The organism is Prevotella sp. AM34-19LB (genome assembly GCF_003468525.1).
Taxonomy (GTDB): Bacteria; Bacteroidota; Bacteroidia; order Bacteroidales; family Bacteroidaceae; genus Prevotella.
On sequence record NZ_QSIG01000001.1, the window covers coordinates 1 to 57,671 of the forward strand.

The 57,671-nt window shown below is 47.8% G+C and carries 39 protein-coding genes and 7 pseudogenes (1 of these 46 running past the window's edge); 22 read left to right on the plus strand and 24 right to left on the minus strand.

From position 1 onward, the window contains the following. Positions 1-139 precede the first annotated feature (139 nt). Complete coding sequence (locus tag DW830_RS00005; protein WP_119248416.1) at positions 140-2,218, minus strand: glycoside hydrolase family 127 protein; 2,079 nt, start codon at positions 2,216-2,218, stop codon at positions 140-142. Positions 2,219-2,460: 242 nt separating this feature from the next. Here DW830_RS00005 and DW830_RS00010 point away from each other — a divergent pair, with 242 nt between their 5' ends. Together DW830_RS00010 and ilvA are read left to right on the plus strand one after the other, a co-directional pair. Further along, entirely contained in the window at positions 2,461-3,285 is an 825-nt protein-coding gene (locus tag DW830_RS00010; protein WP_410524464.1) for a Cof-type HAD-IIB family hydrolase, read from the plus strand. Positions 3,286-3,456: 171 nt separating this feature from the next. Further along, positions 3,457-4,655 (plus strand): annotated as a pseudogene (gene ilvA, locus DW830_RS00015) (threonine ammonia-lyase). Between the two features lie 139 nt (positions 4,656-4,794). Here the strand turns inward: ilvA and DW830_RS00020 are convergent. The 6 genes and pseudogenes from DW830_RS00020 to DW830_RS17205 form a co-directional block, all read right to left on the minus strand. Beyond that, positions 4,795-7,137 carry a glycoside hydrolase family 3 C-terminal domain-containing protein gene (locus tag DW830_RS00020; RefSeq protein WP_410524472.1) on the minus strand — a complete coding sequence of 781 codons (2,343 nt, stop codon included), beginning with the start codon at positions 7,135-7,137 and terminating at the stop codon, positions 4,795-4,797. A gap of 63 nt (positions 7,138-7,200) precedes the next feature. Next, the gene (locus DW830_RS00025; protein WP_233544306.1) at positions 7,201-8,427 is read right to left on the minus strand and encodes an esterase; all 1,227 of its coding nucleotides are present in this window, start codon (positions 8,425-8,427) and stop codon (positions 7,201-7,203) included. A gap of 17 nt (positions 8,428-8,444) precedes the next feature. Then, positions 8,445-9,649: pseudogene (locus tag DW830_RS00030) on the minus strand (esterase). 33 nt (positions 9,650-9,682) lie between these two features. Next, positions 9,683-10,603: a hypothetical protein gene (locus DW830_RS00035; RefSeq protein ID WP_147487165.1), complete on the minus strand. Its 921-nt coding sequence runs from the start codon at positions 10,601-10,603 to the stop codon at positions 9,683-9,685. A 34-nt stretch (positions 10,604-10,637) separates the two neighbouring features. Next, the gene (locus DW830_RS00040) at positions 10,638-12,200 is read right to left on the minus strand and encodes a RagB/SusD family nutrient uptake outer membrane protein (RefSeq protein ID WP_119248420.1); all 1,563 of its coding nucleotides are present in this window, start codon (positions 12,198-12,200) and stop codon (positions 10,638-10,640) included. A gap of 57 nt (positions 12,201-12,257) precedes the next feature. Beyond that, positions 12,258-15,280 (minus strand): annotated as a pseudogene (locus tag DW830_RS17205) (SusC/RagA family TonB-linked outer membrane protein). A 303-nt stretch (positions 15,281-15,583) separates the two neighbouring features. On the opposite strand from DW830_RS17205, the gene DW830_RS16165 reads away from it, so the two are divergent. The 5 genes from DW830_RS16165 to DW830_RS00060 all read left to right on the plus strand — a co-directional run bounded on the left by DW830_RS16165 (position 15,584) and on the right by DW830_RS00060 (position 20,925). Then, positions 15,584-16,996: a two-component regulator propeller domain-containing protein gene (locus DW830_RS16165; RefSeq protein WP_233544307.1), complete on the plus strand. Its 1,413-nt coding sequence runs from the start codon at positions 15,584-15,586 to the stop codon at positions 16,994-16,996. After that, positions 16,906-18,585 (plus strand): histidine kinase dimerization/phospho-acceptor domain-containing protein, encoded by a 1,680-nt coding sequence (locus DW830_RS16170; protein ID WP_233544308.1) that lies wholly within the window; start codon positions 16,906-16,908, stop codon positions 18,583-18,585. The genes DW830_RS16165 and DW830_RS16170 overlap by 91 nt, the downstream gene beginning before the upstream one ends. Then, positions 18,516-19,613 carry a response regulator gene (locus tag DW830_RS16175; RefSeq protein ID WP_233544309.1) on the plus strand — a complete coding sequence of 366 codons (1,098 nt, stop codon included), beginning with the start codon at positions 18,516-18,518 and terminating at the stop codon, positions 19,611-19,613. The genes DW830_RS16170 and DW830_RS16175 overlap by 70 nt, the downstream gene beginning before the upstream one ends. 86 nt (positions 19,614-19,699) lie before the next feature. Next, entirely contained in the window at positions 19,700-20,074 is a 375-nt protein-coding gene (locus DW830_RS00055; RefSeq protein ID WP_119248421.1) for a RidA family protein, read from the plus strand. A gap of 53 nt (positions 20,075-20,127) precedes the next feature. Then, the gene (locus DW830_RS00060; protein WP_119248422.1) at positions 20,128-20,925 is read left to right on the plus strand and encodes an ABC transporter ATP-binding protein; all 798 of its coding nucleotides are present in this window, start codon (positions 20,128-20,130) and stop codon (positions 20,923-20,925) included. Between the two features lie 348 nt (positions 20,926-21,273). Here the strand turns inward: DW830_RS00060 and DW830_RS00065 are convergent, their stop codons facing one another. Next, complete coding sequence (locus tag DW830_RS00065) at positions 21,274-22,173, minus strand: DMT family transporter (RefSeq protein ID WP_119248423.1); 900 nt, start codon at positions 22,171-22,173, stop codon at positions 21,274-21,276. Positions 22,174-22,259: 86 nt separating this feature from the next. Here DW830_RS00065 and DW830_RS00070 point away from each other — a divergent pair. Then, positions 22,260-24,085, plus strand: a pseudogene (locus DW830_RS00070) (pseudouridine synthase). 54 nt (positions 24,086-24,139) lie between these two features. Here DW830_RS00070 and DW830_RS00075 read toward each other — a convergent pair. Then, positions 24,140-25,800, minus strand: a pseudogene (locus tag DW830_RS00075) (putative transporter). A 194-nt stretch (positions 25,801-25,994) separates the two neighbouring features. On the opposite strand from DW830_RS00075, the gene DW830_RS00080 reads away from it, so the two are divergent. From DW830_RS00080 to DW830_RS00110, 7 genes and pseudogenes are all read left to right on the plus strand, one after another. Beyond that, a complete protein-coding gene (locus DW830_RS00080; protein WP_119248424.1) occupies positions 25,995-26,864 on the plus strand; it encodes a PfkB family carbohydrate kinase in 870 nt (289 codons plus the stop codon). Positions 26,865-26,929: 65 nt separating this feature from the next. Next, positions 26,930-28,969 carry an AAA domain-containing protein gene (locus DW830_RS00085; protein ID WP_119248425.1) on the plus strand — a complete coding sequence of 680 codons (2,040 nt, stop codon included), beginning with the start codon at positions 26,930-26,932 and terminating at the stop codon, positions 28,967-28,969. Between the two features lie 27 nt (positions 28,970-28,996). Then, entirely contained in the window at positions 28,997-29,398 is a 402-nt protein-coding gene (locus DW830_RS00090) for a hypothetical protein (RefSeq protein ID WP_119248426.1), read from the plus strand. After that, positions 29,385-30,730, plus strand: a pseudogene (locus DW830_RS00095) (MATE family efflux transporter). Before DW830_RS00090 ends, DW830_RS00095 begins: the two are co-directional and overlap by 14 nt. 177 nt (positions 30,731-30,907) lie before the next feature. Next, positions 30,908-31,474, plus strand: coding sequence for a sigma-70 family RNA polymerase sigma factor (locus DW830_RS00100; protein WP_119248427.1), 567 nt, complete (start codon positions 30,908-30,910; stop codon positions 31,472-31,474). Positions 31,475-31,484: 10 nt separating this feature from the next. Next, entirely contained in the window at positions 31,485-32,135 is a 651-nt protein-coding gene (locus DW830_RS00105) for a DUF4974 domain-containing protein (protein ID WP_119248428.1), read from the plus strand. Between the two features lie 21 nt (positions 32,136-32,156). Beyond that, positions 32,157-34,727 (plus strand): TonB-dependent receptor, encoded by a 2,571-nt coding sequence (locus DW830_RS00110; protein WP_119248429.1) that lies wholly within the window; start codon positions 32,157-32,159, stop codon positions 34,725-34,727. A gap of 89 nt (positions 34,728-34,816) precedes the next feature. Here DW830_RS00110 and DW830_RS16180 read toward each other — a convergent pair whose 3' ends face one another. The 4 genes from DW830_RS16180 to DW830_RS00125 form a co-directional block, all read right to left on the minus strand. Continuing rightward, a complete protein-coding gene (locus tag DW830_RS16180; protein WP_233544319.1) occupies positions 34,817-35,242 on the minus strand; it encodes a tetratricopeptide repeat protein in 426 nt (141 codons plus the stop codon). After that, positions 35,236-35,505 (minus strand): tetratricopeptide repeat protein, encoded by a 270-nt coding sequence (locus DW830_RS16185; protein ID WP_233544310.1) that lies wholly within the window; start codon positions 35,503-35,505, stop codon positions 35,236-35,238. Before DW830_RS16185 ends, DW830_RS16180 begins: the two co-directional genes overlap by 7 nt. Before the next feature lie 1,064 nt (positions 35,506-36,569). Continuing rightward, positions 36,570-37,751: an MFS transporter gene (locus DW830_RS00120; RefSeq protein ID WP_119248430.1), complete on the minus strand. Its 1,182-nt coding sequence runs from the start codon at positions 37,749-37,751 to the stop codon at positions 36,570-36,572. 13 nt (positions 37,752-37,764) lie between these two features. Beyond that, positions 37,765-38,091, minus strand: coding sequence for a DMT family transporter (locus tag DW830_RS00125; RefSeq protein WP_117664025.1), 327 nt, complete (start codon positions 38,089-38,091; stop codon positions 37,765-37,767). Between the two features lie 160 nt (positions 38,092-38,251). Here DW830_RS00125 and DW830_RS00130 point away from each other — a divergent pair, with 160 nt between their 5' ends. Then, a complete protein-coding gene (locus tag DW830_RS00130) occupies positions 38,252-38,815 on the plus strand; it encodes a Crp/Fnr family transcriptional regulator (protein WP_117664026.1) in 564 nt (187 codons plus the stop codon). Positions 38,816-39,068: 253 nt separating this feature from the next. Here DW830_RS00130 and DW830_RS00135 read toward each other — a convergent pair whose 3' ends face one another. From DW830_RS00135 to DW830_RS00155, 4 genes and pseudogenes are all read right to left on the minus strand, one after another. Then, positions 39,069-40,142, minus strand: coding sequence for a FecR family protein (locus tag DW830_RS00135; protein ID WP_119248431.1), 1,074 nt, complete (start codon positions 40,140-40,142; stop codon positions 39,069-39,071). Positions 40,143-40,153: 11 nt separating this feature from the next. Continuing rightward, a complete protein-coding gene (locus tag DW830_RS00140; protein WP_410524473.1) occupies positions 40,154-40,618 on the minus strand; it encodes a sigma-70 family RNA polymerase sigma factor in 465 nt (154 codons plus the stop codon). A gap of 16 nt (positions 40,619-40,634) precedes the next feature. Beyond that, positions 40,635-41,875 (minus strand): annotated as a pseudogene (locus tag DW830_RS00150) (outer membrane beta-barrel family protein). After that, positions 41,872-43,116 (minus strand): carboxypeptidase-like regulatory domain-containing protein, encoded by a 1,245-nt coding sequence (locus tag DW830_RS00155; protein ID WP_158573399.1) that lies wholly within the window; start codon positions 43,114-43,116, stop codon positions 41,872-41,874. Before DW830_RS00155 ends, DW830_RS00150 begins: the two are co-directional and overlap by 4 nt. 265 nt (positions 43,117-43,381) lie before the next feature. Between DW830_RS00155 and DW830_RS15630 the strand changes: the two genes are divergently transcribed. The 6 genes from DW830_RS15630 (at position 43,382) to DW830_RS00180 (ending at position 50,216) form a co-directional block, all read left to right on the plus strand. Then, a complete protein-coding gene (locus DW830_RS15630) occupies positions 43,382-43,756 on the plus strand; it encodes a hypothetical protein (RefSeq protein ID WP_147487167.1) in 375 nt (124 codons plus the stop codon). Between the two features lie 31 nt (positions 43,757-43,787). Beyond that, positions 43,788-44,444 carry a TonB-dependent receptor plug domain-containing protein gene (locus DW830_RS17030; protein WP_317125353.1) on the plus strand — a complete coding sequence of 219 codons (657 nt, stop codon included), beginning with the start codon at positions 43,788-43,790 and terminating at the stop codon, positions 44,442-44,444. 21 nt (positions 44,445-44,465) lie between these two features. Continuing rightward, entirely contained in the window at positions 44,466-45,962 is a 1,497-nt protein-coding gene (locus tag DW830_RS00165) for a TonB-dependent receptor (RefSeq protein WP_317125354.1), read from the plus strand. 295 nt (positions 45,963-46,257) lie between these two features. Next, positions 46,258-47,586: an ATP-binding protein gene (locus tag DW830_RS00170; RefSeq protein WP_119248436.1), complete on the plus strand. Its 1,329-nt coding sequence runs from the start codon at positions 46,258-46,260 to the stop codon at positions 47,584-47,586. 43 nt (positions 47,587-47,629) lie between these two features. Next, on the plus strand, positions 47,630-48,994 hold the full coding sequence (locus tag DW830_RS00175) for a sigma-54-dependent transcriptional regulator (RefSeq protein WP_119248437.1): 1,365 nt from the start codon (positions 47,630-47,632) through the stop codon (positions 48,992-48,994). After that, the gene (locus DW830_RS00180; protein WP_119248438.1) at positions 48,984-50,216 is read left to right on the plus strand and encodes a sensor histidine kinase; all 1,233 of its coding nucleotides are present in this window, start codon (positions 48,984-48,986) and stop codon (positions 50,214-50,216) included. Before DW830_RS00175 ends, DW830_RS00180 begins: the two co-directional genes overlap by 11 nt. An 8-nt stretch (positions 50,217-50,224) precedes the next feature. Here DW830_RS00180 and DW830_RS00185 read toward each other — a convergent pair whose 3' ends face one another. From DW830_RS00185 to DW830_RS00215, 7 genes are all read right to left on the minus strand, one after another. Beyond that, positions 50,225-50,905, minus strand: a complete 681-nt coding sequence (locus tag DW830_RS00185) for an ABC transporter ATP-binding protein (RefSeq protein WP_119248439.1) — start codon at positions 50,903-50,905, stop codon at positions 50,225-50,227. A 32-nt stretch (positions 50,906-50,937) separates the two neighbouring features. Beyond that, the gene (locus DW830_RS00190) at positions 50,938-52,083 is read right to left on the minus strand and encodes an ABC transporter permease (RefSeq protein ID WP_119236448.1); all 1,146 of its coding nucleotides are present in this window, start codon (positions 52,081-52,083) and stop codon (positions 50,938-50,940) included. 2 nt (positions 52,084-52,085) lie between these two features. Next, entirely contained in the window at positions 52,086-53,333 is a 1,248-nt protein-coding gene (locus DW830_RS00195) for an ABC transporter permease (protein WP_119248440.1), read from the minus strand. A 50-nt stretch (positions 53,334-53,383) separates the two neighbouring features. After that, positions 53,384-54,637, minus strand: a complete 1,254-nt coding sequence (locus DW830_RS00200) for an efflux RND transporter periplasmic adaptor subunit (protein WP_118311190.1) — start codon at positions 54,635-54,637, stop codon at positions 53,384-53,386. A 3-nt stretch (positions 54,638-54,640) separates the two neighbouring features. Continuing rightward, positions 54,641-55,984 (minus strand): TolC family protein, encoded by a 1,344-nt coding sequence (locus DW830_RS00205; protein WP_118311208.1) that lies wholly within the window; start codon positions 55,982-55,984, stop codon positions 54,641-54,643. A gap of 175 nt (positions 55,985-56,159) precedes the next feature. After that, the gene (locus DW830_RS00210) at positions 56,160-56,840 is read right to left on the minus strand and encodes an ABC transporter ATP-binding protein (protein WP_118311189.1); all 681 of its coding nucleotides are present in this window, start codon (positions 56,838-56,840) and stop codon (positions 56,160-56,162) included. Positions 56,841-56,871: 31 nt separating this feature from the next. After that, on the minus strand, positions 56,872-57,671 hold the 3' end of the coding sequence (locus tag DW830_RS00215) for an ABC transporter permease (RefSeq protein ID WP_119248441.1). The gene runs 1,543 nt beyond the window's last position; the window shows 800 of its 2,343 coding nt (coding positions 1,544-2,343); its start codon lies beyond the right edge, outside the window; its stop codon occupies positions 56,872-56,874.

A 57,671-nucleotide genomic window follows, 5' to 3' on the forward strand; every position in this document is an offset into this window, starting at 1 on the left:
GAAAGGGCAAAAGCTTTCAAATATCAAGCTTTTGCCCTTTCAGGGCGACTTGCTTTTTGCCAACATTACCCAGGGCGCTGCCCTGGGCTAGGAACTTTTGGGTCTTCAGCCCGTTCTTGAACCACATGCGAAAGTTCAGTTACTTATCCAAAACATTCAAGTTCTGATAGAACCAGACGTTCATCTGGTTGGCACCACGATGATTCCAGGCATAGTAAGGAATCAGGGTGAGTTTCTGGTTCTTGACAGAAACGGTGCCATCAGTAGCCTGGTCGAGCACCTGAGAAGAGGTCTGGATAGCCTTTACTGAGAAGGCTGGAGCACCCTTGGTCTCTGTGTTCTCGATGCTGTAGTTATCTACCAGCGAGAATGCAGGCTTCTTAGCCATGACAGCACGGAGCACTGGCTCGTTCTGATTATCCACAGCCTCAGCGCAATATACCAATGGTCCACGCTCTACGGCGACCTTACCTTTATCATCTGCCACCTTGCCATTAGCAACTACAGTACGTACAGGCATATCGAAGTGGATGCGGATGACATCACCCTTCTTGATGTTCTTGACAGGGAGATAACCCTTGTTGGCATTGAGGTCAGCCTCTACAGCCTTGCCGTTTACGGTTACGCTATAAGTAGGCTTCTCGGCATCGCTATACTTGTAAAGATCGCTAGGCACCACCTGATTGCGAACCCATCCAGGAATTCGAATCAGGAGGTTGGCATTCTTCACACCACTCTTCTTCACGGCAATCTTAATATCGCCATCCCAAGGATACTCGGTAGTTTCCTCCAGAACCACATCCTTACCATTCACCTTGATGGTAGATGTATTGCCGGCAAAGAGATTCACATAGATGTTGTTATCCTTCACGCCATAGAGATAACCCGGAACGGAAGGGATGAAGCGGCTCAGGTTACTTGGGCAGCAGGCACATCCGAACCATGGTTGGCGGGTGGTGTTGCCATCGGCATTAAACTTGTACTTGCCATCGCTAGACAATGGGTTTGGATAGAAGAATCTGCCACCATCCATGCTCATACCCGAAATGACACCATTATATAAGGTACGCTCCATGCAGTCGATATACTTGCTCTCGCCGTGAAGCAGGAACATACGTTCGAAGAGGTAAACCATAGAGATGGCTGCACAAGTCTCGTTATAGGCAGTCATGTTTGGCAACTCATAGTTATCACCGAACGCCTCGCCAGCATGGCGGGCACCAACACCACCTGTAAGATAGTATTTCTTGCCAACGATGTTTTTGAAAATACGGTCGATCACCTTCATATAGGCAGAATCTTTGGTCAGGGCAGCCACATCTGCTATACCGGCATACATATATCCAGCACGAACAGCATGACCTACAGCCTCCTTCTGCTCCAGGATAGGAGCCTGGCTTTGAGAATATGGGTTGCGGATATGAGTTTTGCCACGATAATCGAGCAGATACTTAGCCTCATCCAGATACTTCTTCTCACCGGTCAAGGTATAGAGACGAGCCAAAGCCATCTCAGCAATCTGATGGCCAGGCACCACGGTAGCCTGTCCTGGATTAGGTCCCACCTCCTTTACCACGCAATCGGCATAGCGCTTGGCGATGTTCAGGAACTTGGTGCTACCCGTAGCCTGATAATGAGCGCAGGCTGCATCTACCATGTGACCGAGGTTGTAAAGCTCGTGACTCAATTCCTCGTCCTTGACCCAACGCTTATTTCCCGACCATCCGTGTGGATGCTTTGGGTTGATGGTACGGGCAGTATAGAGATAGCCATCTGGCTCCTGTGCAGCACCCACCACATCAAGCACACTGTCGATGTAAGCCTTCAACTTCTTGTCTGGATAAGTCTGGAGAATATAGCTGGCTCCCTCAATAGTCTTATAAACATCGGTATCATCGAAAGAGAAGCCCATAAACTTGCTCACGTCCCACTCCTTGGTGTTCAACCCAGGGTGATTAGGATGCTGCAAGGTATAGGCAGCCATCTCAAAGTTCTTGTATCGGTGCTCACTCTCGCACTTGCTAAAAGCCAAAGGAATAGTTACCTTTTGGGCAGCCTGCAAGCGAGCACCCCAGAAAGTATTCTGTGAAATCTTAACACTGGTGAATGGTACTTGAGTAAATGGATAGCCATTGCTCAACACCTTGTTGCTCTTCTGCGCCATCGTTGGCATTGCCACGGCGGCAGAGAGAAGTACTGCTGAAATTAAACTCTTCATTATTGATTGGTTTAAAATTTATTATTGTTATTTGATTTGCGGTGCAAAGATAATAAAACTTATCGAATAAAGAGGTGAAAAAACAACAGAAAAATGGCACGATTCGTAGTTTTTGGAACAGGAGACCAACAATTTGCGACAATTTACGCAGTATAAAAAACCAAAAACAGGTCAGACCGCCCCATTTTTCAGATTATTATTGTATCTTTGCACACATAAAAAACAAAGAATCATAAAGAACAATGGAAAAAGTAAAACAGATACCTTATCGTGCCATCGCCCTGGATTTGGATGGCACCCTGACCAACCACGAGAAGGTGGTTACCCCGAAAACTCGCGAAGCATTATTAAAGGCAGCAAGCGAGGGAGCCGTGATTATTCTTGCATCAGGCAGACCCACTTATGGCATCGAGCCAGTGGCAGAATGCCTGGAACTGCAGAAGCGAGGGGGCTACATCCTTTCCTATAATGGTGGCAACATCGTGAATGCCCAGACCGGCGAGAAACTCTTCACCCAGTTTCTGCCAGATGAGATAATCCCTATATTATATAGGTACGCGCGAGAGAAGAGCCACGCCCTCCTGGGCTACGCCGGCAACGAGATCATCACCGAAATGCCAGACAATCAGTATGTGAAGGAGGAATCGCGCATCAACAAGATGAACATCCGCAAGGTAGAGAATCTGCTCGATGCCCTGGAGCCTCATCCTACCAAGCTCCTCATGACGGGCGACCCTTCGGATATGCTCAAGGCAGAACAGGAACTGCTGGATATGGTGGGCGACAAGATGGATGTATTCCGCTCAGCCCCATTCTTCCTCGAACTGGTGCCTAAGGGAATCGACAAGGCGCAGTCGCTGAGAAGACTCCTGGCGAAGATCAATCTCACCCCTGCCGATATGATAGCCTTCGGCGACGGCTACAACGACCTCAGTATGCTGAAGCTTGCAGGCATGGGAGTAGCCATGGCGAATGCTGCCCCGGAAGTAAGAGCCGATGCCGACTACATCACCCTCTCGAATGAGGAAGACGGCGTAGCTGCGGCGCTGGAGCACTTCGGCATGTAGCAGGCCATCGCCCCCACATACTTACTCCAACCACTAAGGAAACTTGAGGGGAATAACAAAAATTAAATTGAAATATTTTGTGTTTTCTTCCTTTTAGAGTACCTTTGCTATCAAAAATCACTCAGGAACTATCATCCTGACAGATAACAGAATTAAAGCATATCAACGATTATGTTACAACTTGACGATTTCTACAAGGCCCGCTTCGTGCTGAGCCACGTGATTAGAAAAACTGAGCTGGTTCACACACCGAGAATCAACCCAGATAGTGATGTTTATCTGAAACCGGAATGCCTCCAGAAGACGGGGTCGTTCAAGATTCGAGGTGCATACTATAAGATTTCCCAACTCTCTCAGGAAGAGAAGGAGAAGGGTGTGATTGCCTGTTCGGCAGGCAACCACGCACAGGGTGTGGCTCTCGGTGCTACCGCCATGGGAGTGAAGAGCCTCATCTGTCTGCCCGAGGGTGCCCCTATCTCCAAGGTAGAGGCTACCAAGCGTCTGGGTGCAGAGGTATGCCTGGTTCCGGGCGTCTATGATGACGCTTACCAGAAGGCGTTGCAGCTGAAGGATGAGCACGGCTATACCTTCGTGCATCCTTTCGATGACGAAAAGGTGATTGCCGGACAGGGAACCATCGGACTGGAAATCCTCGACCAGCTGCCTGATGTGGAAGCTGTGGTAGTACCGGTAGGCGGCGGCGGACTGATTTCGGGAGTCGCTTTCGCCATCAAGTCGCTCAATCCTAACGTCAAGGTCTATGGAGTCCAGGCAGAGGGAGCAGCCAGCATGGTTCAGAGCCTCCACGACCACAAGCAGGAGAAGCTGCCATCTGTGGCAACCGTAGCCGACGGCATCGCCGTGAAGGAACCGGGAAAGATTACCTTCGAAACCTGCTCCAACTATGTGGATGAAATCGTCACCGTAAGCGAGGACGAGATCTGCGCAGCCATCCTGAAGCTCCTCGAGAGCGAGAAGATGGTGGCAGAAGGTGCCGGAGCAGCCAGCGTAGCTGCCGTGATGTACAACAAGGTGCCGGTGAAGGGCAAGAAGACCATCTGCGTGGTAAGCGGCGGTAACATCGATGTTACTATCCTGAACCGCGTCATCAACCGTGGATTGGTAAAGAGCGGACGTCTCTGCACCATCGAGATGGAGCTGGACGACAAGCCGGGCGAGCTGGTAGAGGTAGCTCCGTCATCGCAAACCTGGGCGGCAACATCACGGGAGTTCATCACGACCGTTCTGCCAACCGCAACAAGGTGAATGCCTGCGTGCTCCGACTCACTATGGAGACCCGCGACTCCGCCCACGTCAAGGAGATCAAGGGTGCCCTGGAGCAGAAGGGCTTCCATCTCTGGATCATATAAGAGAAGAGACTTTTAAAAAAATCCATAAGATATAAAAAGAGGGTGCGCCGTCAGTTGATAGCGCACCCTCTTTTTATATCTTATTAAACTCTTTATTACCATCAAGCTCTTTTATTATTGAGCTTTATCTTTGATAGAACTACTTTACTTCCTTGAGCAAGCAAGGGCGAACCTTCTCGGTTACACCAGCTTCCTCAGTAATCACGATAGTGAGAGGCTTGAGATCGGCAGCATTCTTTGCCACCATCACCTTGTAATCACCAGCCTCAACCTGCCACTGACTATCAACCTCATTGAAAGAAGCCAGGTTCTTGTATGGGATGTCGATAGTAACTGTCTCCGACTCACCAGGCTGCAATTTCTTAGTCTTGGCGAAACCACGAAGTTCCCTGGTTGGTTTATCCATATCCTTGCCAGGAGCTGCCACATATACCTGAACAACTTCCTTACCAGCTACCTTACCAGCATTCTTCACAGTCACCAGGACCTTGATATTGCCCTGTGCATCCTTCGTTACCACAGGTTTGCCATACTTAAAGGTAGTATAACTCATACCATAACCAAAAGGAAAAGATACAGGCACTTTCTTAGTCTGGTAATAACGATAACCTACATAAACACCATCATTATACTCGGTGTAATCCACATTCTTCACGTCACCCTTGCTACCGATGCCCTTGCCCATAAACATACCAAGTACATCCTTTACCTTGACAGTCTCAGGGTTAGGGAAATCAGCCTTAGAAGGAACATCGTTATAACTTACAGGCCATGTCATAGGAAGACGACCAGAAGGATTCTCCTTACCCGCCAAGATGTCAGCAACACAGTTACCACCCTCCTGACCAGGCAACCAAGACAACAATACAGCATCAGGACCGCCAATCCAACTCTTGGTCTCAATAACGCCACAAACATTCAAGATGACAACCACCTTCTTACCTGCCTTATGGAAAGCGTTGCAAACGCCAGAAATCATATCCTTCTCCTCCTTGGTGAGATTGAAGCTATCAGAAATCTTTCGATCCAAGAACTCACCAGACGACTTACCAATAGTGATGATTGCCATATCGTTGTTTTTGACGGCAGCAGACATATTCAATTCAGCAAGGCTCATCTCAGGGATGAAGTGACCAGGCAAGAAAGCCTCCAAAGGATTCTTTGGCTTTGGCAAATTTGCCTTTGCCTTTGGAGCATACTCTATGTATGACTTCTGGATGTCGCCATCCACCTGATAGCCAGCATTCTTCAAACCATCCAACAAACTTACCACATAAGCATGGTTAACATTGCCAGAACCAGTACCACCAGCTATGAAATCATAAGAAGTATTGCCGAAGAGGGCTATGTTCTTAATCTTCTGAACGAGTGGCAATACATTCTTGTTATTCTTCAATAACACCATTCCCTCGGTAGCGGCATTGCGAGCCACCAAAGCATGTCCCTTCAAATCAGGGTTGTTGTCAGCAACATACTGCTTGAAACGAGGAGTCTGCATGATATACTCCAAGATATGGCGTACATTGCGGTCGAGGATTTCCATCGACAGGCGACCATTGAGCACAGCCTTGCGAATCTCCTTCACCTGGTCTGCCTTACCTGGCATCAACAGGTCGTTACCCGCTTCCATCTGGGCAGCTGCGCTAAGACCACCAAACCAGTCAGTCATCACCATACCCTTGAATCCCCACTCATGGCGAAGAATCTCTGTTATCAAGTCACAACGCTCACTAGACATCGTATCATTGATGAGATTGTAAGAAGTCATCACTGTCCAAGGCTGAGCCTCCTTGATAACGATTTCGAAAGGTTTCAAGTAAATCTCACGGAAAGTACGTGGATTACCGATAACATTGTTACGAGTACGATTGGTCTCCTGGTTGTTCAGTGCAAAGTGCTTCAACGAAGTACCGACATCGTTGCTCTCGATACCATTCACCATAGCAGCACAAATTGTACCAGCCAGCAATGGGTCTTCTGAATAATACTCAAAGTTACGACCACAAAGAGGATTACGCATAATATTGGTAGCAGGTGCCAACAAGACATCTACGCCATAATGCTTCACCTCGTCTCCCATAGAGGTACCTACGGAATACACCAAGTCTTTGTTCCAGGTAGAACTCATCACTGTAGCCACAGGGAAGTGGGTACAGTAGAATGTCTTATCGGTATTCTTGCGCTTAGGGTCGATGCGAAGACCAGCAGGACCATCGGCTACAACCGTAGCTGGAATGCCCAGACGCTCAATACCATTCACCTGACCTGCGGCACCCTGTACCAACTGACCTTGGTTACCAATGGTAGCCTCCATCTGGCTCTCATACTTACCCGTAGAACCTACCACCAACTGAATCTTCTCATCAAGAGTCATCGCATTGATGACATCCTGGATAGGAGACACACCCAACTTTGGGTTCTGTGCTTGCACTACGAAAGTCGCAGAAAAAAGCACACATGAAGAAACTAATAATTGTTTTATCATTGTCTATATCTTATTTTTTAATAATCTTTTACAAAACTCTTACTTGAAAAACTTATTTTATCATTTGAAAATCTTCTGTGCAAACTCTGTGAGATAGACACGCCAATTGCGCCAGATGTGGCCGCCCTCGGTCTCCATATAGGTATATTTATACCCCTTCTCATCGAAATAGCGACGCAAGCCGGCTGTACTCTTATACAAGAAGTCGGTCTTTCCCATACCTATCCAATACAATTTTGGCTTGTTCTTAAACAAGGTTGCCAACTGCTGCTTCGCCTCCTCGTCCTCTTGCAGCATCTTATAGAAATCGGTGCGAAAATCGCCAGTCTTTCCCACATGCAAACCAGCGGAGAATAGACCAACGTAATCAAACTTATTAGGGAAACGGCGAGAGATGTCAAAGGAGTGTCCACCACCCATTGACAAACCGCAGATGGCACGATGCGTCTTATCCTTGCCCACCTTGTAATGGCTCTCCACATAGTTCATCACGTCAGGGAAGCTCTCATCCATCGTAGCCACCGCCTTGGCACCTTGGTAACCATAGAAAGAAGGCACATACATACCTGCCGACCATTCGCCTGGAGCAGCCTGGCAATTAGGATTGCCATTGGTCATCACCACGACCATAGGCTTAGCCTTACCTGTAGCAATCAAATTATCAAGAATATGCTGTGCACGACCTAAAGTAGTCCAAGCATCCTCATCGCCACCAGCGCCATGGAGCAGATAGAGCACTGGGTAATCCTTGCCCTTGTCGTAACCTGCTGGGGTATAGACGGTCATACGACGCTGCATCTTGAGCGTAGGACTGTCATACCAAACCTTCTGCACATTGCCATGAGGCACCTCATTGACGGTGTAGAGGTCACCACAGTCGCCTTTCTTGTCTGACAAGATAAAAATATTGGTTTCCGAAGTTATGTCACGAGTGATATAGACGTTTCCAGGATCCACAATCTTCACACCATCCAAGATGAGATTATAAGAATAAAGCTCAGGAGAAAGATTAGTGCTGGTAAAGCTCCATACTCCCTTGTCATCCTTCACCAAGTCTGCCACTCCCGGTGCATCATACTTTCCCACAGGGGTATCAATCTGCTTGGTAGGCAAGAAGTCGCCCGTAATCTGCACTTTCTGTGCATTGGGAGCCTTGAGACGGAAAGTAACTGTATGGTTGGCGTTTAACTCTGGAGATACCACAGGTACGTTGTCGAACAAAGCTTGTTGTGCAAAGCTGCTCATGCTTAAGAGCAAGGCTGTTGCCATAAATGTTATCTTTTTCATTGTGATGTTGTTTGAAGTTACTTAAAGATTTTCTGGGCAAACTCACCCAGGTAGATGCGCCAGTTGCGCCAGATATGACCGCCATCGGTCTCCATATAGGTGAATGGATAATGGTTCTTGGTCAGTTTCTCTCTAAAGGCGGTATTGTCCTTAAAGAGGAAGTCGGTGTTGCCGATACCAATCCAGAAGAGCTTTGGCTTGGCAGCAAACAAGTCTGCCAACTTCTTGTCGAAGTTATCATAGATGTACTCGTTGGCGCCACCATTTCTTTGTTCCTTGCCAATGGCTGCCGAGAAGAGCCCCACATAGCCAAAGGTCTTAGGATTGTTGATGGAAATATAGAGGGAATGGAATCCACCCATTGACAAACCGGCGATGGCACGGTTCTGGGTATTTGCCAAGGTGCGATAACGAGCATCCACAAACTTCACCACCTCAGGGAAAGAAACCTCAAAAGAGCCCTCCATGGTCTTAGGCAATCCCAATGTAGGAACTATCAGATTATCCGAAGTCTGTCCTGGAGCTGCCTCCTGAGAGATATTGCCATTGGTCATGACGACGATCATTGGCTTCGCCTTGCCTTGCGCAATGAGGTTATCGAGGATTTGCGAAGCACGTCCCAAATCCATCCACGCTTCCTCGTCGCCACCGATGCCATGCAAGAGATAAAGCACAGGATATTTCTGCTTGCTGGTCTCGTAACCAGCAGGAGTATATACTGTCATACGGCGAGTAAGGCCAGCTTTGGCATCATCATACCAGACCTTTGATACGGTCCATGCGCTACCTTGTTGACCTTGTAGAGATCTGCCTTTCCCCCACCTATCAAGAAATAGTTGGAAACGTTGGCGATGTCACGCACGGTATAGACGTTGAGATGGTCAGTAACACTGGCGCCATCCACCATCATTGTATAAGAATACAACTCTGGTGACAGAGGAGAGGTGGTGGTATAGCTCCACACCCCCTTCTCGTCCTTGGTCAAGTCAGCCACACCTGGGGCATCATACTTGCCCATCGGGGTATTAATCTTGCGAGTTGGCAAGAAATCGCCCGTAATCTGCACCTTTTGAGCACCAGGTGCCATACAGTGGAAAGTAACCGTCTTGTCGGCATGAATCTCAGGAGACTGTGGCATTTGCCCTCCGAAGAGGGCTTGCTGTGCCGAAGCACTGCCACATGTCATACATAATGCAATAACTAATATTGATAACTTTTTCATTGTCTTTACACCTTATTATATATACGTATATGATTATTGTACTTCCACAGAAGCGAACTTCACAGTAAAATTACCCGTTCCTGCAGCACCTGTAACATCCACGGTGCCTAAGTTGGAACCAGAGAAAGTAAACAAGCTCATACCCTCGGAATCCTTTGCGGTCTCAATCACGATGGAACCAGAAGAGATATACTGCTGCTTGCCCGCCTCGTCCACAAAATAACTTCCGCCAAATGCACCATATTGTGGCATGGCATAACCATTATCCATTAACCAAGGGGCAGTAGAGCTACCCTGGATAGTATAAGTACCTGCCAAGCCCTCTGCTTGCAAGTTGTTGGAATTGACAGCCTCCAAAGATGCCATCACCTTGCCCTCAGGACTCTTTACGGTCATCACATATTTGGTAACGTCTGGGAAGAAGGTTGTCTGACCGGTTGCCCAATCGCGTGTCATCACAGGAGAGGTTGCGATAGAGAAGGTATAACCAGAAGCCTCTGGGTCATCCACACCCACAACGAAGGCAAGCTCTCCTACATAATTCAACTTCACTCGCTGACCGGCGGCATTGGCAAACAAACCGTTCAAGTAATACTTGCCCCCGATAAGAGATACGTCGATGTCGCCACTCTTCATTGCCTCACCATTCACCTTGACCACACAAGTTTTGTTAGCCACGGTCTTAGCTACGGTATAAGAGGCAGCGGGAAGAATCCACTCGGTACTACCAAAACTAATCTGAATGGCAGTTCCCTTTACATCTTTTATATCTACATTGAGCGCCTTCAAGCCTTTCTTTAACTTAGTGGTAGGCTGCACGGTAGCCTCTTGCGATGTATAATTCTGCATATCTGCATATACTCCCTGCATACCATCAAGAGCATCGTTATCGCAGGCTGTGAAACACAGCCCTGCAATAAACAGACTTAATATTGAACCTATATATTTTTTCATATCATTATCATTTAAATATCAGTTAATTAGAAGATTACCATCCCGTATTCTGCTGGATATTAGGATTCAATTCTCTTTCCTTCAAAGGAATAAGAAGCAACATGTGCTTGTCTTGGAATCCGAAAGTAGAATTGGAGAAATCCCAACTTACGCCCTTGGAAGAGTAGTTAGGAATTTCCTTACCCTGTGAAGCCAAGGCTTTCTTGGCATCACCCCAACGTACCAAGTCCTGGAATCGGGTACTTTCCAGACAGAGTTCCAAGCGCTTCTCCGTCTTGATGTCGTCCAAGGTAACGCTAGTCAATGGAGTTTCCTTGGCGCGAATACGAATCTCATTGATGTCTCTCAGCGCTACGTCTGTGTTGCCAGCCTCCAGGTTTGCCTCGGCAGCCAGGAGGAGAACTTCGGCATAACGCATAATCTTTCGGTCGGTATATTGAAATCCCTGGAACCAGGAGGCATCCATGATGTTGTCACTCTTCAATAAGCGGTTCTTAAAGAAGAGGTATCCTTCACATCCATAGATGTTCTGACCAGGATTCAACTTCACACCGTATGCTGCTATCTGATTACTGTTGAGCAGGGTCTTCTGCAAACGATATCCATTCTTGCCCTCTGCTTTTACAAATGCATCATAGAGAGACTTGCGAGGGTTCAAGAAGCCGTAGGTTCCCTGAGCAACTTCGTCGGCAGCCTTTCCTTCGAGCGTCATATTGCCAGTACGCCATCCTTGCATCAGGAAGGTCATGTCCATCTGGGACCAAGTCTGCTCCTGGTCGTTACGCCACTGCAATTCGAGCATAGACTCACAGTTGTTGTTGTTGACGGCATGAAACTGCATGTCATATTCGCCACGGAAGAGGTCGTACTTTTTGGAATCCACCACCTCATTGAGTACGGATGCAGCCTCCTGATACTTCTTCTGGAAGAGATAAGCCTTGCCCAAATAAGCCTTTGCCACTTCCTGGGTAACACGCATACCCGTCTCCTGATCGTCCTTGTTCTTCTTGGAAGGCAAGGCTTTCATACCGATAGCCTCTTTCAAGTCTGCCTCCACAACAGCCCAAAGTGCCTCTGGAGTACTGTTTGGCTGACGGTACTCATCTGTAGTCAAGAGATGATCTACCAATGGAGCTGTACCCCAAAGAGTAACCAGCTCGAAGTTAGCCCAAGCACGGAAGAAATAAGCCTCGGCTATGGCACGTTTCTTGACATCCGTATCATTAGCCACCTTCTCTATGACGAGGTTTGACTGATAGATGACACCATAGAGACCCGAGAACAGGCCCTCGATATTACCGTTGCTAGAATCGAAGGTATATTCATTCAACTGCTCGTATGAGTTGTTGTCGCCACGATTACCACCGCCACACCAAGCATCATCCGAAAGCAGATTCTTGATAAAGAACCAAGTATAATACAATCCCTTCACACGGCTATACATGGCAGCCACCGCCTGCTCGGTCTGCTCATTGGTCTTGTAGAAATCATCCTGACCACCCATATTGCCATGCTTTGCTATATCGAGTCTGTCTTCACAACCGGCAAATAACACTGCCACAACGAGAAGCAGACTATATATGATATTCTTTTTCATAATTTCCTAATGTTATTATATATTATGTATAGTGTTAGTTATATGAACCTCCAGACCTTAGAACTCCAAGTTGAAGCCCATCACTACCTTCCTTGAGGTTGGATAACCGCCTTTGTCGATACCCATACCCACTACACTATTGGTAGAAACCTCAGGGTCGAAGCCTGGGTACTTGGTGATGGTGAAGAAGTCATCGAGAGACACATAGAGGCGCAAGTTGCTGATTGCTACCTTCTTGAGAAGAGTCTTCGGCAAACTGTAGCCCAACTGAATCTGCTTAATCTTGAAATAAGATCCATCATATACCATTGCGCTGGATGTAGCATACTTGTCCATATTGTTGGCACCAGCACGTGGCTTGCTACCATTAGGATTGCTCTCCGTCCAACGGTCGTCATAGAAGAGTTCCTTCATCTTGTTGACCATAGGGAAGTCGGTACGGTTGATACAGTTGAATATCTTGTTGCCTGATGCACCAGAACCAAATACTGCCAAGTCGAAACCTTTGTAAGCTGCGGTCAAGGTGATACCATAGGTGAAGTCTGGAATGGCACTACCCAAGTCCATCTTGTCATCATCGGTCAAATCACCACTATCGTTCAGGTCGGCAAAAGTTGGATCGCCCGTCTTTGGGTCTATGCCTGTAAACTGATAGCCGCGGAAGTAATACACAGGATAACCCTTCTCGAAGTATGTGAGAGGCACATTCATAAAGGTAGTACCCTGCAAACGAGTCAAGGATGGGTCGAGATAAGTAACCTCGTTCTTCAAGGTAGCGAGGTTGCCACGCACACTGTAGCTGAAATCACCGATGTTGTCTCTCCAACCGAGTTCAAACTCGAATCCCTTGTTGCTTACGTTACCAGCATTGATAGGAGATGTAGTGCCGCCGATAACCAAAGATGGAGTGGTACCACCCACGAGCAAGTCCTTGGTCTTCTTCACGAAATAGTCCATACTGAAGTTCATTCTGCCAGCAAAGAGGAGCGCATCAATACCCAAGTCGGTCTGCTCTGATGTTTCCCACTTCAGTTTATCGTTACCCATACTAGATGGACTAACAGACGTTGTATAATTATTACCAGAAACTAACGGATAAATGCTACCCTGCGCCATATCGGTGCTGTAGGCATAGCCACTCAAGGAAGCCAAGCTACCATTCTGGCCCCAGCTGGCACGCAATTTCAAACTAGCCACAACATCTCTTAAAGGCTCGAAGAACTTTTCCTCTGAAATGGTCCAACCTCCAGACACAGCTGGGAAATATCCCCAACGATTGGTAGCTGGAAGCTTAGATAAGTCGGCAGCATCTGCACGGAGGGAAGCCTGCAGATAATAACGATTTTTATAATCGTAACTCAAACGACCAAAGTAAGAATACTTGGCTGAGCGAGTTTTCTCACCACCTACAGACTTGGTAGCAGAAGCGGATGCGAAATTCAGATAGTAGAACAATGGATTGTTTTTCTTGACAGCGTCTTCACCATTAGCCTGCAAACCACCCTGCACGAAATCGTAGGTAGATTCCTGGAAAGACATACCAACCATGGCATTCACGGTATGGTCACCAAACTTCTTCATATAGTTGGCAAAGTTTTCCCATTGATAATAAATAGAGGTAGAAGAAGATGCACTCTGATCTACATAATCACGGCTTTGCGTTGCATTTCCATAGTAAGGAAGTGAAGTGGAAGAACTGCGAGTACCCGACAAACGGTAACCAAAGCGAGAAGTAAGCACAAGATCCTTGATAGGCTTGAAATCTGCATAAATGGAACCATTCACATTGAATCCACTGTTGCGAGATATGCCATTGTCACGCATCACGAATGGGTTGAACTGCTCACCTGCATAGAAAGCAGACACACCATAGTAGTTACCAGCCGCATTGGTCAAGAGATGCTTTCCGCTTGCCAAGGCACTAGCAACATGAGCAGGCAAGTTTCCACCCTCGTATGCAACGGGGTCAATGGATCCATAGAAAGCACAGCTGCCATCATAGAACCATACTCAGTACCCTCTGAAACAGAACGAGCGTTATACTTTTCAATCTGGTTAGTAGTGCCCACCTTCAACCATGGCTTGATCTGATATTCAGCATTGATGGTAGCGGTGAGACGACGATAGAGATCATTATTACCTCTTACCATACCATCATTGTCAAGATAAGTAAGCGAAAGATAGTAGTTGCCATTTTGGTTACCACCCGTAAAGCCCAGGTTGTGCTTCTGCATCTTACCCTTACCATAGATGGCATCTACCCAGGAGGTATTGGTTGTTCCATCCCAATTCTTCAAGAGATAATCCTCGGTAAAGGTCTTACCTTCTTTCATATATTGGATATATTCTTCGGCATTGAGCAACTTAGGCTTTTTAGCAAGCGATTCGATGGCATATTGGAAATCATATGTTATCTTTCCACTACCCACAGTACCCTTCTTCGTAGTAATGAGAACCACGCCATTACCAGCCTCTGCACCATATATGGCAGCAGAAGCGGCATCCTTCAACACTTCCATAGATGCTATGTCATTAGGATCGATACCACTAATATCGCCTAGGCGCACACCATCTACTACATAGAGAGGATCGGAAGAACCATTGGAAGAGAAACCACGGATACGAACGGTTGGTGATGCACCCGGACGAGCAGAAGAAGAGACAATCTGTACACCTGCGGTCTTACCCTGAAGAGCAGACTTGGCATTGGTGATGGTACGATTTTCCATATCTTCTTTCTTCACCTGAGAGATGGCACCAGTTACAGAACTCTTTTTCTGTACACCATATCCTACAACGACAACATCGTCGAGTACCTTGTTGTCTTCATTTAATGTTATCTTGAGTCTGGAAGAGTTGGCTAATACCTCTTTATTCTTATAGCCAAGATAAGAGAAGACAAGGGTCTTACCTTTTTGCACCTGGATTGTAAAGTTACCATCCATATCAGTTACAGTACCACCCTTGTTGTCTCCCTGCACACGCACGGTAACACCAATCAAAGGGTCGGCATTTTGGTCAACTACAAGACCAGCGACTTTCATCAGTTCCTGCGCCAAGGCAGCAGAACCGGAAATCATCAATAAGAACACGAGGTTAGAAACCTTCTGTAATCATTCATTTTTCTCATAGATTTTACTCATTAAAGATAATACTTTGTTAGTTAAGCTTTTATTCTTGTAAATCAGTTGATTGTTTACGGCTGCAAAGGTAGTACTTTTTATCATACACCTTTTTCTAACTTGTTTTCTTGTGTTACGTTTTTGTTCAAAATGGGGTTTTCTATATGTTCAAAAACTTGCGTATTTGTTTAAAAAGTCTTATAAACCTTGTATATATCAAGTTTTATAGTACTTTTGCAGCAACAATCAAAACCATCGATTATGAAACGAACAAAGGTATTTTATAACGTACTCATCCTCTTGGCAGCCCTTCTTCTTACTGCTTGCCAGGACCAAAAAGACATCCCCGAAGTCTCTTCACCCGAGAAGAACCTCGTCCTGTCTGATCATATCTCCAACCAACAGGTGAAGAGCATCTGCGAAGACAGATACGGACAAATCTGGATAGGTACCTTCCGTGGTCTCAACAAGTATGATGGCAACCAGTATCACCAATACTACTGCGTGGACGATTCACTGGGATTGCCCGACAACAATATTACCGACATTTATCGTGACTCCCACAACCGACTCTGGGTAGCCACCGTCAACGGCGTATGCCTATACCAGGCCAATGGCAATTTCAAACGAGTAAGTATCAATGGCAATAACAAGAACATCGAAAAAATCCTGGAAGACAAGGAGGGAAGAATCTTCTTCCTCACGATGACAGACCTGTATCAATATGACGAAAATACCAACACAGCCATCATCAAGCTCTCCAAGATGGTGGAGAAGAACTGCTATAACTACTCTTGCCATATGGACCGAAAAGATGTGATGTGGATTGTTACCTCTTACTCTGTCAAGGGATATCGCACCCAAGACCTCAAACTTATCGTCCAAAGCCCTGTACAGAGTTATCCCATCGCCTCTTTTCTCCTCGATGGGCATCAGCTCTACATCTCTGGCTACAATGGAATGCAGCTCTTTGATACGGATACCAGGAAATGGCAACATCTCCCTGCAGCATTGCAAGGCTTGCAAATCCCCAACGACATGGTCAACTGCATCCATCCGTATGGCACAAAAGGCAACCTTCTGCTTAGCACCACCAAGCACGGATTACTCTATTTCAATGCCCAGAAGGGAACCATCCTGCCACAAAGCGACAAGAATTTCCCATTCGAAGAGCCTGATATGCAAGTCAACAAGATGTTAACCGACTCCAAGGGCAACCTTTGGCTTGGTTCTGAAGACGATGGCGTAAAAACCATCTATAGATACAAGGATATGTTTAACAGCATGCCTGCCCTTCAACGTGCCATCGGCAAACAGCCCGTACTCTCCGTAGCCACCGACAGGAATCATCACCTTTGGATTTCTACCAAGAGGAACGGACTCTATATGTATGACTTGCAAACCCAGCAACTCAAGGACATACCGCTGATTTCCTATAGCAACGGCAACAAGAAGAATGCCACCACCAACATCTTTGTGGATAGCAGCAATCATCTATGGCTAGCCAATGGCGACCATGTGGCAAAGTACCAATACGATGGCAACAATCTCAACAAGGTAGCTCCTACCCTTGCTTCATGCCTATGGACATCAGCCAAGATGCAAAGGGAAACATCTGGGTATCCACGGCATCCGTCAACATCTACTGCATTTCAGCACAAAGTGGAGAGATGACCAAAAAACAACTCTTCCCTACCACTTTCTGCTTCATTCCCAGCATCATGCTCTTGCAGAATGGCAACATGCTCATATCTGCCTTCTACAGACCTATCCTGGAAATGAATGGAGACAACTTCGATGTCCAAGAGTTTAAAGTGAATCCGGATGACTGGAAGAAGTGCATCAAGCGAAATGTGTATATCCCAACCAAGAACTATCAAGACCGCAAGGGCAACATCTGGTTGGGTACAGTTACCAACGGACTCTTGAAGTATGACGCAAAGAGCCACAAGCTGACCACCATAGCAGGAATCTCCTGCTCCGACATTTCCAGCATCGAGGAAGATAGAGATGGAAACATTTGGGTCAGTACGCTGTATGGACTCAACAAGATAGATGGAAAAACAGAAAAGGTAACCACCTACAACGAGGCTGACGGTGTGAAAGGCTTCCAATTCTACGATAGGGCATCGTGCAAGCTGTCAGATGGAACTCTCATCTTCGGCGGTACCCAGGGACTCACCATCTTCAATCCCCAAAACGTAAACACGAACCAACAGATAAGTCTGCTTTTCGAAACACTCAAGGTACATAATGAGATTATGCTTCCTGGCAAGAATGGATGTATCAAGGAGAGTATGGAAGAATCACCCCATATCCACCTAAGCTACAAACAAAACAGCTTCAGCATCGCCTTTTCGGCCATCGACTACAGCGACTACAAGCACATTCATTACTTCTACCAAATGGCAGGATTCGACAATACATGGATTGATGCAGGCAATAACAACGAGGCGTACTACTCTAATCTGCCAGCTGGCAACTATACCTTCAAGGTCAAGATGGTAGGCAACGACTCCGACAATATCATCGCCGAAAAAAGCATACAGGTAAGCATCGCCCCTGAGCCTTGGAACTCTTGGTGGGCATGGTGCCTATACCTTATTATAATGGGATGCGTCGGCTTCGTGATCTATCGGCAGAAGATGCGCATCAGCATCGAGAAGAACATGGTTCAAAAGGCTAAGGATGAGAAGGAGCAGGAACTGCGCATCAACAAGATGAACATGAGTTTCTTCGCCAACATCTCGCATGAGTTCCGGACACCACTCACCATGATTTCGGGACCAGTGGAACAACTCTGTGAAAGTGAAAGCATCAACAAGCACGACAAGTTGCTATTGAACATCATCAACCGAAGCGTGGATAGAATGCTGAGACTCGTCAACCAGTTGCTCGACTTCAACAAGTTGGAGAACGACACACTCCGCTTGCACGTCAAGCAAACCGACATTATCACCGAGATGAAGCGCATTATGGACCTCTTCATCGTGAATACCGAGGAGAAAGGTATCACCTTGAACTGTCACGGACTAGAAGGTTCCTACCTGATGCTTCTGGATTCCGACAAACTGGAAAAGATTATCAACAACCTGATGTCCAACGCCATGAAGTTTACCCCTCGTGGCGGTAAGATAGATGTATCTTTCGACACCGGTACACTAACAAGGGAGAACAGATTATCACCATCACGGTGGCTGATACAGGCAAGGGAATCCCACAGAATGAGGTGGAGAATATCTTCAAGCGATATTATCAGTTGAACAACCAGTCCACAGGCACCATCAACTGGGGTACTGGCATCGGACTCTACTATGCCCGCAGCCTGGCCGTCCTTCACCATGGCGATTTAAAGGCGGGCAATCGCAAGGACTGCCAGGGAGCCATCTTCACCGTTACCCTGCCTACCGATGAGAGCCTCTATGCCGCCAACGAGAAAGCCCCTTTGGAGCAAGACCAGAAGATGGCTTTTCCACTGCACGACAGTCAGAAAGTGGCAGACAAGGTAAGTCAAGACAACAGTACAGACAACCGTCCGAAAATACTCATCGTAGATGACGACACCGAAGTGGTGCATTATCTTCGTACCCTCCTGGCATCATCCTATCGCATCATCTATCGTTTCGATGCCGAGAGCGCCCTGAAGGCGACAAGGGAGGAAGAACCTAGCCTCATCCTCAGCGATGTGGTGATGCCGGGAATGAGCGGCTATGATCTCTGCAAGGAAATCAAGCAAGACATCCAACTCTGCCATATCCCAGTCATCCTGGTAACGGCAAAGACCACCACCGAAAACCAAGTGGAGGGACTGAACAGCGGAGCAGATGCCTACGTTACCAAACCATTCACCCCAAAGGTCCTCCTGGCAATGATCAACTCGCAACTCACCAACCGTGAGAAGACCAAGACCATCCTGACCAACGCCACGGAGACCGACAAGAACGTGGAGGAAGTGCTGTCGCCACAAGACAAACTCTTCATGGACGAACTCTATCATATGATGGAGCAGGAACTAGCCAACTCGGAACTGGATGTCAACAAGGTAACAAAACTGATGCACATCTCCCGCACAAAGCTCTACTACAAGGTCAAGGGACTCACAGGAGAGAATCCAAGCGTCTTCTTCAAGACCTATAAGCTCAATCGTGCCGCCACCCTCATCGTGGAAGGCAAGTACAACATCTCGGAGATTGCCTATATGACGGGATTCAACACCCTCTCCCACTTCTCAACCAGCTTCAAGAAGCAATTTGGATGTACACCGAGCGAATATAGTAAGAAAACTTATTAAATTTCGATGCGAAATAGATCCGTTTTGGGGAAAAATGCTTATCTTTGCATCCAGATTGATTTAATAATAAAAAAAGGAAATTAATTATGAACGCAATTCACACAGACAATGCGCCTGCAGCTATCGGTCCATATAGCCAGGCTATCGAAGTAAACGGTTTCGTATTTGCATCAGGTCAGATTCCTATCGACCCTGCAACAGGCAACTTCGTAGAGGGTGGCATCAAGGAGCAGACTCGTCAGAGCCTCACCAATGCCCAGAACATTCTGAAGGCAGCCGGCACCAATCTTTCTCACGTAGTGAAGACTACCGTTTATCTGAACAGCATGGACGATTTCGCAGCCATGAACGAGGTTTATGCCGAGTTCTTCAGCCAGCCATATCCAGCTCGCTCAGCCGTAGCCGTAGAGAAGTTGCCTAAGGGCGCACTCGTAGAGGTTGAGGTTTTGGCAGCTAAGTAATTCCTGCATTCCAGGAATCACAGGTCCGAAAACAACAAGGAAAAATATTTTTGATGGAATCCTGCATTACATTCAAGAATCTAAGCATTGGCTATCGTCAGAAGCATCAGCTCCGGGTGATAGCCTCTGCTGTTTCTGCCTCCCTGCAGCCGGGCGAGCTCACCTGCCTCATCGGTGCCAACGGAGTGGGTAAATCCACCCTGCTCAGAACCCTTTGCGGTTTCCAGCCTGCCCTGGATGGCGAAATTCTCCTTCAGGATCAGCCTCTTTCCGCTTATCCGGCGCTGCAGCTAGCCCGTCAGATCGGCGTGGTTCTCACCTCCCGTGTCGATGTTCCCCAGCTGTCTGTCAAGGAGATTGTAGGCATCGGCAGGTCTCCCTACACCAATTTCTGGGGCACCCTGACTCCGGCAGATCAGCAGATAGTAGATGAAGCCATCCATCAGGTCGGCATCCGTCACCTAGCCCAGCGCAACATCTCCGAGCTGAGCGATGGCGAGCGTCAGAAGACGATGATAGCCAAGGCGCTTGCCCAGCAGACCCGCATCATCATTCTCGACGAGCCTACCGCCTTCCTCGATTTCCCCAGCAAGGTAGAAACCCTTCAGATGCTCCGCCGCCTGGCACACGAGCAGCACAAGGCAATCCTGCTCTCCACTCACGATGTAGAGCTGGCGCTGCAGCTCTCCGACAGTCTCTGGCTGATGGAGCAGAACCGTCTCTCCATCGGCACCCCGAAGTTGCTTGCCGCCGATGGTTCCCTCTCGAGATTCATCGATCGCGACGGCATCCGGTTTAACCCGGAAGGGATGAGGATTGAGATAAAATTTCCATCACAGCTATCACAATAACAGTTATCACAGTTTTTACGGAGGGGGTATCTGAAGGGAAGAAAATATTAAATAGAACTAACTATATATATATATAATTATATAATATATATAGTTAGTTCTAGAATGAGAAAAAAGAAAAGTGTTTCGAGAAACAGTGATAACTGTTATTGTGATAGCTTTTTGGTGCAAAGCTATGGTTTGCTATCTCTAAAACTATGGTTTGTGATCTGCAAAACTATGTTTTCTCTTTATCAAACTATGAGTTAGTATTTTTAACGGAATTCGTATTCTGGGGCTGCTGAAAACCGGGGCATATCACACCCTTTTTTTATTTATTCATTACTGAGACTTGCGAAATTCAATATATTACTGTTCCCCTTTCGTTTTCTTATCCGCCACATACATTCCTATCAGGATGCAGGCGGCACCCGCCAGAAAATAGGGGGTAATCTGCTCGCCAAGCACCCACGAGGCGAAAATCATCGTCGTTATCGGGTTGAAATAGACCCAGTTGGTAGCCTTTACCGTTCCCAGTTTCGAGATGCACCAGTTCCACGTAAGGAAGCAGATCATAGAGGCAAGGCAGCCCAGAAAGAGCAGATTGCCGAATACCTGAGGGCGGGTGAATACCTCGAACGGAGGAAAACCCGGAATGAAGATATAATAAGGCAAGATGGTAAGAACACCATAGAAAAACACCTTGCGGGTGATGAATGCAGGACTGTAATCGCCCGTGGTTGACTTCATCAGCAGCGAATAAATCGCCCAGCACATACACGCCGTAAACGCCAGAGCATCGCCCACCGGAGAAAGATGAAGCACAAACCTGCCGTTCAATACCACGATGATCATACCCACAAATGCCAGAAGAGAACCCAGCAGTTGGACGATATGAATGCGGTTGGAATCCTTATAGACCAGACGAACCAGCAGGGTGGCAAAGAGCGGACACGAACAGACGATGAGCGAGGTATTGGTGGTGGTGGTGAAGTTCATCGCCTCATTCTCGCTGCAGAAATAGAGCGAACCGCCCGTAATGCCCAGCAGCGCCATCTTAGCCTCATCCTGCCAGGAATCGGCAAAAAGACGGCAATGATTGAACGCCAGCATCAGCACGTAGGCGATGCTGAAACGCAGGGTGAAGATCTGAGCAGGAGAAAGCCCGTTCAGCATCAGCACCTTGGTGGAAACGAAGGTGGTTCCCCAGATCGCCACCGTCAGGAAGGCTACAAGATGATAGAATATATTGTTATTTTTCGTTTGCATATCTTAATTTTTCCTTTAATGGTGCAAAAGTAAGATTTTTCTGTGGATAAACCAAGACTTCTGCATTTTTTTTGTAACTTTGCAGCATGATTTTCCATCCATTCCATCATACTTCAGAAAATGTTCCTGCAAGGATGAACAATCCTTTGGATTACGAACCGCATCCGCTCTGCATCCAGGCGTGCAGGGAAGTGCAGGAGATGCTTGCCAGACGAGAAGACTGGCAGGAAGAGATTGCACGCGGCAAAATGTTTGGTGTGCTCATCGTAGAAAATGTAAAAACAGATACCGATGTCCCGAAATGGGGATACCCAGCTGCCGATAGCGAGGCTCCGAAATGGGGATACCTGGCAGCCTACAGCGGACAGATTGGCGGAAGAAGCGACTGGGAGGACTTCGTGCCTGCCGTATTCGACTATCTGCAGCCCGACGGCTACTTCAAAACCCACGAGGCAGAGATTTCCCGTATCAACCAGAGCATCAGCCACCTGGAGAAGGATGAAAGGATGAAGGAAGCCAGAACCCTGATCCGGCAACTTCAGGAGGAGCGGAAGCGTACCATCGCCGCCTATCAGGAGAAGATGAAGGAAGCGAAGGCAAAGCGTGACAGCCGCAGAGAGGCAGGAACCTATCAGAAGCGGAAGAGGCGGAGATGATCAGGGAAAGCCAGTTTATGAAGGCTGAACTGCGCCGACTGAAGAAATCGCTCTCGGAAAAGACAGCCCTGGAAACGGAATTTGAGGATTATCAGGAGAATATACTGAGGCTGAAACAACTGCGCAAGCAACTCTCTGATGCCCTGCAGCAATGGCTTTTCTCGCAGTTCAGAATGCTGAATCAGGAGGGAGAAAGCAAGGATCTGCTGGAGATTTTCAGAGATGAAGCCCTGAAGGAGTATCCGCAGGCGGCGATAGCTACGAGCAGGATTGCAGCCCTGAAGATGGTGCCGCCAGCCGGGAGCGGCGAGTGCTGCGAACCGAAACTGCTGCAATATGCCTACCAGCATGGTTACAAACCGCTGCAGATGGCTATGTTCTGGTGGGGAGAAAGCCCGAAGGAGGAAATCCGTCACCACCTGCAGTTCTATCCTGCCTGCAACGGCAAGTGCAAGCCGATACTGCATTGGATGCTGCCATCATCGGTATTCGAAAGCCCTGCATCGGCAGAAAACGGCATCGGCGGACAGAAGGGACCATTCCCTAAGCAGGTAGAGATGCTCTATAAGCAGGTGGAAACGCTCTACGAAGACTGCGAGCTGACCGTGATCCACAAACCTGCAGGACTGCTCTCTGTACCGGGAAAGGACGCTGCCCAGCCATCGGTCTATGCGCTGATGCGAAGGAAATATCCCGAGGCTACCGGTCCGCTCATCGTTCACCGGCTGGACATGGCGACCAGCGGACTGATGATCATCGCCAAGACCGAATTTGCCTATCATCGCCTACAGAAGGAGTTTCTGAACCATCGGGTGCAGAAGAAATACATCGCCATCATTTCGGAAAAAGACATTCTGGGAAAGGAGATTTCAGGAAAAGACATTTCGGAAAAGGACATTTCGGGAAAAGACATTCCGGAAAAGGGAATCATCTCCCTTCCGCTGCTGCCCGATTATCTGAACCGCCCTCGCCAGATAGTGAATCACGAGCAGGGCAAGGAGGCCATTACGGAGTATGAAATTCTGGAGCGCATCGACGGCTCACATCTCCGCATCGCCCTCTATCCCAAGACGGGCAGAACCCACCAGCTGCGTGTGCATTGTGCCCATCAGGAGGGTTTGAATGCTCCCATCCTGGGTGATCCGCTCTACGGCAACGAGAAGGCTGCCCGACTGCATCTACATGCCGAGGAGATTACCTTCGAGCATCCCCTGACGGGTAAGAAAATAACGATAAAGAGAAAGGCTGATTTCTAAACGGAATCAGCCTTTTTCTGTCTATTTTTATTCAAGTTTTTCAAGTTAAGCCCTTCAGACGAAGAACATGATGATGACCTGGGCGATGATGACTCGGATAAACATGCCGAGCGGATAAACCGTAGCATAGCTGATGCTAGGTGTATCGCCATCCAGGGTCTCGTTGGCGTAGGTAAGCGCCATCGGATTCGCCATACTACCGCAGAGAATGCCGCAGATGCTGCCGAAATCGTACTTCTTGGTCTTCAGGATGATGAAGCCCACTATGATAACCGGAACCACCGTGATGAGGAAACCGATGCCTACCCACATCAAACCCTCGGGACGAACCACCGTCTCGAAGAACTGTCCACCAGCCGACAGACCCAGACAGCCCAGATACAGGGCAAGACCCAGCTCGCGGAGCATCAGTCCCGCACTACGCGTCATATAAGAGATGAACTGCACTCTAGGGCCCAGCGCACCTATCAGAATACCCATTACGATAGGACCACCGGCAATACCCAGACGTACGGGAGCCGTCATTCCCGGAATATTCAGCGGAATGGTTCCCACGGCGAGTCCCAGGATGATACCCAGGAAGATGGCGCCCAGGTTAGGCTCGTTGAGCGTCTTCACGGCATTGCCCAGGAACTGCTCCACATGGTCGATGCTCGTAGGGTCGCCCACCACCGTCAGGCGGTCGCCATACTGCAGACGGAGGTCGTCGGTAGCCAGCAGTCGGATATCACCACGCAGCACTCGGCTCACATTCACGCCATAGGTATTGCGCATCTGCAGGCTTCCCAGTCGCTTGCCGTTGAGTCCCGGACGGGTCATCACGATGATTCTGCTCTCCAGTTTGGCATCGATGGCGTTCCAGTCCACCTTATCATTATTCCACTCCTTATCCACCTTCTTTCCGAAGAGTATCTGCATGGCAGCTGCCTCATCCTTATTGGTAACCACGAGCACATTATCGTTGGTATGGAGCACGGTATCAGCCTCCGGAATGATGACCTGCTCGCCTCGCCATACACGGGAGATGATGAACTTGCGATGGGTCATCATCGAGATTTCGGCGATGGTACTGCCGTTGAGAGCCGGGTTTACGATGACGTACTGTCCGATGGATGTATGGTCATCCTCATCGGCACGTCGGATTTCCAGGTCCTCAGGCTTTACGAAGAGCTTGCGCAGGAACATCATCGCCAGGATGACGCCCACAACGCCCAGAGGATAGGTTACCGCACAGCCCAGGGCAGCTCCGCCGCTAGGCAATCCCAACTGCTGCAGCGCCTGCTGGGCAGCACCCAGAGCCGGAGTATTGGTGGTGGCACCGCAGAGAATTCCCACCATATCGGGCAGGCTCACGGGCAGCACCAGGCACAGGGCAAGCGAGAATACGGTGCCCACGGCGATGACTGCCAGGCTCCAGAGATTGAGCGAGATGCCTTCGTGGCGCATCGAACCGAAGAAGTTGGGACCCACATAGAGACCCAGCACATACACGAACATGGTGAGTCCGAAACTCTCGGCAAACTCCAGCATGTTCTCGTCGATGGAGAGCCCGAGATGGCCCGCCACGATGCCCACAAAGAATACGAGGCTATGCCGAGGGAGATTCCCTTGACATGAATCTTGCCCAGGGCAAGACCTAGGGTACAAATCAATGAAAGAATGACGATGCCTTGCACCGCCGAATGCACGTTGACTAAATTATCAAACCACATAATATAAGTTTCAATCTTTTCTCGAGATAATGTTCAGTTTACTAAATTCTGCTGCAAAGGTACATTAAATAAAGAACATCACAAAAGAAAAACGCCCTTTTCTTCTAAATATTTGCAACAAAAGTTGAATTTAAGGTAAAAAACCAAATCTAACTCGAAGTTTTTTGTACCTTTGCACCCGTTTAAAATAGAAATAGATGAAAGATATTTGTTGTATAGGGCACGTAACCAAAGATAAGATAGTTACCCCAAACAGAACTGTTTACATGGCTGGCGGAACATCGTTCTACTTCGCCTACGCCATCAACCAACTACCTAAGGATGTGAGCTTTTCGCTCATTACAGCAATGGATCCAACAGAAACAGAGCCTGTAGAAAAGATGCGCCAGGCGGGCATAGAAGTTACCCTCAATCCATCGCGCAATACCGTCTTCTTCGAGAATATCTACGGAGAAAACCAGAACGAGCGCAAGCAGCGTGTGCTTGCCAAGGCTGATCCATTCACCATCAGACAGCTGGAGCACGTGGAGGCGAAGGTCTATCACCTGGGAAGTCTGCTGAGCGATGATTTCTCGCCGGAGGTAGTAGAATTCCTCTCGCGCAGCGGAAGGGTTTCCATCGACGTGCAGGGCTATCTGCGCGAGGTGAGAGACGAGAAGGTGTATCCGATAGACTGGAAGGATAAGCTGGAAGTGCTGAAGCACACTTACTATCTGAAGGTGAACGAGACGGAGATGGAGACCATCACGGGGCTGAAGGAGCCACGCGAGGCTGCAAAGCTGATACATTCGTGGGGTGTTACCGAGGTAATCATCACGCTGGGCAGCGAGGGTTCGCTCGTCTATGTGGATGATACCTTCTATGAGATTCCTGCCTATCCGCCTCACGAGGTGGTGGATGCTACCGGATGCGGCGACACCTATTCTGCCGGTTATCTCTACAAGCGTCTGCAGGGTGCCACTCCTACCGAGGCTGGTAAGTTTGCGGCTGCCATGTGCACCATCAAACTGGAGCACAATGGTCCGTTCAACCGCACCATCCAGGACGTAGAACGCATCATGAAATAAATTTTAGATAATTTATCCTATTATCTTCTTATTTTTGCCTGAATTGGTGTAACTTTGCATCCTATATGGAACAGATTTCACCAATTCAGGCATTATTGCAACAACGCACCCTGCTCCAGCTGGAGTATTACACCGAGAAGGAAGCCTTCCGCAAGCTCACCGAACAGATGGGAATGCAGCGCAAGGTGAAACGAGGTGATGCCTGGTTCCCGCTCCGTGTGGGAAAAAGCTTTTATAATTCGCTGAACCAAACAGCCATTGAGGTCTTCCGTACCTCTGACCAGGATATCGAGCACAATTTTGAGTTCGGTCGCCCCGTCATGTTCTTTATGGTCAAGAAGATGGGGAAAAATGAGAACCAGGGCAGAAAAGTTCAAAGTATCAAATATTTTTCTTTTACGGGAACCGTGAGCTATGTGGATGGCGACAGAATGGTGATTACCGTGCCCGACTCTGCCCCATTGCTCGACTTGCAGCAATCTACGGAGCCTATCGGCGTGCAGCTATCCTTTGATGAAACCAGCTACAAACTGATGTTTGAAGCTCTGGACCGCGTGATGAAGGCAAAGAACAACCGCCTGGCTTATCTCCGCGATTTATTCTATTCGCATCAGAAGGCAGGCAAATTCTCCTTCGAACCGATGAAGTTCCCTTGGCTCAATCCTACCCAGGAAAGGGCTGTGAATGAGGTACTCTGGGCGAAGGATGTGGCAATCGTTCACGGACCTCCGGGAACCGGAAAGACCACGACCCTGGTGGAAGCCATCAACGAAACCCTGATGCGAGAGAGTCAGGTACTGGTGTGTGCACAGAGCAATATGGCGGTGGACTGGATTTCCGAAAAACTGGTGGATAGAGGTGTTAACGTGCTCCGTATCGGAAACCCTACCCGTGTGAACGACAAGATGCTGGGCTTCACCTACGAGCGCCGTTTTGAGAGTCATCCCGACTATCCGCAACTCTGGGCTATCCGCAAGGCAATCAGAGAATTAAGAAAAAACAAGAAGAAAGGCAGCGAGAACTATCATCAGAAGATGGATAGGCTGAAGAGTCGTGCCACCGAAATAGAAATCCGCATCAACAGCGAACTCTTTGGCGAGGCGCGTGTCATCGCCTGCACCCTGGTGGGTTCTGCCCACCGGTTGCTGGAGGGAATGAAGTTCGGCACCCTGTTTATCGACGAGGCAGCGCAGGCATTGGAAGCCGCCTGCTGGATTCCAATGAAGAGAGCCAGCCGGGTGATTCTGGCGGGCGACCATTGTCAGCTGCCGCCTACCGTGAAGAGTATTGCAGCCTTAAGAGCCGGACTTGGCAAGACCCTGATGGAGCGCATTGCCGAAAACAAGCCGGAAGTAGTAACCCTGCTGAAAATCCAATACCGCATGAACGATGAAATTATGCGATTCTCCAGCGACTGGTTCTATGGGGGCAAGGTGGAGAGTGCGCCTCAGATCAAATACCGCAGCGTATTGGATTACGACCATCCGATAACGTGGATTGATACTTCAAACGAGGAGAATCAGATAACGATAGAAGGAGAAGATGCTCCTGAGGATTCTGCTTCCGCATCATCTTCTGTATCTGCATCATCTTCTGCATCTGCATCATCTTCTGCATCTGCAGCCAATCAGAATTCTGATTTGAACTTCAAGGAGCAGTTTGTGGGCGAGAGTTTCGGGCGTATCAACAAGGCGGAAGCCGAGCTTACGCTGCTTACCCTGGCAGAATACTTCACCAAGATAGGCAAGCAGCGGGTATTGAGCGAGAGCATCGACGTAGGCATCATTTCGCCTTATCGTGCCCAGGTGCAGTATCTGAAGAAGCTCATCAAGAAGTATGAGTTCTTCAAGCCTTACCGCCGCCTCATCAGCGTAAACACGGTGGATGGTTTCCAGGGTCAGGAAAGAGACGTGATCCTCATCTCGCTGGTGCGTTCCAACGATGAAGGTCAGATCGGTTTCCTGAAAGACCTCCGCCGCATGAACGTGGCGATGACGAGAGCCCGCATGAAGCTCATCATCCTGGGCAACAAGGACACGATGACGAAGCATCCTTTCTACAAGAAACTGTGGGAGTATGTGGAGGCAATCAACAACAACGAATAAAATAACGAATAAAATAAAGACTATTTTATGCTACAACGAGACTACATACAGCGACTGATTCGCGAGTTTATGGCGGCACTCGAAAGAATGCTCGAAAAGAAAGAGGTGGAGGTGAGACATGAGAAGATTAAGGAGCTCTACAATCAATACGTGGGTCCCTACGCCTTCTACAGCATCGCCACCATCGAGGATGTGATGAAGGCGATGGCAGGAATCGACGACGAGGAGAAACGACTCTCCAAGATGGACATGCTTGCCGAACTCTACTACCACGAGGCGGATACCGTGGGACAGCCCGCAAGAGATGAACTGCTGAACAAGGCGTTCATGCTCTTCGATTATGTGGAAGCCCACGGAGATACGTTCTCCATTGAGCGCCGCAACAAAATGGCACAAATCAAACAGAAGATAGGAGATGCGCTCTACTAATGATATGACGGTAGGTTCGCCCATGCGAGCCATCATCAAATTTGCGATTCCACTTATCTTGGGTTACATCCTTCAGCAGATGTATCTCATCATCGATGCTGCCATCGTGGGAAGATGGATTGGCGTAGGAGCTCTTGCGGCTGTTGGCGCATCCAGCTCCATTATGTTTCTCATCATGGGCTTCTGCAACGGCTCCTGTGCCGGTTTTGCCATCCCTATCGCCCAGGCTTTCGGTGCCAGGGATTACGCCAAGATGCGGGCTTACGTGAGCAACAGCATCCGTATCGCCGTGGTGTTTGCTGTGGTCATCACCTTTCTTTCCTGCATCTTCTGCGGAAAGATTCTGCATCTGGTGAATACGCCGAAGGAGGTGTTCGATGACGCCTACATCTTCCTGATGCTGCAGTTTGCGGCGATTCCTTTCACCATCGGCTACAATCTGCTCTCCGGTCAGATCCGTGCCATGGGCAACTCGAAGCAGCCTTTCTATTTCCTCATTACCGCCTCGGTCATCAACATCATTCTCGATGGCATTCTGATTCTCGGCATGGGACTGGGCGTAGAGGGAGCAGGTATTGCCACCTGGCTTTCTCAGGGAATCTCCGTGCTGCTCAGTATCTGGTTTATCAAAAAGAAAATGCAGATTCTGATTCCGAAGGGTGAGGAAAGGAAATTCGACAACAAGAAGGTAAGCATTCTGCTGAACAACGGCGTTCCGATGGGTCTGCAGTTCTCGATTACTGCCATTGGTCTCATCATGCTGCAGAGTGCCAACAACGCTCTGGGAACGGTTTATGTGGCTGCATTTACTGCCTCTATGCGCATCAAATATCTCTTTACCTGCGTTTTCGAGAACATCGGAGTGGCAATGGCTACCTATTGCGGTCAGAACCTGGGAGCCAGAAAGTTGGATAGAATCGGTCAGGGCGTAAGGGCTTCCATCAGGATGATGCTGGTTTATTTCGTCTTCACCTTCCTGCTCATCTATCCGTTTGCCGACGAGATGATGATGCTCTTCGTGGATAAGGGCGAGGCTGAGGTGGTAACTTATGCAGCACAGTTTATGCGCATAGCCAACTATTTCTATCCTTGTCTAGGCTTGCTCACCATCCTGCGCTACAGCATTCAGGGATTGGGTTACAGCAACCTCTCGATGCTGAGTGGCGTAATGGAAATGATAGCGAGATGCGGCGTGAGTCTCTGGCTGGTACCTGCCTGGCGTGGACGGGAGTCTGCTTCGGCGACCCTGTGGCGTGGGTCATGGCAGATCTCTTCCTCATTCCCGCCTTCCTGTGGCTTTATAAGCATCTGAAGAAGGAGCAAGTCCGCTAGGCGTTCCTCCGGATTTGCAATCCGGAGTCAAAAAAGGTTCGACCTACTTCTTGCGGATTTGCAATCCGCACAACCAAGCTCTCATTTATTTAAAAATTTGCATTAAAAAATATTCTGCTAAGGGTTAGGAAAATGAAAATTCGATTGTAATATAGGCAAAAGAAAAGAAATAAAGTAATGCAAATAAACAAAAAAACGATAGAACTGCTCTTCCGGCAGCATTATCTGAGGATGTACCAATTGGCCAGGGTACTTCTGAAGGATGATGCAGCCAGCAAGGATGTGGTGAGCGAAGTCTTTGCCGATGTGCTCAACGGAAAGACCCAACTGGGACTTGATAACGAGACGGCTAACGACAAGACAATAGCCAGCGAACCGCCCCTGCCTTCCGCCAACGCCGGGAGCTATCTTCTGGTGTGTGTGCGCCATAAATGCCTCAACCTGTTGAGCCGACAGAAGATGAAAGACCGGGTTCATCACCTCCTGAAAGCCGATACTTCGCCTTCGATAGCTCCCCTGGAAGCGACGATTGCCGAAATAGACAGGGAGACAGAAAAGTACGAGGCAATTCAGACTTATATGGATGCTGAACTCACGCCACAAACCCGCAAGGTACTCGATCTCCGCTTTCGGCAGAAACTGAAATATCGGGAGATTGCTACGGAATTGGGCATCAGCGAAGTGGCAGTTTATAAGCATCTGGCGCAAGGCATCAGAAAATTAAAGCAAAAGTTTAACCCTTAGCAGATTTATTATGGACAAGTTTGAAAAAATACTGGATATCATCGACCATCAGGAGAAGTATTCTGATGAGGAGATTCGTGAAATATTGCAGGATGAGGAATGCCGAAAACTCTATCAGACGATGGTGGAAGTGGATTCTGCACTTGAAAGCCCCTCTCCTATTATTAATGTAGATGAGGAATGGGAGAAATTCAGCCAGGAGCATCAACTTCAGGAAAAAGCAACTCATCCTATAACTTCCTGGCGTAAACTGGCAGCATCCATCGCCGGCTTTGTCTTGATTTCGGGTATTGCCTTTGCCGCAATCCATACTTACATCAAGCGCTGCCAGGAACCAACCCAGGTAACGGCTGATACTCATCCGGAAGCCATAAAATCAGATTCCGCAAAGCAGGTAGCAGCAAAGGATTCCCTGACTCATCCGAAACCAGAAAAGCCGGCCATTCACAAGACTTTCGAGAATGTGGCTTTCGAGAAGATGCTTTCTGAAATTGCTTCTTATTATGATTTACAAGTAAAGTTTGAGAATAACGAGGACAAGACCCTCCGCCTCTATTACGAATGGAACAGTCATTCGAGCATCGAGAACATCGTAAAAGAACTGAACCAATTCGAGAATGTAAACATTGAATTGCAACAAAACGAGCTGATTGTAAAATAACAAATAAAAAGCAACATCATTATGAGAAGATTTTCAGCCATCATATTCCTGCTGTACACGTTCGCCCTGGCGATGAGCGCACAGCACATCCAGCGCAACTATCACGACCGCAGCATGTCGGACGTCCTCATCGACCTCGACAAGGCTTCCAAGCGCTATAAAATCAGCTTCATCTACAACGAACTGGAGGATTTCACAGTTACCCAGAACGTGAAGACAGCCAATATTCCCGATGCCATCCGCAAGGTAATCGGTTTCTATCCGATGCAGATGACCGTAGGTGACAGCCTCATCACCGTGGAGTGCATGCGCAAGAGCGAGCGCAAGCTGATAGGCAGACTGATAGACAATCACAATCTTCCTGTAGAATTCGCCAATATCCAGCTGCTCAACCCGAAGGATTCCTCCTTTCTCTGTGGAGGCGTGAGCAACGCTAACGGCGATTTCGTCATCCCCTGCCAGCAGAAACAGGCCCTCATGAAGGTTTCGTTCGTAGGCTACAAGACGATTTGTAAGCTGGTACCTATTGCCCGCATCGGAAATGTGAGGATGCAGGCGAATTCATACCTGTTGAAAGGGGTGACCGTTGAAGCCGCAAGGGTTGTAGAAAAAGTAGATAGACAAATCATCTTCCCTACAAAAGAGCAGGTGAAAACGGCTTCCAATGGTTATGATCTGTTGGACAACTTGTCTTTGCCTACCATTATCGTAAATCGAGCAGAACGCAAAGTTCAGTCATTAAAGGGCGGAGATGTGCAAATACGCATCAACGATGTCAAGGCTAGCATGCAAGATGTATTGGCTTTGCAGCCGGATGAAGTTACAAAGGTGGAATTCATCAATGTTCCAGGACTCAAATATGGAGACAGCAATCTGGATGCAGTCATCAACTACCAGGTCCGCCGACGTTATGCCGGTTATGTGGGTGGAGTTTCTACGATGCAAGGCACCAAGGCAGGTTTCAATAATAGCGACGGTTATTTCAAATACAATGTGAAGAAATCGGAATTCAGCATCAACTACAGTTTCTCCTATCGCTCGGTAGAGGAACGAAGCTATGAGAGTCTCGGTACTTATCATCTGCCCACAGGAGAAACTCTACATCGCAATTATTTAGGTTATGATTCTCCGTTCCTATACACCACCAATAATGTACAGTTGGGTTATAATCTTAGTGAGCCAGACAAATATACATTGAATGTACGGTTGAATTTCTACAATCACAACAGTCCTGTGAGAGGCATGAACCAGCTTTATCAAGAAAGCGGCAAGGCAAATCAATATCTGCAAAACAACAGAAAAATGCTGGAGCAGATTCCATCTCTGGACATTTATTATTCGCTCAACATGCCCCATGACCAGAACCTGGCTCTGAACCTGGTGGGTACTTACATCGGCACAGATTACCAGTATCGTATGAGGGAATATACGTTCAACAAATCGCCGGATGAATCTGTAAAGAACGCTCCGCTGACCGATTACAGTTATGATGCAACTGGTAGAAAGCGATCTCTTATTGGTGAAGGAACATACAGCAAGAACTGGAAACAGATGGCTTTATCGGTAGGTGGACAATATAATATCAGCCACACAGATAACATCTATGTGGGAAGCAGTAATGCTGATACGGAATTGAAGTACAGCAATCTCTATCTTTTCACCCAGCTACAGGGACAACAGAAGTGGTTCAGTTATCAGGTGGGAGTTGGCGCAACCAGGTCTTCCATCCATCAGGGGGAGAACGGATACAGCAAATGGCTGTTTCGACCACAGGTAACTTTACAGGCAAAGGCTAGCGACCGTCTGAGTTTTAAATGGAGCAGCAAAATCACGTCAGACATCCCAAGCCTTTCCGACTTGAGCGAGTTGCGCCAATATTCCAACAGCTTTGAGGCGCGTGACGGCAATAGCGGTCTGAAGCCATTTACCGGCTACAACAATACCTTGTCGGCTTCCTGGAACATTCCGCTGATGTCTGTGTACCTGGAGGGAAACTGGACGTATTACGACAAGCCTATAGCTACTTCTATCTTGCCCGAAAAGCGGGAGGATGGCTCTTATCTCTTTGTGAGCAAACCTAAGAATCAGAAGAGTCATAATTACAAGCACCTGCTGTTGACTCCTGAAGTTCACCTCATCAAGGATCATCTGGATTTGAACCTTATGTGCGAGTATCAGAATGTCAAGACAAAGGGTTTGGATTATTCCCACGAGTTCAATTACTTCAGTTATGGAGCAGAAATTCGGTACATGACGGGCAATTGGAACATTGGCTATGGTGCCTATAAGGTGGAAAAGAGTTTTTGGGGAGAAAAGACAAACGGCGGAGAGCCAACCTCCAATCTTGCCGTAACCTACAGTTATAAGAACTGGCAGTTTGGCGTTCTCGGATTATTCGTATTCTATCCTCATGGCTGCGTGTATAAGGATGAACTTTTCAACAAGTATGTGCAGCAGAAGAACAAGGTACGCCTTGCTGACCAGGGCAACATGCTTGTCTTTGCTGCCAGCTTCAACTTCAGTCATGGCCGCAAATACCATACAGGCAGCCGTAAGCTGAACAATAGCGATAGAGATAATGGTATCAGATAAAACGACGACTTGTAGTTATAAAAAATAATCTTTCTAACTGGGAAAATATTTTTTTCCAGTTAGAAAGATGAAATTCTATTATTCAGTTTTTATTCGTTATGGAAAACCTTGTAGGGGTCCATCTGCTGCATTTTTTCCTTGATTTTCTGCTCTATTCCCTCTGATGGTTCCGGAATTTCGGCACCCATTTCCTTGGCAGCAGCCTCATCCTCGGCAGCACCGGCACTATCACCCAGACTTCTGCGAACCTCGCTGCGCTCACGATACGCATCAATAGAGAAAGGATTTACATCCATCACCTTACCGTAGGTCTGTTCAGCCTCCTCCATCTTTCCCTGCGCCTTCTCTACACGAGCCTTCAGTAACAGCACATCCTCGTTGCCCGGAATATGCTCATAGAGGAAAGTTGCATCGAGTTCTGCCTCGGAAAGCTGAGCCTGATCCAACAGGATGCTGCCACGAAGCAATCGGGCGGCATAGAAATCATCACGCTTGCCTATCGCCTCAGTCAGCATCGACACGGCACGGGTTGCATCACCCAGCCTCTGCAGGCTCTGGCATAGAAGAAATACGTCTCTACATTCTCAGCATCCAGCTGCAGAGCCTTGTCGCACACATCCGTCATGGCGATATAATCCTCCATCATATACGCCACATCTGCCATGCGCAGCAATACTGCAATGTTATCAGACTGTGCCTCCGAGATTTTCTGCAACTGGGCGTAAGCCTGCTGCAAGTTGCCCATCGAGATATAAGCTGCGAAAGATAGTCGCGGCATTCCAAATCATCTGCATTCAGCTGCAGAGCTTGTTCCAGAAACTTGGCAGCAAGGTCGAATTGGTGCATTCTGAGAGCACGCACACCATCATATTTCACCATGTCGAAGTCTTTTTCCTTCGTTTCTCTCACTTCTTCAGTAGTTTTTTGCCCACCAAATAGCTTTTTCAATATGTTCATATCCAATTGATTTTTTAGGTTTTGAATTGTTTATTGTTGAAATCGTATCAAACGACAGGGCAAAAATACGAATAAAATCCCGAAAAACGCCCCTTTTTTGGAAGAAATATTTTCTTTTTTCTGATTACGAGAAGATGGTGACAAACTTAGACGCACGAATACCATCCACATAAACATCTGCTTGATAGGGAGTTAGGATTGTTTTTAATTTCAGTTAAAGGCATCAAAAATCTCAGTCTCAGTTGTCTCAGTTGTTTTTCAAGTACCCCCTCTTCTTCTTTTATTCTTATATATATTATATATTTATATATAATTGTTTAATAATCATCAAGTTACAAAAGGGATAAAGGAAAAGAAAGAGAAAAAGGGGAAAATGATACCCCCTTATTTTTTAACTGAGACACTGAGACACTGAGACTGCTTCAATTATGAATGCCACTTTTTTGTATTAACTATCTGATAATAAGCCTTCTAGAAAAAGAGGAAGCGTTCCAGTTCCAGTTGTTCCAATTATTTTTTTAGCATATCCCACCTACCCCTATTTTATATATATTTATATATATTATATATATAAATAATTAATAAGTTATATAATATAAAGAAGCAAAGAAAAAGGACAAGCAAAAGATATAAACCCACTCAAAATTAATTGGAACAATTGGAACAACCGGAACGCAGCCCCGAGAAAATCCCCTCTTCTCTAGAAGGCATTTCTCACTCCACAACCCAATCCGTGATGTTATGCGTAGCAGCATAGTTCGAGATTTCTGCATTTGCATTTAAGCATTATCCATCTTCTTGATTGGACGGATGATAAAACCATCTTTTGGCACCATATAGTCTGCATTACTATATTCAAGCTGAAAGAATATTTGGCATCCACCCTTATGCCGTTTTTGAGTTGAAGCAATTAACAAGCAAGGAAGCTGCGGTAAAGGCAACTCCTACCCCTACTACACCCGTCCATCCATAATGTTGCCAGAATAGACCTGAAACAAATGTACCGGTAGAACCTCCCAAGAAGTAAATGGTCATATAAACGGTATTGACCCGGTTGATGGCGGATGCGTCAAGAGCGACCACACTGGTCTGATTTGACAGATGGACGCTTTGCATTCCGGCATCAATCAAGAGGATGGCGATTATCATCCACAAGTAACTGTCATTTCCCCAAAATGCCAACAACCATGCAAACAGGATGACGCATCCTCCGACAATAGAGAAGAATCTTGCGCCATACTTTTGGATATATCCGCTGATGAAAACCACCGTGGATGCACCTGCCAATCCGCACAAACCGAGTGCTCCGATAATATCGTCGCTTGCAAAGAAAGGCTCTTGCTTCATTCGGAAAGCAAGGCAACTCCACAAGGCAAAGAACGAGCCATAAGCCAATGCCGCCCTCAACGACGCGATACGCAAGTACGGGTATTTGGAAAGTAGGCGCAACAAGGATTTCCACAGCCCTGCATAACTTTCTCGTGAACGGGCAGGCAACACGGGCAGCATTTTGTGAATCATCAGAAAACACCCAAGCATAAACACGCAAGCCACAAAATAGACAGAACGCCATCCCCATATATCGGCGAGAAAACCACTGAATACCCGTGACCCAAGAATGCCTATGAGCAAACAGGACTGTATAATCCCCACGTTGCGCACCTTGTGGTCCGGAGCTGAATTATACGACACCAACGGAATGAAGAACTGCGGCATGACCGAAGATGCCCCGGCAAGCAAGGATGCGCCCCACACCCAGTAGATGTTCGGGGCGAGTGCTATGGCAAGCAAGGCGCACGAAGAAACGATGTAATTGGTCAATATCAGTCTCTTTCGTGAAACCAGGTCGCCAAGCGGAATGACCAATACAAGCCCTGCCACATAGCCTATCTGGGTCAATGTCGCCACCATGCTGGCAGAAAAATCGCTTACCGCGAAATCCTTAGCCATGCTGCCCAACAGAGGCTGGTTATAATAGCAGTTGGCAACGGAAAGCCCGGTAGCGACTGCCATCAGCGCCAGCAGAGGCGCCGAAATGCCTTGGTTCTCCCTCAATTCATACTTCATCTTCTGCCTCCTTTCAATATGACACGATTTTCAATCCAATCAGGGAAGCAATAAGCGTGAACAGAAAGAAAAGACGGATGGGAGAGGCCGGCTCCTTGAAGACGAATATCCCTATCAAGACCGTGCCGACCGCCCCGATACCCGTCCAAATGGCGTATGCCGTTCCCAAAGGTAAAGTCTGAACCGCCTTGGCAAGCAGGGTCATGCTCAATACTGTGGAAGCCAAGAAGCCGCTACCCCACAGATAAAAAACAAGTCCTGACGCAGCTCTCGCTTTACCCAAGCAGAATGTAAGGCTCACCTCAAACAATCCTGCCAATAATAAGATTATCCAATTCATAACTATGATTTATTAAATTCAGGTGCAAAAGTAAGTAAATAATCTCTAATTGCTTTTTTCATTTGGTAAAAACTGATTTTACATTTGCAAAAAAACAGCCGTTCATTTCCGTTTTTATGTGCAATTTTATAATTTTGCACACCAAATACAACAATGAGTTATGGATATAAAGGAAATCATCAATCAAAGATATGCCATGCCGGATGCGTCTTTGGATAGATTGCGGCAATGCCTGAGTGAGGTTTCGTACCCCAAAGGATTCCGCGTGTTGGAAAACGGCAAGATAGAAAAGGATATCTTTTTTATCAAGAACGGCATTGTCCGCGCTTACACTTCGGTGGACGGGAAAGAAATCACCTTTTGGGTTGGCAAGGAAGGAGCGACCCTTGTTTCCATGAAAGGATACGTGAACGATGAGCCGGGATATGAGACGATGGAGCTGATGGAAGATTCTGTCTTATACGTATTGAAGAAGAAAAAGCTGAAAGAATTGTTTACGGAAGACTTGCATATTGCCAATTGGGGTCGGCGTTATGCGGAGATGGAATTGCTTGCCACCGAGGAACGGCTGATTTCCATGTTGTCCGCCATTGCTTCGGAACGGTACAAAGAGTTGTTAGAGAAAGAACCCGAGTTGTTGCAACGGTTGCCGTTGGGAAACATTGCTACCTATTTAGGCATAACACAGGCAAGTCTGAGCCGGATCAGGGCACAAATAAAGTGACGTAATTCGGCGGATATTCCATAGTTTTTTAATATTACTCAAAGCTCAAAGCCATGAGCAAAATTACAAATGTTCCCTCAGAAATGCGAAACTTGAATTAAAAATACAAGATTGGGATAAAGAAAGAACAAACTTTCCTTTTCAAAAGGAAATAATTGCCGATTTCTTTCCTTTTTAGAAGGAAACTTTCTACATTTGCAGCCGATTGCAGGAATCGATTTTGATGGAATAGGAAAAGGGGCAAGACCATGGCTCAAAGCACCATGATCTTGCCCTTTTCTATTCTGACTTTTGCCACACCCATCTCGTTCAGCGCCGTGATGATTTCCTGCAGGCTTGCCCTGCGGGAGAAGCGGAAGTGGATGAGCTTACCCATATTCGCCTGAGACTGGAAGACTACGGTCTTGTTGTACCAGGCTCCGATGTCGCTCATCGCCTCTGCCAGCGTAACCTGATCCATATCGAAATCGCCTTCCAGCCAGTCGGAGGCTGAAGGGGAAGCCTTAGACACTACTATCTTATCCGACTGGAGCGTAGCGGTCTGCCCCGGGCGCATCTCTACCTCCGTATCGGCATTGCTCACCTTCACCTTGCCCTGCATCAGGGTTACCTTTGGGGCATCCTTGCGATAGGCTTTCACATCGAATACGGTACCTAATACCTGCGTCTGCATCTCGCCCGCCTTTACCACGAAAGGCCGATGAGGATTCTTGGTTACTTCGAAATGAGCCTCGCCCTTCAGACGGACTTCCCGGACTTCTGCATCATCGAAAGATGCAGGATATTCGAGCGTAGAATTGGCATTGAGCATCACCTTGGTACCATCGCTCAGCGTTACCAATGTGGTGGTTGCTGCCGGGGTAGAAACCACGCAATAGCCATTGTTCAGGGTCTGCTCCACCTGCTTGGGAGAAGTGACCTCTGAGAAAAGCTCCATGGAGAACTCCGTAGGCTGAGAAATCTCCTGGGATGAACGGAAAATAAAAAGGAAGAGGCTTGCCGCTACTGCAACAGATGCCGTAATCCAAGTCAGGATTCGGGCTTTATCTATCTTTTCCCCAGACAATTCATCTTCTGCCTTCTGTAGATGTTCCTTCTCTGAAGAAATATGCTTCTTCTCGAAAGCTTCCCAAGCCGCCAGCGTTTCTTCCATCGAAGGCTCATCGCCCAGGGCTTCCCCGAATATCCGGGAAAGCCGGGCATCAGAAACTTTTTCAGAAGCATTCTCAGAAATACTTTCTGAAACTTTCTCAGAAGCATTCTCAGAAACATTTTCTGATACAGAATCCATTCTATAATCCAGTTCTTGATCTTGATTCTTATTCATGATTTTTCCTCCTAATTCTCTATGTTTGTATACTTCATTCGCTCGCGCAAGATGGCGAGTGCCTTGGAAATATGCTTCTTCACGGTGTTGGGACTGATACCCAGCCTGTCAGCTGCCTGCTGATAGGTGAGATGCTCGAAATAGCAGAGGCGGAGAATCGTGCAGGTGGGTTCCTTCAGTTCCCTCGCTATCTGCTCCGCCTGTTGCAGCAGGCGCTCGTGTTCCTCATACCGGGTACTCATATCATACCGGGTGGCCTCTATCAGCGCCTCCACGTTGGTCTGTTCCACCTGCTGGTGCTTGAGCCAGTTGAGGCAGGCATTTCTCACCGATGCATAGAGCCAGCTCCTCCTTGTTTCCATCTGCAAGGAGGAGAATTGGTTCCACGCCTTCTCGAAAACATCTCCCACAACGTCACGGGCCTCGTTGCCGTCTCCCAAAAGGGACACGGCATAACGCACCAATCGAGGATACATTTCCAGGAATAGCTGCTTAAAGTCGTTGTTTTTCGCTCTGTCCTGCGCCACTACCTTTATATTTATTTCTTGTTGCATTGAATGTGTATCTCACATTCATAAGAATTTTCTGATTATCTGCATATCGGGTTAACGTGCGATGCGACTGCGTGCCGTTTGCCTCGAAATAATAATATCCTGTATGCAAGAGGTCTTGCACTACAAACATCACCTTGAGGGCATCATTCTTCAGGAAGTTCTTGGAAACCCGGAACTGCATGTTGCCCGTACATTTCCTCCTTCCGCTTCCCATCTCCGCCCTCGTGCTGACATTGCCCGAAAGATTCATGAACACCGGTTGGGCAGCCTCAGATTGTTGTTCATGCTGAATGTAAACTGAGGCTGGTTTTTGCCAAACTCGGGGATATTGAGATGATCTACATTATCATGATAGTAGAAGACACTCGCCGTGAGGTTAGGATACCAGATTCCAAACGAAGGCGCCACACGGATATTGGCTCCACAATGGTAGGAATGAGGCACCGAAGCCATCGTCTGCAAAAGCACACTCGGATGATTCACCTCATCGTAAGGCTTGTACCAGGTCATGTACATATCAAGTACATAGTTGTAGTAAGCCATAAACGACAGCCACTTGTAATTGCCCGATAGGTTGAAACTGTGCTGCTTCTGAGGTTTGAGATGAGGGTCGCCCGACTTGTACTCGTACTTGCTTTCGTAGTCGATGCTGCTCTGAAGCATGACGTAGATAGGACTGTACTTGTTCAGACGATAGGAGAAGGCAAGATTCAGATTATCCTTGCTGTAACCGACGGATAGGAAGGGAATCCAATTCCTGTAGCTGGGACTCTGTTCTGCCTGCAGCACATCCTTCTCGTAATAATCGGTTTTCTGGTATTCGTATCGCAAACCGGCTCCATAATTCATGCGCCCTATGTTCAGATAATACTGCAGGAATCCGGCATAGATAGACTGGCGGATGTGGTTGAAGGCATCGGCAGAAAAGCCGCTCTGGGTGAAGTCGTTGCGGCGGTTGGTAAACATCTCTTCCGTTCCGAAGGAAAGCCTACCCTTCCACAATGGTCCCGACACCACCAGCTTGGCAGCATAGAGATTACTCCTCACCTTGCTCTCTGATTCCGCATCCAGCTTTCCGTCGTTTATCGCCGTCTGAGTGTTCTGGCTCACCTTATTATAGAAGTCGCCATTGAAATTGATGTTCCATTTGCCGAAATCGCCATTATAATAGGCGTTCACGCTATGCGACCAATGGGCTTGCTTTTAGAAAACAGATCTACGCCCATACTTTCCGTCAGTTTACCATCCTCCCACACATCGGTTGCTCCCCAGCTGTGGGTGTAGTTGTTGCCTATCATGTTGGTTGTTTCATAGCGCATACCCAGCGATTGCTTCTCGGAAATCTCATAGTTGAAACCCGCGTTCATAAGAATCTCTCCACCGAGGGTATTCGTGGTTCTGCGGCTGTTGAATTCCCAGTCGCTGGTGGTATGGAGCTGGGTTTCGGAATGGGCGGTGGCGTGCGAGCGATCCAATCCCGCTCCCACTTCGCCGAAGATATCGAGTCCGCCCGTGCGGTAGTTCAACTGCACATCCTCATAGCCATGAGGCGAATAACGGCCCTGCATATATTCAGAATAAAGGCTTCCGCTCAAGCCCTGTCCACGCTTGCGAACGGCACGCAGACGGATTACGGCATTGGTCTTGGAACTATACTGCGCTCCGGGAACGGTAACGATTTCAGCCTTCAGAATATCCTTGGCGCTCAATCGCTTGAGTTCGTTCAGATTCTCCAGTTTCCTGCCGTTGAGATAAATCTCGGGCGCTCCACGACCGATAATCTCCCAACTGCCCGCTTCGCCCGAAACGAAGGGCAACTGGCTGATCATATCTTCGGCAGAGCCCAGTTCGCCCAGGATGGTACCGGATACCAGGGTAGTGAAGGCTCCGTCCTTATACACTACATTGGGGCGGGTACTCTTGATGGTTACCGCCTTCAGCTGCTGGGTGTCGGGATGCAGACCGATGTGCATGGTAGGCTTGCAGGCCAGAATCTGCGACTTATAGCCCACAAACGAAACCTTCAGCATCGCATCCTTATCGGCATAAGGAAGTACGAAACTTCCATCCTCCGCCGTTACGCAACCTGCCACATAAGCCTTGCTGACGGAGGAAATCAACACCACGTTGGCAAAAGGCAGAGGCTTCTGGTGCTCATCCACTACCCTGCCCTTGATCTGTTCCACCCGGGTTGTCTTGCCCGTGTATTGCACGGCAAAATAGGTATTGTGCTCTACAAAGGAGAAAGGTTTTCCTTGCAGCACCATCTCCAGGGCTTCCTTCTGTCGCTTAGCCTGGATATTGGCAGTAACGCGATATTGGTCGGTAGCCTGATAGGCAAAGAGGATATTCTTCTCGCCCGCCTTTTCAATCTTCTTCAACACGGAAGTAAGCGTTTCGTTATGCACCAGAAAGGTCATACCTCTGCTTTGAGCAAATAGGGAAATGCTCAAGACAAGACACAGTATAAGGGAAGTCGTTCTTTTCATCATTTTTTCTTGTTTTTATGATTCTACTTTGTTCATAATACAACATCCCCCTGGAATCGGGTACGCCTATTTTAAAAATTTTGTTGCAAAAATACAAAAATAATTGGGAATTGCAGCATTTTAGGAAGAAATGATTAACTTTGCAAACGGAAAAATCAGAAGACTGTAGATAATTGCAGAAAATAAATATTGTTAAATGCAGCGGATAACGCATAAGAGAATCAGAATTTCCTGGCTGCTGCTATTGGTTTACCTGCCGATGCTGCTGGTCGTTACGTTTCACCATCATGGTGAAGCGCAGGGAACTCATGCAGATTTCTATTGTGCAGATTGCGCCCATCATGTTCATCACGACGGCCATCTGATAGCCCTGCAGAATACCATGCACGACTGTGTGCTCTGCCAATTGCAAAGCACACCTTATCTGGCTCCATCCCTCGTGGTATGGGTTGCCATCACCGTGCTCCATCTCTCCCCTCGCCGTGCCTTCTGCTCTCCTTGCCTGTGCAGGGCGAAGGGGGTAAAATCTACCCGTGCTCCACCTTATTATCAGTTTTTTATAAATAATTGAAAATTAACATAATAAGGTAATTAATAACATAATGAGAACAATATTGAAATCAATATTGCTGATGAGCCTATGCTCGTCGGCAACAGCCCCTGCTATGGCTATAAACGGAGCAGATAATAACAAGGAAAAGTCAAGCATTCATGGTATGGAAACCAGCGATTCCATCAAGCACCAGCCTCTGACGGAATCGAGCGTGAAACTGAACGAAGTGGTGGTTACGGGATTGACTGGCAGCCAGAAGCTCAAGCAGTTGCCTGCACCCATCTCTTTCGTTTCTGCCCGCCAACTCGAAATGCAGCCTTCTACCAACATCATCGACGCCATCGCTCATCAGCCAGGCGTTTCGCAGATTACCACGGGAAGCGGAATCTCCAAACCCGTGATTCGTGGATTGGGATTTAACCGTGTGGTCGTAGTGAATGATGGAGTAAGACAGGAAGGACAGCAATGGGGCGATGAACACGGAATAGAAATCGACCCGGCTTCGGTTCATTCCGTAGAGATCCTGAAAGGTCCGGCAAGTCTTATGTATGGCTCGGATGCGATGGCTGGCGTCCTTATCTTCCATTCCGCTCCTACCCTTGCTAAGGGCGACATGAGAGCGAAATTCTCTACAGGTTATCAAACCAATAACGGACTTTTTGATTATTCGCTCAACTTTGCCGGCAATCAGGGCGGATTTGTCTGAAATACCCGATATAGTGGAAAAATGGCGCATGCCTACAAGAACAAATACGATGGTTACGTCTTCGGTTCTTCACTCAGAGAACAGGCCCTTTCACAGCTCCTCGGCTGGAATTATCGCCAGGGACATTCGCATCTCACACTCGATTATTATCATCTCACTCCGGGCATCGTAGAGGGAGAAAGAGATGAGAAAACGGGCGAGCTGGAAATTCCGGATGGCTACGATACCAAGACTTATGGCAAACCGATGCCTTATCAGCAGATTCACCATTACAAGGCGGTGCTCGACAATTCCTGGTTCCTGGGCGACGGCAATCTGAAACTCCTCTTGGGTTATCAGCAGAACCGCCGTCAGGAGTTTGAGGAGGAAGAGAATCCGAAGGAATGCGGACTCGACTTCATGCTCCATACCGTGAATTACGACCTGCATTATCTCTCGCCGGAAATGAATGGCTGGAAATTCTCAACAGGTGTCAACGGCATGTGGCAGCAATCAATTAACAAGGGAGCAGAGTTCCTGATTCCAGCCTATCATCTCTTCGATTACGGCGTGTTTGCCACGGTGAGCAAGAAAATAGGCAAGTTGAATCTGAGCGGCGGAATCAGATACGATCATCGCCACCTGCACAGCGAAGCGGATTCTTTCCGTTTTCAAGCCTTTAAGCGCAGCTTTGAGGGAGTAACCGGAAGCATTGGCTTGGCTTACGAAATCCTGCCCGATTTCAATATTAAGCTGAACCTGGCAAGAGGATTCCGTGCGCCTAACATCAGCGAATTATCATCGAATGGTGTGCACGAGGGAACCCAGCGATACGAATTGGGAAATTCCGGTCTGAAGCCTGAGAACAGCTGGCAATTCGACCTTGGTTTGGATTATTCTTCACCTATTATTTCGGCAGAACTCTCGCTGTTTGCCAATCGCATTAACCATTACATCTATAGCGAGAAGTTGGCTGATGAGAACAATCAGCCTATCCTCATCGACGACACGCCCGCCTATCAGTTTACTTCGGGCGACGCCCGCATTCTGGGTGGTGAGGCGAGCATCGACATCCATCCTGTAGAGCGTCTGCACTTCCGCAACACTTTCTCGTATGTCAACTCCGTGCAGTTGCATCAGCCATCCGAATCTAAGTATCTGCCATTCACCCCAGCTCCCCGTTGGATTTCGGATGTAAGATATGAGTTTGTCTGCAACGGCAGGACTTTCGACCATCTCTTCGTCAAGCTGCAGATGGATTGCAATCTTCGCCAGAGCCATTATTTCGCAGCCAACGATACGGAGACCGCCACGCCATCCTACACCTTATTAAATATGTATGCCGGTACCGACGTGAAGCTTTACGGCAAGCGCCTTCTCTCGCTCTATCTTTCGGGCGAGAATATTACCAACCGTGCTTACCAGAACCACCTGAGCCGTCTGAAGTATCTGGCGGAAAACACGGTTACGGGCAGAAGAGGTGTTTACAACATGGGGCGCAACTTCTGTATCAAAGTAGTGGTTCCGATAGAACTGTAATTCGCCTTTTTAGAATAAGCAATTCCTCATCAGGAATCAGAATTTGGAATAAATAAATGCCGATAGGGTGCCAAAAACTACAGAAAAAGTAACTTTTGGCGCCACTATCGGCATTTTTTCGTCTCTTTTTTATTGTTTCTCAGTATTTTATCCTATCTTTGCAACAAAAAGTCCCTTGAAAAAGTGGCAGAATAGAACAAAAAGTCCCTTGAAAAACGTGCACGAATTCAAGAAAAGTCCCTTGGAAAACGTGCACAGCATCAAGAGTAATACATCATAAATCATTAGAAAACAGATGTTTAAACGGAAAATCGAGAAATATCTCAAAGAATGGAAGAGTGATGAGCACAAAATGCCTCTCATCATTAAAGGATGTCGCCAATGCGGAAAGACATTCTCGGTACTCGATTTTGCCCATAAGAATTATGAGCATGTTGTGTATATTGACTTTTTCCAGCACCCAGAATACAAGTCGGTATTTGATGGTGGCCTGGACATCGATCTTCTCTGTATGACACTTTCTACCTTAATACCCGATGCCAATTTCGTATCGGGCAAGACCTGCATCATCTTTGACGAGATACAGGAATGCCCACGTGCTCGCACTGCCTTGAAATTCTTCAAGACTGATGGCAGATACGATGTCATCGGTACGGGTTCCCTGCTGGGAGTCAGCGGTTACCACACCAATGCTTCGTCAGAGGCTCCAATTCCTGTTGGTTACGAGACTATCATAGACATGTATCCAATGGATTTTGAGGAATGGCTCTGGGCAAATGGCATTAAGAAAATGACCATCGACTACCTGCATCGCTGCCTGGAAGAAAAGACTCCGGTACAAGAAGCCATCCACGAAAGAATGCGCCAACTGCTGCTGCAATATTGCATTATTGGCGGAATGCCAAGAGCCGTGAGCGTATTTATGGAAACTCATAATATGCAAAACGTGCTACGGATGCAGCAAGCCATCATCGAAGAATACAAAGTAGATATGCTGAAATATGCTCCACAAGCAGACAAGTCGAGAATCAGAGAATGCTTCGAGTCAATTCCACGTCAACTGAGTAAGGAAAACAAGAAATTCGCATACGCCACAGTACGATCCAACGGAAGAGGACGTGACTATCAGGGCAGTTTGCAATGGATAGAAGATGCTGGCATTATCCGCCGTTGCTACAACCTGTCAGCGCCCGAACTCCCACTTGATGGCAACTCCATTCCCGACCAGTTTAAAGTTTACATGGCAGATACAGGACTTTTCATCAGTATGCTCGAACCAGGAACGGCAGCTGACATTCTGCAAGGCAATCTCTATGGATACAAGGGAGCCATCTTTGAAAATCTGGTAGCCGACATTTTTGGCAAGATGAATCGCAAGCTCTATTATTTCCGCAAGGACTCGGGTTTGGAAATCGACTTTGTTACAAGATACGAAGGCAAATGCACGCTGGTAGAAGTAAAGGCGAGCAACGGAAACATTAAAAGTGCCAAGACCATCCTTTCGAACCCCGAAAAGTATCACGTATCTCAAGCCATCAAACTGGGAGATGTAAATGTGGGAACAGCCCCACAAACTTTCATTCTTCCCCTCTACATGGCTTTTCTGCTGGAAGACAAAAGATAGAAACAGGACATCAAGGAAAATATCATCGTAAAAAAAACGAACCATGATTAAGAAACAAGGAACAATATTGATTGTTGATGACAACCGCAACATTCTTACCACGGTGAGGATGCTGCTGGAACCCATATTCGATGGCATCATCACCATCGCCAATCCTAACTCCATCCCAGCCAAGCTGAGAGAGGAGCATCCCGACGTGGTGCTGCTCGACATGAACTTCTCCAGCGGAATCAATTCGGGAAACGAGGGACTGTACTGGCTCAGGGAAATCAAGAGCCTCAGCCCGAAAACAGAGGTGGTGCTCTTTACCGCCTATGCCGACATCCAACTTGCCGTAACAGGCATCAAGGAAGGTGCCGCCGACTTCATCGTGAAGCCTTTTGAAAACGAGAAGATGATCCGTACGCTGATGGAGGCTAGGGATAAGAACAAGGCTGTGGATAACGCTATTGGCAAAAAAGGTGGAAAACTTTGTGGAAAAAATGCACAAAGTGCTATGTATTGGGGAGATAGCGAAGTTATGAACAATTTGAGAAGCATTGTGGAAAAAGTTGCCGCAACCGATGCTAACATCCTGATTACAGGCGAAAACGGAACAGGTAAAGAGGTATTAGCCAACGAAATACACCGTTTATCCACAAGGTGTGGGAAAAAGATGCTGCCTGTGGATATGGGAGCCATTACGGAAACCCTTTTCGAAAGCGAACTCTTCGGTCATGTAAAGGGTGCTTTTACTGATGCCAAGGTGGATAAGCCGGGCAAGTTTGAGCTTGCCGACGGCAGTACCATCTTCCTGGATGAGATAGGAAACTTATCCTACGGTCTTCAGGCAAAACTCCTTACCGCCCTGCAACGCAGAAGCATCGTAAGAGTGGGCGGAAGTACACAGATTCCCATCAACGTGCGACTGGTTTGCGCCACCAACCGCAATCTGCAGCAGATGGTAAACGATGGCGAATTCAGAGAAGATCTGCTCTACCGCATCAACACCATCCATCTGGAATTGCCTGCCCTGAGACAGAGAAAATCAGACATCGTTCCATTGGCAGAAAGATTCCTCCGTCAATATGGCGATTTATATAATAAGGAGAATCTCCGTCTTTCGGAAGAAGCAGAGAAAAAACTTACCAGTTTGCCATGGTACGGAAACATCCGTGAACTTCAGCACGCCATCGAGAAAGCCGTGATTCTATCTGATGGCGGAATGATTTCTGCCGAAGATATTGACGGCGGAAACCAGCAGAAAAGAGAGAAGCCCCTGGAAGAGGTTCAGACGCTCGACGAGATGGAGAGCCGAATGATAGAGAAAACCATCAGGGAATGTGAGGGAAACCTGTCGGTGGTAGCCGCAAGACTGGGCATTTCCCGCCAGACGCTTTATAATAAGATTAAGCGATATGGATTATAAACTAATTATAATTATCGTGCTTTTGCTCGTTGCTGTAGTGGGTTACATTCGCCTCTACCGCCACTATCGCCGGAACATCAAAAAGGTAACCTTCCTTTTTGATGCGATAGATAATGGGGATTTCTCTTTCAATTTTCCTACGGAGAAGGGGTTTAAGGAGGATAAGATTCTGCACAAATCCCTCAACCGAATCAAGCTCTTCCTGCAACATACGAGAGAGGAGCAGATGAATCGGGAGAAATATTACGAGCAGATTCTGAATGCGGTGGATACGGGCATCCTGGTGGTAGATAGCCACGACAACATCCTGCAGCACAACCAGGCTGCCCTCCGATTGCTCGATACGGATGTGCTTACCCACATGAACCAGGTAAAAGGGAAACTGAAGGATGAACACTTGGCAAAGCATGAGACGCAAGCCATGCTGAAAGACAAGCACGTGCGCATCATCGCCCTGAGCGACGTGAGCCACGAGCTGAGCAATCAGGAAGTGGATTCATGGATCAAGCTGATTCGTGTGCTGACCCATGAAATCATGAATACCATCACGCCGGTTACTTCGTTGAGCGAAACTCTGCTTACCCGAGTTACAGAGGATAAAGACTTGAAGCAAGGCTTGGAAACCATCCACAAAACAGGAACCGAGCTGTTGGCTTTCGTCAATAACTATCGCCGTTTTACCCATGTTCCCCAGCCTCAGCCTGCTCTTTTCTATGTAGAACCATTCCTGGAAAGAATGGCGATGCTCTGCAACCACGAAGTAGAGATAGAAGTTTCTCCCAAGGATTTGCTGGTTTACGCCGACGAGAGCCTCCTCTCTCACGTGGTAACGAATCTTCTGAAGAATGCCGTAGAAGCTTTCAACGGGCAGGAAAAGTTATCTGCAGAAAGAAACAAGCAAGATGGAAATGTGCAGGGTAGGAACAAGCAGGAATGTCGCTCCGCGGATTTGCAATCCGCGGCAAGCAAGAAGGCATTTATCCGTCTCCAAGCCTACGCTAACGCCCAGGAATCCATCATCATCGACGTGAGCAACAACGCCGGTCTCATCCCCGAAGATGTAGCCTCTCATATTTTCATCCCGTTCTTCACCACGAAGTCGGAAGGAAGCGGAATCGGGCTCTCCCTCTCCCGCCAGATCATGCGAGTAAGCGGCGGCAGCCTCTCGCTCCATCAGGACAAGGCACAGGGAATCACCACCTTCCGCATCATCATCCCATAACAGAAACACTAAAGCTGATTGCCCTCCGCCTCCACAATCTGTCCATCAAACAGGCGGATGGTGCGATGGGCTATCTTGGCATCATGCTCATTATGCGTTACCATGACGATGGTGGTGCCCTCGTGGTTCAGCTCAGTAAGCAGATGCATCACCTCGGCACCATTCTTGGAATCGAGGTTACCCGTAGGCTCATCGGCAAGGATAAGTTTCGGACCGAAGACCACGGCACGGGCGATGGCAACCCTCTGCTGCTGACCACCTGACAGTTGGTGAGGGAAATGCTTGGCACGATGGCTGATGGCCATTCGCTTCATAATCGCCTGCACCTTAGCCTTGCGCTCCGCCTTCGGAATGTTGAGGTAGGTAAGAGGAAGCTCGATGTTCTCCTCTACATTCAATTCATCTATCAGATTGAAGCTCTGGAACACAAAACCGATTTCTCCCTTTCTCACATCCGTACGCTCTTTTTCCTTCAGGTTTGCCACCTCGTGATTACCCAGGAAATATTTTCCAGAAGTTGGGTTATCCAATAATCCAAGGATATTGAGTAAAGTGGATTTGCCACAACCGGATGGTCCCATAATGGCGACAAACTCGCCGTCTTCTACTGTGAAAGATACGTTATTTAAAGCAATCGTCTCCACATCTTCTGTGCGGAATGACTTGCAAAGATTCTCTATTTTAAGCATTTTCTTATCTTTTTACTTTTTTACTTTTAATTTTATTCATCCTTAAGATACTTCACCGGATTACTATTCGCCACCTTGTAGCAGTTGATGACGACGGAAAGCCCGATGATGACGAGCAAGATGATGGTAACGCCGATAAACAGCAAAGGCGTCATCGTAATCTTCTCGCTAAACGACATCAGCCATTGTCGGGCTATCAGCCAAGCCCCCAAGTCGCCCACGATGATGCAAGGCAAGGCAATCTTCATAATGTCCTTCAGGAAGATGCGAAGAATATCCTTCACCTTCGCTCCGTTCACCTTCCTTATCGCAATCTCCTTGCGGCGGCGGTTCACCTCATCGCTCGTATAACCCACCAATCCGAAGAGGGCGATAATCATCGTCACGATGCCTGCTACAAGGATGCCATTGCGGAAATTGAGCTGTGAGGCATACTGGTTAGCCAATTCAGAGGCATAACTCTTCACGATGACCTTATTGTTAGGATACATCGACTGCACCTTCTGCTGCAACTCCGCCAACGATTCGTCCTGCATATCCTTATACTTTACAAGCATGTAATAAGCCGTCTTGGCTGCATAGAAATACAGTACAGGAAACTCCTTCATATCGTCGCCATCGGCCGACATGTCACCCCAGCGGATATTCTTGCACACGCCACAAACCGTCAGCTTGAGTGGATTTACACCGTCATCATGTCCCGAACAAGTAATCTGCTTGCCTACAACGCCATCCTTCCAATGCCAGATATTGATGAGTTTTTCAGCACCCCGTTCGTCAATAATCACCTGACGGCAACTGTCATTGCACTCCGTAAAGAACGAGCCCTGTACTATCGGGATGTTCATCATCTTGAAGAAATTGTCGTCCACACCTTCCATATCTATGATGTTGAAGGTATTAGTATCATCACCAGGCTTTTGTACCATGTTTCCGCTTCTGCCGTATCCATAGAGCGGAATATGATAAGTGGAACAGCACTCCTTGACATTCGGCATTCGCTTGATTTCGGCAAGACACTGGTTGCGCTGGTCGCGATTGATGCCATCTACCGAGACGATGGCAACATTATCATAATCGTAACCAGGATTGGTGCCAAGCATCAGCTGATACTGACTGTTGATGATGTAGAGCAGACTGAACAGCAGTCCAGAGATAGCAAACTGTATGCCCAGCAACGTCAGTTCCAGCGGTTGCGATTCTCGTTATAACCACGGAAGGCACTTGCCACCGGAATCTTGTTGTATAGCCAGCCCGGAACCAGACCGCCTACCAGCAACACCAGCAGGCAGATCATCACCAATATCCAACTGCCCCTGTTCAGAATCAGCGCACTAACCGGAGCAGAAAGGAAATTCTCGATAGTTCCCTTGCAAAGGAATACGAGTATGGCAGCCAAAATCACCGCCAAGCCTACATGCACCAATGCCTCAGAGAAGATGATGGCATGAATATTCTTGGGTTCGGCTCCATAGCACTTGCGAACTGCCATCTCACGCGAGCGGCTTACCAGATTGCCCACTATGATAAGCAGATAGTTCATTACCGACGTGAAGAGCAGCACGAAGGCCACGATGCTCAATATCCAGCTCATCATCTTGATATATGGGTCATGGGTATAGACATCGCTCAACACCGTGAAATCAAAGGTAAGGTCTGTTCCCATCTTCTTCAGTTCCTTCAATGGGAAATGGTCTTGGCGCATCTTGTCGACGTAAGGCTTGAGTTCGTCGACACGATGTCCCCTTGCCAACCGAATGTAGGAAATATAGCTATCATTTCCTATCCAATTGTTTCTGCCATCGTAAGAATATACGTATGGAACACTGGACATAGACAGAATCATCTGCGTGCCATGCAAGGACGCCCCCCAAGGAAAAGCCTCGAAAACGCCATTAATGGTAAAAGTAGTACCAGGATAATCGGGAAGCGTGAAATGCTTGCCCACCACATTGCCGCCTATAGTGGCTGCCGTCTTCGAGTCGATGATGCAAGACAAGGGCTGTGATAATATCTGGCGAGCCTTGCCTACCAACATCTTCTGCGGAAAGACATCGAAGAAACAACTGTCTGCCATCAAGATATTGGCAGACACAACGTGCTGGTCGTCCAACTTGCATTGGGCGTCGTTATAGAACCAGTGGGTACTAGTGGCCATTTCCACCATCGGTGCGTATTGCTTCACACCTTGGGCGATGGCTCCTGAAGTCTGGTTGAACGTCATGGTCTTACCCTGATTGCTGCTCACTTCAAATATCTGATACGTCCTCTCCCATCCAGGGAAATACGTATCGTAAGTCTGCTCGAAATAAATCTCGGCAATAATTACCGAACTGATTGCCAGTCCGAGCGCCAGACACAAGATCTTCACGAAATTGTGCTGGCCTCTTCGGGGCAGATTCTTGAATGCGTTAATAATATGATTCATATCAAATATCCTGTTTCAAGGGCGTTAGCCCAATTTATCACTAATCACTACTAATTAAAAACTAATACATCATTATCCTTATAGGCCTCATAGCCGCTAACGATAACCTGCTCGCCCGGCTCCAAGCCTTCAATCACCTCATAATATTGAGGATTCTGGCGACCGATGGTAATCTTTCGGCGATAAGCCTTCTTGCCACTCTTGTCTAAAACAAAAATCCATTGACCGCCCGTTACACTATAAAACGTGCCTTTAGGGATGATTATTGCCTGCTTAGACTGGCCGAGCTGCAAATCTACATAATAGGTCTGACCGGTTCGGATATTGCCAGGGCGAACACCTTTGAAGATGAAGTCGATGCGAAACCTGCCGTCTCTTACCTCGGGATAAACCTTGCGGACCTGCAGGAGATAATGCTTGCCATTCTGGTCGAAGGTAGCAGTAAGTCCGGGTTTTACCCGGTCGATGTAATGCTCATCCACCTGCGCCTGCACCTTGAAATCGCTGAGATCGTTGATGACTCCTATCTTCTGTCCAGCCTGGATGCTCTGTCCCAGTTCCACATCGAGCAAGCCGATTTCACCCGATATGGTGCTGCGGATGTTCAGCTTCTCCTTGCGCTGGCGAACCAGCTGCACATTCTTCTGCATGGCTTCCAGATTATCGCCCATCTGATCCATCTGCGAACGGCGGAGCTGTGCATCCTTCTTCAATCGCTTGCTGATGAGCGCATGCTTCTTGACGGCAAGGTCGTAATCTTCCTTAGCCTTCAGATACTCCTCGCGCGAATTGAGTTCTTCCTTGTGCAACGCCTCCTGATGCTGATAGGAGCGGCGCTTGGTAATGACATCCTGCGAAAGCGACAGTTCCTCGTTGCTATTGTTCAGGCGGTCCTGCTCCATCGAAATCTGGGTGTTGCGAAGCATGTCCTGCTTTTCGGCAAGTTCGCTTTCGGCATTCAGAATCTCCAGGTCGAGATTCGAATTGCTCAGTTTCACGATCACATCGCCCTTGTTTACGTGGGCACCTTCATCCACCACTTTCTCCAGAACGATACCGCCTTCCTCGGAACTGATCTGTACCACGGAGATAGGAACCACCTGTCCATCCACCGAAACATAATCGTTGAACTGCGCCTTCTCTACGGTTCCGATGCTCAATCCCTTCCTATCCACCTTCAGGGTGGAAGAGAAATTGCTCAATCCCAACCAAATGAGGACTGCGATCAAAACCGCTCCTCCGCCAATCCATGCCCAATACTTGCGAGGCACGAGATATTTTTTCTTTTCTATTTTTATATCCATAATTTATCTTATTAAATTTTCTCCCTGATAATAAGCAACCAATCTCTGTTTGATGATGAGCAGCATCTGCATCTGGAGTTCCTTGATTCTGCTTTCCAGAAGCGTCTGGGCTGCGGTATGAAGATCGAAGGTGGAAAGCATTCCTTCTTCAAACTTCCGGCTCGACATGTGATAGGCGAGCGAATCAGAGGCCACCTTCTTCTGCATCTGATGCAACTCCTTGGCGTAACCCTCTGCATCCATCACCGCCTGGGCTATCTGGTCGTGAAGCTTGCGCCTGGTTTCCTCCAGGTTCACCTGTGCCAGTTGCCAGTCGTTGCGTGCCTTCTTCACGCTGTGCCATCGGTCGCTATTATAAATAGGTATAGAAAGGGTCAACGCGAGGTATTCGCCCTGGTTGTTGTGAAACTGCGAGGCAAACCCATCGTATTGTCCTTTCTGAGAGAGATTCTTGTAATAGTTGGTAGAAATGCCGCCACCGAGAGAGAGTGATGGCAGCAATCTGCCTTTTGCTATCTTGTAATCATACCGTGCCCGCTCCACTTCGTATTCTGCCGACTTCAAATCGGGAGAAATATGCAGGAAGCCCTGGTAAATGGTTTCGTAGTTTACTCCAGATTCAGAAACCTCTTTTTTATCAGACGTTAACTTCAAATTCTGCTCCTCATTAATCAGAATTTTCAGCTCTTCATCCACCGGAAAATTCATCGCGGATTTCAAGGCGAGCAGACTCTGTTTTGCCACATTCTCCTGATGCGTAAGATTGTATTCATCTTCCGCCACCTGCGATTCCATCTGTACCACATCCGGGCGCCCTTTCTCGCCCAGTTCATACAGTCGCTTCATCTTAGCCAGCATCCGCTTGCTTTCGTTCAGTTTCTCGCTTGCTATCTGAATGCTTGCCTCAGCATAGGCAGCATCCACATATTTCTGCATCACGTCGATGGCTCTATCGTCCTGAATCTTCTGCATCGCCGTGGCTGAATAATCCCGGCTCAGCTTAGCCTGCTTCAAGGCGTTGATGGTGGCGAAACCATCGAAGACATTCAGTTCGGCATAAAGCTGATAATAGTTGTTGAATGTCGTTACATTATTATAAGTATTGGTTTCCGGGTCGATGTTTCGTCCCCAGGCATACTGTCCTTGCACGCCGCCCGTAACGGTAGGCAGGAATCCTGCCACAGCATGCTGGTAATCCTGCTTGCGTTGGCGGGCGTTTACCACCTCCCGCTTCACCTCCGTAGCGTGCTCCACGGCGTATTTCATGCAGTCGTCAAGGCTCCAGCTCTGTGCCGAGGCACCAGCCACCCAGACCAACCATCCTATCAATATTCCTATTCTTTTCATAATCTTCTTCATTTTGGCATGATAAGGACAAGAGCCGTGCCAAAACAACATTTCTCCTGATAATCAAGCCATTAAATAAAAGCCCTCATTAAACAAACTGTCCAACAATTAGACACCACCGTCTAATTGTTGGACAGTAAACCGCAGCTTAAAGCTGATCATTCGAAACCAAAGATCAAAGCTGATCATTCATCGCATCCACCACTTGTCCATCAAACAGATTGATGATGCGACTGGCGTAGGTAGCATCGTGCTTGGAGTGCGTAACCATCACGATGGTGGTTCCCTCCTCGTTCAGCTCGCTGAGCAACTGCATCACCTCCATACCATTCTTGGAATCGAGGTTACCCGTAGGCTCATCGGCAAGGATGATGCTAGGCTTGCCCACCACGGCACGGGCGATGGCAACCCTCTGCTGCTGACCGCCCGAAAGCTGATGAGGATAATGCTTGGCACGATGGCTCAGCTTCACCTTTCTCAATATCTCGAGCACACGCTCCTTGCGCTCCGCCTTTCCCACTCCGAGGTATTTCAGCTGTAAATCCACATTCTCCTCAACGGTAAGTTCGTCGATAAGGTTGAAGTTCTGGAACACGAAGCCGATGCGACCCTTGCGATAGGCGGTGCGCTCACGCTCCTTCAGATGGCCCACTTCCTCATTATTCAACCAATACTTGCCCTCCGTAGGACTATCCAGTAAGCCCAGGATGTTCAGCAAGGTTGACTTGCCGCATCCCGAAGGACCCATGATGGCGATAAACTCACCATCTTCTACTTCTATGTTCACACCGTTCAGGGCGATGGTTTCCACCTCTTCCGTGCGGAATATTCTAGTTAAATTCTCTGTTCGTATCATCGTTAGAAATCTTTTTAAAGTTTATGACTCATTATTCAGCCTTGATGCTGTCTATCGGATTCGACATCGCCGTACGCAGGGTGCAGCCGATAACCGAAACAAAGGCTATCAATAAGGTAAAGACGGCGCCAGCCAGCAACACCCACCAAGGGAAGGAAATGCGATGGACGAAATCCATAAGATAAGTCTGCATCAGCTTCACGCAGATAGGGATGGCGATGACCACAGCCACCAGCGAACTGACGAGGAATCTCTTAGCCAGTTGCCAAGCCGCATCCCCAATCGAAGCCCCCATCACCTTGCGCAGGGCAATCTGGCGCTTCTGCTGGTTGCCGTAATAAACCGACATTCCGAAGAGCCCCAAGGCAGAAATCAGGATAGAGATGCTCATGAAGGTGATGATGAGCACCATCATATTATGCTTGTCCTTGAGGTTATTCTTCAAAGTATCATCCATATACTCCACCTGCATTTCCGCAGGAACGCCCATCAGTTCCTTAGCCACCTGCTTGCAGGTATTCCGGATCGCCTGCAGCGCCTGGGCATGATCGCCACGGGTTTTCACCAGAACTGTCCATCCACGCTGCTGCGGGGTAATGACTCCAATGGCATTATGCTCCGTTTTTTCATTCTCGCTCAGCGCATCTCCACTATGGTAATCGGCAATCACGCCACACACCTCGTATTCATGCTTTCCATCCTTCATTCTCATTCCGAACCAAGGCTTGTGGACAGAAACGCCATAGGCACGCTTCGCATCTTCCGTTACCCAAATCTTTCCATAGGCTGGCTCGCAATACTGCTCAATCACCCTGACTCCCAGCATCTTCA

Bases quoted from the DNA above. Each gene is read 5' to 3' on its own strand.
- DW830_RS00005 (WP_119248416.1), bottom strand. From the start codon at position 2,218: ATGAAGAGTTTAATTTCAGCAGTACTTCTCTCTGCCGCCGTGGCAATG.
- DW830_RS00010 (WP_410524464.1), top strand. From the start codon at position 2,461: ATGGAAAAAGTAAAACAGATACCTTATCGTGCCATCGCCCTGGATTTG.
- DW830_RS00025 (WP_233544306.1), bottom strand. From the start codon at position 8,427: ATGAAAAAGATAACATTTATGGCAACAGCCTTGCTCTTAAGCATGAGC.
- DW830_RS00035 (WP_147487165.1), bottom strand. From the start codon at position 10,603: ATGAAAAAATATATAGGTTCAATATTAAGTCTGTTTATTGCAGGGCTG.
- DW830_RS00040 (WP_119248420.1), bottom strand. From the start codon at position 12,200: ATGAAAAAGAATATCATATATAGTCTGCTTCTCGTTGTGGCAGTGTTA.
- DW830_RS16165 (WP_233544307.1), top strand. From the start codon at position 15,584: ATGAAACGAACAAAGGTATTTTATAACGTACTCATCCTCTTGGCAGCC.
- DW830_RS16170 (WP_233544308.1), top strand. From the start codon at position 16,906: ATGGACATCAGCCAAGATGCAAAGGGAAACATCTGGGTATCCACGGCA.
- DW830_RS00055 (WP_119248421.1), top strand. From the start codon at position 19,700: ATGAACGCAATTCACACAGACAATGCGCCTGCAGCTATCGGTCCATAT.
- DW830_RS00060 (WP_119248422.1), top strand. From the start codon at position 20,128: ATGGAATCCTGCATTACATTCAAGAATCTAAGCATTGGCTATCGTCAG.
- DW830_RS00065 (WP_119248423.1), bottom strand. From the start codon at position 22,173: ATGCAAACGAAAAATAACAATATATTCTATCATCTTGTAGCCTTCCTG.
- DW830_RS00080 (WP_119248424.1), top strand. From the start codon at position 25,995: ATGAAAGATATTTGTTGTATAGGGCACGTAACCAAAGATAAGATAGTT.
- DW830_RS00085 (WP_119248425.1), top strand. From the start codon at position 26,930: ATGGAACAGATTTCACCAATTCAGGCATTATTGCAACAACGCACCCTG.
- DW830_RS00090 (WP_119248426.1), top strand. From the start codon at position 28,997: ATGCTACAACGAGACTACATACAGCGACTGATTCGCGAGTTTATGGCG.
- DW830_RS00100 (WP_119248427.1), top strand. From the start codon at position 30,908: ATGCAAATAAACAAAAAAACGATAGAACTGCTCTTCCGGCAGCATTAT.
- DW830_RS00105 (WP_119248428.1), top strand. From the start codon at position 31,485: ATGGACAAGTTTGAAAAAATACTGGATATCATCGACCATCAGGAGAAG.
- DW830_RS00110 (WP_119248429.1), top strand. From the start codon at position 32,157: ATGAGAAGATTTTCAGCCATCATATTCCTGCTGTACACGTTCGCCCTG.
- DW830_RS16180 (WP_233544319.1), bottom strand. From the start codon at position 35,242: ATGCTGACTGAGGCGATAGGCAAGCGTGATGATTTCTATGCCGCCCGA.
- DW830_RS16185 (WP_233544310.1), bottom strand. From the start codon at position 35,505: ATGCCGCGACTATCTTTCGCAGCTTATATCTCGATGGGCAACTTGCAG.
- DW830_RS00120 (WP_119248430.1), bottom strand. From the start codon at position 37,751: ATGAAGTATGAATTGAGGGAGAACCAAGGCATTTCGGCGCCTCTGCTG.
- DW830_RS00125 (WP_117664025.1), bottom strand. From the start codon at position 38,091: ATGAATTGGATAATCTTATTATTGGCAGGATTGTTTGAGGTGAGCCTT.
- DW830_RS00130 (WP_117664026.1), top strand. From the start codon at position 38,252: ATGGATATAAAGGAAATCATCAATCAAAGATATGCCATGCCGGATGCG.
- DW830_RS00135 (WP_119248431.1), bottom strand. From the start codon at position 40,142: ATGAATAAGAATCAAGATCAAGAACTGGATTATAGAATGGATTCTGTA.
- DW830_RS00140 (WP_410524473.1), bottom strand. From the start codon at position 40,618: ATGTATCCTCGATTGGTGCGTTATGCCGTGTCCCTTTTGGGAGACGGC.
- DW830_RS00155 (WP_158573399.1), bottom strand. From the start codon at position 43,116: ATGACCTTTCTGGTGCATAACGAAACGCTTACTTCCGTGTTGAAGAAG.
- DW830_RS15630 (WP_147487167.1), top strand. From the start codon at position 43,382: ATGCAGCGGATAACGCATAAGAGAATCAGAATTTCCTGGCTGCTGCTA.
- DW830_RS17030 (WP_317125353.1), top strand. From the start codon at position 43,788: ATGAGAACAATATTGAAATCAATATTGCTGATGAGCCTATGCTCGTCG.
- DW830_RS00165 (WP_317125354.1), top strand. From the start codon at position 44,466: ATGGCGCATGCCTACAAGAACAAATACGATGGTTACGTCTTCGGTTCT.
- DW830_RS00170 (WP_119248436.1), top strand. From the start codon at position 46,258: ATGTTTAAACGGAAAATCGAGAAATATCTCAAAGAATGGAAGAGTGAT.
- DW830_RS00175 (WP_119248437.1), top strand. From the start codon at position 47,630: ATGATTAAGAAACAAGGAACAATATTGATTGTTGATGACAACCGCAAC.
- DW830_RS00180 (WP_119248438.1), top strand. From the start codon at position 48,984: ATGGATTATAAACTAATTATAATTATCGTGCTTTTGCTCGTTGCTGTA.
- DW830_RS00185 (WP_119248439.1), bottom strand. From the start codon at position 50,905: ATGCTTAAAATAGAGAATCTTTGCAAGTCATTCCGCACAGAAGATGTG.
- DW830_RS00195 (WP_119248440.1), bottom strand. From the start codon at position 53,333: ATGAATCATATTATTAACGCATTCAAGAATCTGCCCCGAAGAGGCCAG.
- DW830_RS00200 (WP_118311190.1), bottom strand. From the start codon at position 54,637: ATGGATATAAAAATAGAAAAGAAAAAATATCTCGTGCCTCGCAAGTAT.
- DW830_RS00205 (WP_118311208.1), bottom strand. From the start codon at position 55,984: ATGAAAAGAATAGGAATATTGATAGGATGGTTGGTCTGGGTGGCTGGT.
- DW830_RS00210 (WP_118311189.1), bottom strand. From the start codon at position 56,840: ATGATACGAACAGAGAATTTAACTAGAATATTCCGCACGGAAGAGGTG.